The 55122-nt window shown below is 71.8% G+C and carries 54 protein-coding genes, 4 tRNA genes and 1 riboswitch (2 of these 59 only partly in view); of the genes, 36 read left to right on the top strand and 22 right to left on the bottom strand.

All coding sequences use genetic code 11. From position 1 onward, the window contains the following. Positions 1-209 carry the 3' end of a DNA helicase RecQ gene (gene recQ / locus ACSU6L_RS15605; protein WP_437064912.1) on the top strand. It extends 1789 nt beyond the left edge of the window, so the window shows 209 of its 1998 coding nt (coding positions 1790-1998); its start codon lies beyond the left edge, outside the window; its stop codon occupies positions 207-209. 104 nt (positions 210-313) lie between these two features. On the opposite strand, the gene ACSU6L_RS15600 is transcribed toward recQ, so the two are convergent. From ACSU6L_RS15600 to ACSU6L_RS15590, 3 genes are all read right to left on the bottom strand, one after another. Beyond that, positions 314-1252, bottom strand: coding sequence for a M56 family metallopeptidase (locus ACSU6L_RS15600; RefSeq protein WP_073940620.1), 939 nt, complete (start codon positions 1250-1252; stop codon positions 314-316). A gap of 169 nt (positions 1253-1421) precedes the next feature. Then, complete coding sequence (fahA, locus tag ACSU6L_RS15595) at positions 1422-2642, bottom strand: fumarylacetoacetase (RefSeq protein WP_437057313.1); 1221 nt, start codon at positions 2640-2642, stop codon at positions 1422-1424. Positions 2643-2778: 136 nt separating this feature from the next. Beyond that, on the bottom strand, positions 2779-3291 hold the full coding sequence (locus ACSU6L_RS15590) for a hypothetical protein (RefSeq protein WP_437057311.1): 513 nt from the start codon (positions 3289-3291) through the stop codon (positions 2779-2781). Between the two features lie 80 nt (positions 3292-3371). On the opposite strand from ACSU6L_RS15590, the gene ACSU6L_RS15585 reads away from it, so the two are divergent. Then, positions 3372-4250, top strand: a complete 879-nt coding sequence (locus tag ACSU6L_RS15585; protein WP_437057309.1) for an HAD family hydrolase — start codon at positions 3372-3374, stop codon at positions 4248-4250. Here the strand turns inward: ACSU6L_RS15585 and ACSU6L_RS15580 are convergent. Together ACSU6L_RS15580 and ACSU6L_RS15575 are read right to left on the bottom strand one after the other, a co-directional pair. Then, entirely contained in the window at positions 4214-4708 is a 495-nt protein-coding gene (locus ACSU6L_RS15580) for a transglycosylase SLT domain-containing protein (RefSeq protein ID WP_437057307.1), read from the bottom strand. The genes ACSU6L_RS15585 and ACSU6L_RS15580 overlap by 37 nt on opposite strands. 3 nt (positions 4709-4711) lie before the next feature. Further along, positions 4712-4883: riboswitch (cyclic di-AMP (ydaO/yuaA leader) on the bottom strand. 281 nt (positions 4884-5164) lie between these two features. Continuing rightward, complete coding sequence (locus tag ACSU6L_RS15575) at positions 5165-7159, bottom strand: CocE/NonD family hydrolase (RefSeq protein ID WP_437064910.1); 1995 nt, start codon at positions 7157-7159, stop codon at positions 5165-5167. 246 nt (positions 7160-7405) lie between these two features. On the opposite strand from ACSU6L_RS15575, the gene ACSU6L_RS15570 reads away from it, so the two are divergent. The 4 genes from ACSU6L_RS15570 (at position 7406) to ACSU6L_RS15555 (ending at position 11702) form a co-directional block, all read left to right on the top strand. Next, complete coding sequence (locus ACSU6L_RS15570; RefSeq protein ID WP_437057305.1) at positions 7406-8416, top strand: polyprenyl synthetase family protein; 1011 nt, start codon at positions 7406-7408, stop codon at positions 8414-8416. A 230-nt stretch (positions 8417-8646) separates the two neighbouring features. After that, entirely contained in the window at positions 8647-9831 is a 1185-nt protein-coding gene (locus ACSU6L_RS15565; protein WP_437057303.1) for a LolA family protein, read from the top strand. A gap of 28 nt (positions 9832-9859) precedes the next feature. Further along, entirely contained in the window at positions 9860-10828 is a 969-nt protein-coding gene (locus ACSU6L_RS15560; RefSeq protein WP_437057301.1) for an ATP-binding cassette domain-containing protein, read from the top strand. Beyond that, complete coding sequence (locus tag ACSU6L_RS15555; RefSeq protein ID WP_437057299.1) at positions 10815-11702, top strand: ABC transporter permease; 888 nt, start codon at positions 10815-10817, stop codon at positions 11700-11702. Before ACSU6L_RS15560 ends, ACSU6L_RS15555 begins: the two co-directional genes overlap by 14 nt. A 27-nt stretch (positions 11703-11729) precedes the next feature. Here ACSU6L_RS15555 and ACSU6L_RS15550 read toward each other — a convergent pair whose 3' ends face one another. Continuing rightward, entirely contained in the window at positions 11730-12326 is a 597-nt protein-coding gene (locus ACSU6L_RS15550; RefSeq protein ID WP_437057297.1) for a flavodoxin family protein, read from the bottom strand. A 196-nt stretch (positions 12327-12522) separates the two neighbouring features. Between ACSU6L_RS15550 and ACSU6L_RS15545 the strand changes: the two genes are divergently transcribed. Then, entirely contained in the window at positions 12523-14337 is a 1815-nt protein-coding gene (locus ACSU6L_RS15545; RefSeq protein WP_437057295.1) for a hypothetical protein, read from the top strand. A gap of 30 nt (positions 14338-14367) precedes the next feature. Here ACSU6L_RS15545 and ACSU6L_RS15540 read toward each other — a convergent pair whose 3' ends face one another. From ACSU6L_RS15540 to ACSU6L_RS15520, 5 genes are all read right to left on the bottom strand, one after another. After that, positions 14368-14853: a VOC family protein gene (locus ACSU6L_RS15540; RefSeq protein ID WP_437057293.1), complete on the bottom strand. Its 486-nt coding sequence runs from the start codon at positions 14851-14853 to the stop codon at positions 14368-14370. 78 nt (positions 14854-14931) lie between these two features. Next, the gene (locus tag ACSU6L_RS15535; protein WP_437057291.1) at positions 14932-17196 is read right to left on the bottom strand and encodes a hypothetical protein; all 2265 of its coding nucleotides are present in this window, start codon (positions 17194-17196) and stop codon (positions 14932-14934) included. Between the two features lie 135 nt (positions 17197-17331). Next, positions 17332-18024: a DUF3800 domain-containing protein gene (locus tag ACSU6L_RS15530; protein ID WP_437057289.1), complete on the bottom strand. Its 693-nt coding sequence runs from the start codon at positions 18022-18024 to the stop codon at positions 17332-17334. 377 nt (positions 18025-18401) lie between these two features. Beyond that, positions 18402-19394 (bottom strand): EamA family transporter RarD, encoded by a 993-nt coding sequence (gene rarD / locus ACSU6L_RS15525; RefSeq protein ID WP_437064909.1) that lies wholly within the window; start codon positions 19392-19394, stop codon positions 18402-18404. 183 nt (positions 19395-19577) lie between these two features. Next, a complete protein-coding gene (locus ACSU6L_RS15520) occupies positions 19578-20432 on the bottom strand; it encodes an SDR family oxidoreductase (protein WP_437057287.1) in 855 nt (284 codons plus the stop codon). Between the two features lie 94 nt (positions 20433-20526). Here ACSU6L_RS15520 and ACSU6L_RS15515 point away from each other — a divergent pair, with 94 nt between their 5' ends. After that, a complete protein-coding gene (locus tag ACSU6L_RS15515) occupies positions 20527-20907 on the top strand; it encodes a winged helix-turn-helix transcriptional regulator (protein ID WP_437057285.1) in 381 nt (126 codons plus the stop codon). Positions 20908-20963: 56 nt separating this feature from the next. On the opposite strand, the gene ACSU6L_RS15510 is transcribed toward ACSU6L_RS15515, so the two are convergent. From ACSU6L_RS15510 to ACSU6L_RS15490, 5 genes are all read right to left on the bottom strand, one after another. After that, positions 20964-22013, bottom strand: coding sequence for a 2-oxoacid:ferredoxin oxidoreductase subunit beta (locus ACSU6L_RS15510; protein WP_437057283.1), 1050 nt, complete (start codon positions 22011-22013; stop codon positions 20964-20966). Then, entirely contained in the window at positions 22006-23934 is a 1929-nt protein-coding gene (locus ACSU6L_RS15505) for a 2-oxoacid:acceptor oxidoreductase subunit alpha (RefSeq protein WP_437057281.1), read from the bottom strand. Before ACSU6L_RS15505 ends, ACSU6L_RS15510 begins: the two co-directional genes overlap by 8 nt. 376 nt (positions 23935-24310) lie before the next feature. Next, positions 24311-24970 (bottom strand): LuxR C-terminal-related transcriptional regulator, encoded by a 660-nt coding sequence (locus tag ACSU6L_RS15500; protein WP_437064907.1) that lies wholly within the window; start codon positions 24968-24970, stop codon positions 24311-24313. A gap of 141 nt (positions 24971-25111) precedes the next feature. Continuing rightward, on the bottom strand, positions 25112-26446 hold the full coding sequence (locus tag ACSU6L_RS15495) for a sensor histidine kinase (RefSeq protein WP_437057279.1): 1335 nt from the start codon (positions 26444-26446) through the stop codon (positions 25112-25114). A 117-nt stretch (positions 26447-26563) separates the two neighbouring features. Further along, the gene (locus tag ACSU6L_RS15490; RefSeq protein ID WP_437057277.1) at positions 26564-27823 is read right to left on the bottom strand and encodes a sensor histidine kinase; all 1260 of its coding nucleotides are present in this window, start codon (positions 27821-27823) and stop codon (positions 26564-26566) included. Between the two features lie 246 nt (positions 27824-28069). On the opposite strand from ACSU6L_RS15490, the gene ACSU6L_RS15485 reads away from it, so the two are divergent. From ACSU6L_RS15485 to ACSU6L_RS15430, 12 genes are all read left to right on the top strand, one after another. Then, on the top strand, positions 28070-28477 hold the full coding sequence (locus tag ACSU6L_RS15485) for an NADH-quinone oxidoreductase subunit A (RefSeq protein WP_073940600.1): 408 nt from the start codon (positions 28070-28072) through the stop codon (positions 28475-28477). After that, positions 28468-29109, top strand: coding sequence for an NADH-quinone oxidoreductase subunit B (locus ACSU6L_RS15480; protein WP_437057275.1), 642 nt, complete (start codon positions 28468-28470; stop codon positions 29107-29109). The genes ACSU6L_RS15485 and ACSU6L_RS15480 overlap by 10 nt, the downstream gene beginning before the upstream one ends. Beyond that, positions 29106-30404, top strand: a complete 1299-nt coding sequence (locus ACSU6L_RS15475; protein WP_437057273.1) for an NADH-quinone oxidoreductase subunit C — start codon at positions 29106-29108, stop codon at positions 30402-30404. Before ACSU6L_RS15480 ends, ACSU6L_RS15475 begins: the two co-directional genes overlap by 4 nt. Continuing rightward, a complete protein-coding gene (locus ACSU6L_RS15470) occupies positions 30401-31369 on the top strand; it encodes a complex I subunit 1/NuoH family protein (protein WP_365506539.1) in 969 nt (322 codons plus the stop codon). Before ACSU6L_RS15475 ends, ACSU6L_RS15470 begins: the two co-directional genes overlap by 4 nt. 2 nt (positions 31370-31371) lie before the next feature. Continuing rightward, positions 31372-32016: a NuoI/complex I 23 kDa subunit family protein gene (locus ACSU6L_RS15465; RefSeq protein WP_073940596.1), complete on the top strand. Its 645-nt coding sequence runs from the start codon at positions 31372-31374 to the stop codon at positions 32014-32016. Then, positions 32013-32738 (top strand): NADH-quinone oxidoreductase subunit J family protein, encoded by a 726-nt coding sequence (locus tag ACSU6L_RS15460; protein ID WP_437057270.1) that lies wholly within the window; start codon positions 32013-32015, stop codon positions 32736-32738. The genes ACSU6L_RS15465 and ACSU6L_RS15460 overlap by 4 nt, the downstream gene beginning before the upstream one ends. Next, positions 32738-33124 (top strand): NADH-quinone oxidoreductase subunit NuoK, encoded by a 387-nt coding sequence (gene nuoK / locus ACSU6L_RS15455; protein ID WP_073940594.1) that lies wholly within the window; start codon positions 32738-32740, stop codon positions 33122-33124. Before ACSU6L_RS15460 ends, nuoK begins: the two co-directional genes overlap by 1 nt. Next, entirely contained in the window at positions 33121-35115 is a 1995-nt protein-coding gene (locus ACSU6L_RS15450) for an NADH-quinone oxidoreductase subunit 5 family protein (protein WP_365506548.1), read from the top strand. Before nuoK ends, ACSU6L_RS15450 begins: the two co-directional genes overlap by 4 nt. 6 nt (positions 35116-35121) lie before the next feature. Continuing rightward, complete coding sequence (locus ACSU6L_RS15445; protein WP_437057267.1) at positions 35122-36696, top strand: complex I subunit 4 family protein; 1575 nt, start codon at positions 35122-35124, stop codon at positions 36694-36696. Then, on the top strand, positions 36693-38216 hold the full coding sequence (locus ACSU6L_RS15440; protein ID WP_437057265.1) for an NADH-quinone oxidoreductase subunit N: 1524 nt from the start codon (positions 36693-36695) through the stop codon (positions 38214-38216). The genes ACSU6L_RS15445 and ACSU6L_RS15440 overlap by 4 nt, the downstream gene beginning before the upstream one ends. Positions 38217-38417: 201 nt before the next feature. Further along, the gene (gene htpX / locus ACSU6L_RS15435) at positions 38418-39281 is read left to right on the top strand and encodes a zinc metalloprotease HtpX (protein ID WP_073940590.1); all 864 of its coding nucleotides are present in this window, start codon (positions 38418-38420) and stop codon (positions 39279-39281) included. 8 nt (positions 39282-39289) lie between these two features. Next, the gene (locus ACSU6L_RS15430) at positions 39290-39688 is read left to right on the top strand and encodes a YccF domain-containing protein (protein ID WP_437064905.1); all 399 of its coding nucleotides are present in this window, start codon (positions 39290-39292) and stop codon (positions 39686-39688) included. A 56-nt stretch (positions 39689-39744) separates the two neighbouring features. Here the strand turns inward: ACSU6L_RS15430 and ACSU6L_RS15425 are convergent, their stop codons facing one another. Together ACSU6L_RS15425 and ACSU6L_RS15420 are read right to left on the bottom strand one after the other, a co-directional pair. Next, on the bottom strand, positions 39745-40992 hold the full coding sequence (locus ACSU6L_RS15425; RefSeq protein WP_437057262.1) for an APC family permease: 1248 nt from the start codon (positions 40990-40992) through the stop codon (positions 39745-39747). A gap of 95 nt (positions 40993-41087) precedes the next feature. Then, a complete protein-coding gene (locus ACSU6L_RS15420; protein ID WP_218514922.1) occupies positions 41088-41576 on the bottom strand; it encodes a YajQ family cyclic di-GMP-binding protein in 489 nt (162 codons plus the stop codon). A 222-nt stretch (positions 41577-41798) separates the two neighbouring features. Between ACSU6L_RS15420 and ACSU6L_RS15415 the strand changes: the two genes are divergently transcribed. Together ACSU6L_RS15415 and ACSU6L_RS15410 are read left to right on the top strand one after the other, a co-directional pair. Continuing rightward, a tRNA-Tyr gene (locus ACSU6L_RS15415) sits at positions 41799-41880 on the top strand. Positions 41881-41954: 74 nt separating this feature from the next. Continuing rightward, positions 41955-42167, top strand: coding sequence for a hypothetical protein (locus ACSU6L_RS15410; RefSeq protein ID WP_073940587.1), 213 nt, complete (start codon positions 41955-41957; stop codon positions 42165-42167). Between the two features lie 19 nt (positions 42168-42186). Here the strand turns inward: ACSU6L_RS15410 and ACSU6L_RS15405 are convergent, their stop codons facing one another. Together ACSU6L_RS15405 and ACSU6L_RS15400 are read right to left on the bottom strand one after the other, a co-directional pair. Continuing rightward, complete coding sequence (locus ACSU6L_RS15405; protein WP_437057260.1) at positions 42187-42843, bottom strand: NAD(P)H-binding protein; 657 nt, start codon at positions 42841-42843, stop codon at positions 42187-42189. A 76-nt stretch (positions 42844-42919) separates the two neighbouring features. Continuing rightward, positions 42920-44179: a hydrolase gene (locus ACSU6L_RS15400; RefSeq protein ID WP_437057258.1), complete on the bottom strand. Its 1260-nt coding sequence runs from the start codon at positions 44177-44179 to the stop codon at positions 42920-42922. 255 nt (positions 44180-44434) lie between these two features. Here ACSU6L_RS15400 and ACSU6L_RS15395 point away from each other — a divergent pair. The 8 genes from ACSU6L_RS15395 (at position 44435) to ACSU6L_RS15360 (ending at position 49266) form a co-directional block, all read left to right on the top strand. After that, positions 44435-44507 (top strand) — tRNA-Thr (locus ACSU6L_RS15395). A 46-nt stretch (positions 44508-44553) separates the two neighbouring features. After that, positions 44554-44626, top strand: a tRNA-Met gene (locus ACSU6L_RS15390). A gap of 89 nt (positions 44627-44715) precedes the next feature. Continuing rightward, complete coding sequence (gene rpmG / locus ACSU6L_RS15385; protein ID WP_003948671.1) at positions 44716-44880, top strand: 50S ribosomal protein L33; 165 nt, start codon at positions 44716-44718, stop codon at positions 44878-44880. 105 nt (positions 44881-44985) lie between these two features. Next, positions 44986-45438, top strand: a complete 453-nt coding sequence (locus ACSU6L_RS15380; protein WP_073940584.1) for a MaoC family dehydratase N-terminal domain-containing protein — start codon at positions 44986-44988, stop codon at positions 45436-45438. Positions 45439-45443: 5 nt separating this feature from the next. Then, entirely contained in the window at positions 45444-45872 is a 429-nt protein-coding gene (locus tag ACSU6L_RS15375) for a MaoC family dehydratase (RefSeq protein WP_073940786.1), read from the top strand. A gap of 127 nt (positions 45873-45999) precedes the next feature. Next, on the top strand, positions 46000-46566 hold the full coding sequence (locus ACSU6L_RS15370; protein ID WP_437057255.1) for a TetR/AcrR family transcriptional regulator: 567 nt from the start codon (positions 46000-46002) through the stop codon (positions 46564-46566). 102 nt (positions 46567-46668) lie between these two features. Further along, the gene (locus tag ACSU6L_RS15365) at positions 46669-48108 is read left to right on the top strand and encodes a DHA2 family efflux MFS transporter permease subunit (protein ID WP_437057253.1); all 1440 of its coding nucleotides are present in this window, start codon (positions 46669-46671) and stop codon (positions 48106-48108) included. Positions 48109-48210: 102 nt separating this feature from the next. Continuing rightward, positions 48211-49266, top strand: a complete 1056-nt coding sequence (locus tag ACSU6L_RS15360) for a UDP-N-acetylmuramate dehydrogenase (RefSeq protein WP_437057251.1) — start codon at positions 48211-48213, stop codon at positions 49264-49266. Positions 49267-49293: 27 nt separating this feature from the next. Here ACSU6L_RS15360 and ACSU6L_RS15355 read toward each other — a convergent pair whose 3' ends face one another. Then, a complete protein-coding gene (locus ACSU6L_RS15355; protein WP_073940580.1) occupies positions 49294-50331 on the bottom strand; it encodes an adenosine deaminase in 1038 nt (345 codons plus the stop codon). 124 nt (positions 50332-50455) lie between these two features. Continuing rightward, the gene (locus ACSU6L_RS15350) at positions 50456-51682 is read right to left on the bottom strand and encodes a pyridoxal phosphate-dependent aminotransferase (protein WP_437057249.1); all 1227 of its coding nucleotides are present in this window, start codon (positions 51680-51682) and stop codon (positions 50456-50458) included. 282 nt (positions 51683-51964) lie between these two features. On the opposite strand from ACSU6L_RS15350, the gene ACSU6L_RS15345 reads away from it, so the two are divergent. From ACSU6L_RS15345 to ACSU6L_RS15320, 6 genes are all read left to right on the top strand, one after another. Next, a tRNA-Trp gene (locus ACSU6L_RS15345) sits at positions 51965-52037 on the top strand. Between the two features lie 105 nt (positions 52038-52142). Beyond that, positions 52143-52430 (top strand): preprotein translocase subunit SecE, encoded by a 288-nt coding sequence (gene secE / locus ACSU6L_RS15340; RefSeq protein WP_365506579.1) that lies wholly within the window; start codon positions 52143-52145, stop codon positions 52428-52430. A 77-nt stretch (positions 52431-52507) separates the two neighbouring features. Next, complete coding sequence (nusG, locus tag ACSU6L_RS15335; protein WP_437057246.1) at positions 52508-53332, top strand: transcription termination/antitermination protein NusG; 825 nt, start codon at positions 52508-52510, stop codon at positions 53330-53332. Between the two features lie 183 nt (positions 53333-53515). Further along, positions 53516-53950 carry a 50S ribosomal protein L11 gene (gene rplK / locus ACSU6L_RS15330; protein ID WP_250070948.1) on the top strand — a complete coding sequence of 145 codons (435 nt, stop codon included), beginning with the start codon at positions 53516-53518 and terminating at the stop codon, positions 53948-53950. Positions 53951-54031: 81 nt separating this feature from the next. Next, on the top strand, positions 54032-54757 hold the full coding sequence (rplA, locus tag ACSU6L_RS15325) for a 50S ribosomal protein L1 (protein ID WP_437057243.1): 726 nt from the start codon (positions 54032-54034) through the stop codon (positions 54755-54757). A 128-nt stretch (positions 54758-54885) separates the two neighbouring features. After that, positions 54886-55122 carry the 5' end (the start) of a hypothetical protein gene (locus ACSU6L_RS15320; RefSeq protein ID WP_437057241.1) on the top strand. It continues 615 nt past the right edge of the window, so the window shows 237 of its 852 coding nt (coding positions 1-237); the start codon lies at positions 54886-54888; the stop codon falls past the right edge of the window.

Raw genomic sequence — 55122 nt, 5'->3', positions numbered from 1 at the left:
GGGAGCTGGGCGGCATCAGCGGCGTCGGCGAGAAGAAGCTGGCGACGTACGGGGAGGGCGTCCTGGCGGTGCTCGCCGAGCTGCAGGCACCGGCAGGCCGGGCAGCGGCCTCCGGGGGGACCGGCGGGACCGGCGAGCCCGAAGCCGACCCCTTCGGGGGGGACGACTGGCCGGAGCCGCAGGACGAGCCGGAGCCCGACTGGGATTAGGGGGTGTCTCGTCGATCAGGCCGGATCAGGGAGCGGTGCCAGGCGCCGCGAGCCCGGCATGATCGGCGAGACGTCCCCTAGCGGAACGCGAGCCGCCGGCCCGCTCAGCCGAGTGCCGTCAGCCCCGGCGCGAAGGTGATCAGCAGGGGCAGCAGCGGCACCAGAGCCGCCACCGCCGTCGTCAGGGCCCGATGGCGGCGGCCCAGCCGGGGCGGCGGCTCCAGCAGCCGGTCGACGCGCTCGCCGAGCAGCCGGTGGCTGGAGGCGCAGGACAGCACGCCCCGGTGCTGATTCAGCTCGATCAGCGCGAGCGCGGTGGTGAGGTGACCGCAGCGGCGGGACGCGGTGTCGTCGGCGGCCAGTTCGACGAGGCGGTGCGTCTGGTCGCAGAAGTGGGTGAACAGCGGGATCCGGGGAAAGCCGGTGGCCAGCGCGGTCGACAGGTGCAGCAGCCAGTCGTGGCGGGCCCGGGCGTGGCCGCGCTCATGGGTGAGGACGGCGTCGAGCTGGTGGTCGGTGAGGCGGTGCAGCGCGCCGGTGGTGACGACCAGCTGCGCCGGATGGCCCGGCAGCCACCAGGCGTCCGGGTACTCGTCCTCCAGGACCAGCAGCGGGCCGCGTGCCGCAGGCAGCCCGGCCGGCAGATCCGGGGCGCGTTCACGCAGGTGGGCGCGGGCCTGGCCGCGCCGGCGGCGGGCCTCGACCAGCTCGCGGGCGAGCATCGCGGTGGTCCAGGCGGCGCCGCAGGCCAGCAGCAGGGTGAGCGCGGCCGCCCAGGGCGGTGCGGCGGACAGGTCGTAGGCGGCGGTGACGGCCGGCGGGGCGGGCGCGAAGACATGGTCGCGGACGGTCTGGAAGACCGCCGCCGCGCCCAGGGTCAGGGCGGTGAGACAGCACAGCAGGACGGTGGCGACCAGGCACTGCCACACCCACAGCCCCACCACCGGCTCCCGTTCGGGCCATGCGGCACGGGTCAGCGCGCGGGGGACGGGCACGGCGGCCGTCAGAGCGAGGACGCTCAGCAGGAGCAGGCAGACGGTCATGCCACAGGCTCCGGATCTGGAGTGAGAGGGCGGCTTCGGGTCGTGCTGTGCGGGCGAAGGGCGCGCCGCCGGCATCCCACGTCCGTGTCACGCGCAACCGCCCGACGCCAGTATGACGGCGTCGGGCGGTGTGCGTCAGCGGTTGAACAGCGGTACGAAGCGGGGAGGTTCACTCCGCGGGGCGGGACACGATCGTTCCCGTCACCTCGCCCAGCCCCACCCGCGCCCCGCCGGGGCCTGGGGCCCAGGCCGTCAGGGTCACCGTGTCGCCGTCCTCCAGGAACGTGCGCTTGCCGTCGGGGAGGTCGAGCGGGTCGCGGCCGTTCCAGGTCAGCTCCAGCAGGGAGCCGCGCTGGGCGGGCTCGGGGCCGCTGACCGTGCCGGAGCCGTAGAGGTCGCCGGTGCGCAGCGAGGCGCCGTTCACGGTCATGTGGGCGAGCTGCTGGGCGGCGGTCCAGTACATGGTGGAGAAGGGCGGCTCGGAGACGACGTGGCCGTTGACGGAGACGGAGATCCGCAGGTCGTAGCCGCCGGGCTCGTCGTCCGCGTCGTCGAGGTAGGGCAGCAGCTCGTGGGTGCGCTCCGGCGGCGCCACCCGGGCGTCCTCCAGCGCGTCCAGCGGGGTGATCCACGCCGACACCGAGGTGGCGAACGACTTGCCGAGGAACGGCCCGAGGGGGACGTACTCCCAGGCCTGGATGTCCCGCGCCGACCAGTCGTTGAGCAGACACAGCCCGAAGACGTGCTCCCGGAAGGCGCCCAGCGGGACCGGGCTGCCCATCGGTGACGGCGTGCCGACCACGAAGCCGACCTCCGCCTCGATGTCCAGGCGGACGGACGGCCCGAAGACCGGCGCGGGGTCGGCGGGCGTCTTGCGCTGGCCCGCCGGGCGGACCACGTCCGTGCCGGAGACCACGACCGTGCCGGAGCGGCCGTGGTAGCCGATCGGCAGGTGCTTCCAGTTGGGGGTGAGCGAGTCGGGGGCGTCCGGGCGGAACATCCGGCCGACGTTGCGGGCGTGGTTCTCGGAGGCGTAGAAGTCGACGTAGTCGGCGACCTCGAAGGGCAGATGCAGGGTCACCGACGACAGCGGGTGCATCAGCGGGGCGACGGTCTCGCGGTGGGAGGGCACCGTCACCCAGGCCGTGAGCGCGCGCCGTACGTCCGACCAGGCGGTGCGTCCGGCCGCCAGCAGCGGGTTCAGCGTCGGCTGCGCGAGCAGGGAGGCGTACGGGGAGCCGAGCACCCGGGCCGCCGCGCCGGCGTCGAGGACGTGGTCGCCGAGCCGCACGCCGACGGTCCGCTCCTCGGAACCGGCGGGTGAGAACACGCCGTACGGAAGGTTGTGCGGACCGAAGGGGTCGCCCTCGGGGACATCGAAGGGGGGCATGGGGTACTGCCTCACTTTCGTACGTGCGGTCCATGCGGTCGCGCCACACGTTACGGCGGTGATCCCGGTTTGGGCAGTGCTTAAAGAGTCCGGAATGTCCGCATGTCACCACCTGGGTCTCAACTCGGGCTTCCGGTCAGGTCTCCACCTGGGCCCGCTGCCAGGCCAGGAACTCCCCTGTCAGTCCGGGCGGGTTGGCGGCCTCGGTCGCCTCCACCTCCCAGCCCGGACAGGCCATGTCGAACACGACGACGGGCAGCGGCCGGCCGAGGATCCGCTCGATATGACCTTCGGCGTGCAGCGTTCGGGCGAGGCCGACGCACGTGTCGTAGAAGTGCGACCGGAGTTTCAGATCGGACTTCGCGTCGACCTCGTCATCGTCATCGTCGAAGCCGCCGTCCCCGGCCCCCTCCTCGTCCGGGACCTCGAACCACAGTCCGGCCGCCCGCGCCTGCTCCTGGTGGAGCGCCGAGCCCACCGGGTCCTCGGGGACGCTCCCCAGCGTCTCTAAGCCGTCGAGCAGCCAGCAGGCGTAGTTCCAGCGGGCCTCGCCGGGGTCCTCACGGTTCGCGCCAGATGTTCCGCGAATGTGTCCCGCCGGTCCGTCACAACCCTCGCCCCCGGTCCGCCAGTGCGTGAGTCCAAGCATCGCATCGACCACTGACAACCAGGACGGGCAAGGGAGTTGAGAGGTGAGCGGGGCGGGCCCGGTGTCCGTATTCTCTGATCATGGCCCCTCCCACCGCATATGCCGCGCGCACCACGTACTCGCTCATCGCCACCGACCTCGACGGCACCTTGCTGCGCGGCGACGACACGGTCTCCGACCGGTCGCGCGCCGCGCTCGCACGGGTGACCGCGGCCGGGGCCCGGCATCTGGTGGTGACCGGCCGCCCGGCGCCCCGGGTGCGTCCGCTGCTGGAGGACCTGGGCGGCACGGGGCTGGCGGTGTGCGGGCAGGGTGCGCAGCTCTACGACGTGGGCGCCGACCGGCTGTTGTGGTCGGTGACCCTCGACCGGGAACTGGCGGAGCACGCGCTCGGCAAGATCGAGGCCGAGGTGGGGCAGGTGTACGCGGCGGTCGACCAGGACGGGACCGACGGCCTGACGCTGATCGAGCCCGGCTACCGGATGCCGCACCCCACGCTGCCCGCGGTGCGGGTCGGGCGCCGTGAGGCCCTGTGGGGCGAGCCGATCAGCAAGGTGCTGCTGCGCCACCCGACGCTGTCCGACGACGAGTTGGCGGCGGTCGCCCGCTCGGTGATCGGCTCGCTCGCGACCGTCACCATGTCGGGGCCGGGGACGGTCGAGCTGCAGCCGTGCGGCATCACCAAGGCGACCGGGCTGGCGCTGGCGGCCGAGCATCTGGGGCTGTGCGCCAGGGACACCCTCGCCTTCGGCGACATGCCGAACGACATCCCCATGTTCGACTGGGCGGCGCACGGCGTCGCCATGGCCAACGCCCATCCCGAACTGAAGGCGGTGGCCGACGAGGTCACCACGTCGAACGAGGACGACGGCATCGCCGTCGTCCTCGAACGTCTCTTCAGTCCCGCCGTGCGGCCTCAGCCTCAGTACGCGCCGAAGACGTTGTCGATGGAGCCGTAGCGGTCGGCCGCGTAGTTGCAGGCCGCCACGATGTTCGCGACCGGGTCGTACGGGTCGTAGGCGGTGCCGGGCACGTGGTACGCGGCGAAGGTCGGGTCGATGACCTGGAGCAGGCCCTTGGACGGGGTGCCCTTGGCGGCGTTCGAGTCCCAGTTGTTGATGGCCAGCGGGTTGCCGGAGGACTCGCGCATGATGTTGCGGTAGATGCCGTCGTAGCTGCCCGGGATGCCGTGCTGGGCCATGATCGTCATGGCCTCGCGGATCCAGCCGTCGAGGTTGTTGGGGTACGCCGTCACGGCGGTCGTCGCGGCCGGGGTGGCCGCGGAGGCGGTCGTCGCGCCGATCAGCGGCATGGCGAGCACGGCGGCACCGGTGCCGGCGACGGCGAGGGTGCGGGCGAGACGGGCACGGCGGCCCTTGGCCGGCTGGCTCTTTGCGGGCAGACCGTTTGCAGGCATGGCGAATTTCCTCTCCGGCGCCTGCGAGGTGAGCTGTCGGGTTCGGGCTGGGAGGTGCCCGGCCGTGTGCCACGGCACACGATTTCACCCCAAGCCGTACCGGGGCGATGCCCGGCCCGGCGACTTACCTGGGTCCCCCGCTCCTGCCTTGCGAGTGAGTTGGCGGATCGATGTGCGGGCGGCGGCAGGATTCGGCGTTCCGCCCGACGGACCGGGAAGTTATGCGAGAGCACATGTCCGGAACAAGTGGCGGAATCACATATCGTGCCCGTTGGCCATGATCAGTCCGTTTGGGGTACTTGATCCTTTGCGACTGCCAAGAGTCAACTGCCAATGGGGGATGGGTTTTCGGGGGAAAACCGCGAAAGGGCCGCGTAAACGTCCTCGTGAGTCAAGTCACGTGCGTGCACAAGAATGGCAAATCGGGCAATAAGGCCAGTTGTGCTCAAGTCGCCGTCACCCGGCGGTTCGTGGGATCCGCTTCTCCCAAGTCCGGTGGAACACGACCTCGTCGCCCTCGGTGCAAATCACCTCATTGATGGACATAAAGGTATTCGCGTCGCAGTCGATCTCCGAGCGGGTGCGGACCGTCGTGTCCCAGGCCATGTCCGGCCGGTGCAGCCGGATCGACCAGTCCGCGCGGGCGCGGGGGGAGAGCGGATCGTCGTCGCGGACCGTGTACGTCTCCCGCGCCTCCTCGGTGCACTCCAGTCCGTCGGGATACATGCGCGTGCCGCCGTACCGGGGCCCGGCCTCCAGCCGCCACTCGCCCCCGGCCACGTCCCGCACCACCAGCCGCTCGGGGCGGGGCTCGTCCAGCGTGGCGGGAACGCTGACGCCGAGCGGCGCGGCCTGCTCCGGCTCCTCGAACCCGATCGCCCCCGCGGCCTCCCGCGCCCGGACCGGCAGCTCCAGCGTGCTGCCGGCCGGCTCCAGGGTGAAACCGGCCGCCGACTCCGGCTGCGGCCAGACCCACGGCCAGTACACGGAGGAGACGGCGAGCCGGATGCGGTGGCCGGGCGCGAAGGCGTGGCCGATGCCGGCCAGCTCGAACGTCACGTCCTCCGTCGCCCCCGGCTCCCACGGGACCGCGCGGTCCGGGCCCCGGCGCGCCGACAGGTTCAGCACACCCCGGGTGACCAGTGTCGACGCGCCGTCCGGCGCCACGTCGCACAACCGGGCGATCACCTGCCCGCGCGGCACCTCGCAGGTCAGGCGCAGCCGCACCCGGGGCCGCCCCAGCACCCAGGTCTCCTCGGGCACCGCGAACTCGAAGCAGGCCGACCGCGCGTCCTCCTCCCGCTGGTCGGGCGGCAGGTCGGTGTCGCCGCCGCGGGGGAGGAACCGGCCGGCGTCGAGGCCGGTGTGCAGGGGGGACCGTACGAGCGCGGGGGCGCCCTGGAGTGCGTAGGTGATCGGTGTCACGTTCGGTGAGGGCCAGGAGGGCTCGCCGACCCAGCGGCCGGGCAGCGCGGGGTACGTCGTGGCCGGGCGGTGCGAGTCGGTGACGTACGCGCGCAGCAGGGGATCCGTGAGGACGCCGGTGTCGGCGCCCTTCAGCCAGTGGTCCCACCAGCGCAGGGTCTCCTGGAGGAAGCCGATCGCCGGGCCGGGTGGCAGCCCGCGGTCGGGGTACTGGTGGGACCAGGGGCCGATCAGGCCCCGGACGCGATCGGCGGGGAGATGTTCGACCAGGCGGAGCACGGTGTCGCGGTACGGGTCGTGCCAGCCGCCCACCGCGAGGACGGCGGCCCGGATCGCCCCGTAGTCCTCGCGGACGCCGTCGGCGCGCCAGTACGCGTCCCGGGTCTGGTGGGCCAGCCAGGTGTGCAGAAAGGGTTCGACCTGCTCCAGGCGGCTCAGCCACAGTTCACGCCAGGCCTCGCCGGCGTACCGCGGGTCGGGCGGGCGGGCGGTGAAGGCGAGCATCGTCGCCGACCGGGCGTGCATCTCCGCCGCGAGGACGGAACCTCCCAGGTAGTGCACGTCGTTGTCATATCGGTCGTCCGTGGCGCAGACCGTGACGACCGCCTTGAGCGGCTCGGGCGCGAGGGCCGCGATCCGGAGGGAGTCGGAGCCACCCCAGGAGATGCCGAACATGCCGACCTTGCCGTCGCACCAGGGCTGGGCCGCCAGCCAGTGCACCACCTCGACGCCGTCGGCCGCCGCCCGCGCCGGGTGCGCGTCGGCGGGCAGCCCCTCGCTGTTCCCGTGCCCGCGGGCGTCGACCCGGACGGAGGCGTAGCCGTGGCCCGCGTACCAGGGGTGGCGCTGGGCGTCGCGCGGCGCGGTCCAGTCGGTCAGCCGGTCCGGCAGGTACTCGAGGAGGGCGGGCACGGGCTCGTCCGTCAGGGGGCGCCACACGCGCGCGTGGAGAGAGGTCCCGTCCGGCAGCGGGATCCGGGTGTCGTCGTGGGTCGTCTCGTGGGGGAAGGACGTGCGGATGCGGATGCTCATCGGGGGCCTCGGTGGGGCGGTCGGGGTACCTCCGGAGGGCCGCTGGGGTGCGGTTCCGTAAATATCCCTTCTTATGAGCTGATCAAAAACATACCGGTCGTGATCCGATACCGCCCGTGCTGTAACCGTGGGCGGCATCGGTGATCGAAACGTGACCGGATACGCTGACTTGAGTGAAGGCAGCGACGTATCGACAAACCGCGTAAGCGCCGGTAGACACCAGCAGACAGGAGACCCCTCGTGACCGTCGTCGGGCCGTTCGGGCTGAGCGTGCGGGACCAGGCTCTGGAAGCCGATGTCCAGGCCGGATTGGCGGCTGTCGAGGAAGGGTTGCTCGAGGCCACCAAGAGCGAGGTCCCCTTCATCACGCAGGCCGCGCAGCACCTGGTGCGGGCCGGCGGGAAGCGGTTCCGGCCGCTGCTCGTGATGCTCGCCGCCCAGTTCGGCGACCCCTACGCGCCCGGAGTCGTGCCCTCCGCCGTAGTGGTGGAGCTCACCCACCTGGCGACGCTGTACCACGACGACGTGATGGACGAGGCGGCCGTCCGGCGCGGGGTGGCCAGCGCCAACACCCGCTGGGGCAACTCCGTCGCGGTCCTCACCGGCGACTTCCTCTTCGCCCGCGCCTCGCACATCCTCGCCGACCTCGGACCGGAGGCGGTGCGGGTGCAGGCCGAGGCGTTCGAGCGGCTGGTCACCGGGCAGATCCTGGAGACCGCCGGACCGCAGGACGGCCGCGACCCCGTCGACCACTACCTCGACGTGCTCGGCGGCAAGACCGGCTCGCTGGTCGCGGTGTCCTGCCGCTTCGGCGCGATGATGTCCGGGGCCGACGAGGCGGTCGTGAGCGTCCTCACCCAGTACGGGGAGCGCCTCGGCGTCGCCTTCCAGCTCGCCGACGACGTGCTGGACATCGCCTCCGACTCCCACGAGTCCGGCAAGACCCCCGGCACCGACCTGCGCGAGGGCATCGCCACCCTGCCCGTGCTGCGGCTGCGGGAGCAGGCGGCGCGCGGCGGACGGGCCGAGGACATCGCCCTGTGCGAGCTGCTGGAGTCCGACCTCAGCGACGACGCGCGGCACGCCGAGGCGCTGGCCGCGCTGCGCGCCCACCCGGCGCTGGAGCAGGCCCGCCGCGACACCGTGCGGTACGCCGAGGAGGCGCGGGCCGCCCTCGCCCCGCTGCCGGACTGCTACGCGAAGCGGGCGCTAGTGGAGCTGTGCGACGCGGTGGTCCACCGGGCCGGCTGACCCCGGACCGTCCCCGAGAGCCGTGCACCGGCGCCCAGTTGAGGCCCCCTCACCCCTACGGGTCGGGGGAGGCATCGGCCCGGGGTGTCATACCGGAGCAGTACGTCGAGTTGAGCCCGCGGTCTGACGAAAACCGTTCTCGCCTTTGGTCAGATGGGAAGCGCGAAAAGCAACCAGTCCTCACCCAATCGGGTGAGAATGGGCGGGCCGACGACGGAGGTAGGGCACACATGGCACCGTACGAATCCGACGACAGCACGGCGACCCGGCGGCGGAAGGCCGCCCGCTACGCCGTTCCGGTCGCGGTGTTGGGCGTGGCGGCCGGGACCATCGGGCTCGTCCCCGCGCTCGCCGACTCCGGCAGCCCCGACCTGCCGAAGATCACCGCCGAGCAGCTCATCCAGAAGATCGCCGAGTCGGACGTACAGCAGCTGTCCGGCACCGTGAAGATCACCACCGACCTGGGGCTGCCCGACCTCGGCGGCCTCGACGGAGCCCTCGGCTCCGGCGCGACCGCGCCCGGCGGCGAAGGCGACGGCTCCGCCGCCGACCCGTCCGCCAAGCTGACCGAGCTGGCGACCGGCACACACACCCTGCGCGTCGCGGCCGACGGCCCCGACCGGCAGAAGCTGTCGGTGCTGGAGAACGCCGCCGAGTACAGCCTCATCCACAACGGCGACGACGTCTGGGGCTACGACAGCGCGTCCAACGAGGTCTTCCACGGCACCGCCGGCGAGAGCGGCAAGCACGCCGAGCAGCCCGCCGCCACCCCCAAGGACTTCGCCGAGCAGGCGCTGAAGGCGGTCGACGACACCACCTCCGTCACCGTCGACGGCACCGCTCAGGTCGCCGGACGGGACGCCTACAAGCTGGTCATCGAGCCCAAGCAGTCCGGCTCCACCGTCGGCGCGATCAGCATCGCCGTCGACGCGAAGACCGGCCTGCCGCTGAAGTTCACCCTCACCCCGGCGAGCGGCGGCGCCGCCGTCGTCGACGCGGGCTTCACCCGGATCAGCTACGCCGAGCCCGCCGCCTCCACCTTCGACTTCACCCCGCCCAAGGGCGCGAAGGTCACCGAGGAGAGCGAGGCCGAGCGGCCGGTCTCCCCGCAGGACGAGGAGGACTTCGCCAAGGGGCTCGACAAGGGCCTCGAAGGACTGAAGGTGATCGGCGAGGGCTGGAACTCCGTCGCCGTCCTCGAGACCGGCGGCGAGGGCATCCCCAGCGGCGACGAGGTCGGCGGCGACCTGGGCGGCTTCATCGGCTCCCTCGGCGACCAGGTCGAGGGCGACTTCGGCACGGGCACGGTCTTCAAGACGCGCCTGATCAACGCCCTGATCACGGACGACGGCAAGGTCTACGTCGGCGCCGTCACCCAGGACGCGCTGGTGAAGGCCGCCGACACGCGGAAGTAGACACACCCCAGGTGAAGCGAGGGAGCCCATGCAGCGACCGCCCGCCACGAAACCGGACGGCGACGACGAAGGCGTCATCACCACCCGTGCGCTCACCAAGCGCTACCGCGGCGGGCAGCTCGCCGTCGACGGCCTCGACCTGACCGTCCCGGCGGGCAGCGTCTTCGGCTTCCTCGGCCCGAACGGCTCCGGCAAGACCACCACCATCCGCATGCTGATGGGCCTGATCGAGCCGACCTCCGGCACGGCGCGGGTGCTCGGCCGGCCCATGCCGCGCGCCGCCCGCGCCGTACTGCCGCAGGTCGGCGCCCTCATCGAGGGCCCGGCCCTGTACGGCTTCCTCTCCGGCCGCGACAACCTCCTGCGCTACGACGCCGCCGACCCGACCGCCGATCCGCGCACCCGGCGGGCCCGGGTCGCGGCGGCGCTGGACCGCGTCGGACTCACGGCGGCGGCCGGGAAGAAGGCGAAGGCGTACTCCCTCGGCATGAAGCAGCGCCTCGGCCTCGCGGCGGCGCTGCTCCAGCCCCGCCGGCTGCTCGTCCTCGACGAGCCGACCAACGGCCTCGACCCGCAGGGCATGCGGGAGATCCGCACCCTGGTCCGGGAACTCGCCGACGACGGCACCACCGTCTTCCTCTCCTCCCACCTGCTCGACGAGATCGAGCAGGTCTGCACGCACGCCGCGGTGATGGCCGGGGGGCGGCTCATCACCCAGGGCACGGTCGCCGACCTCGCGGCCGGACTGCGGGGCCGGCTCGTCGTGGTCACCCCGGACACCGGGGACGCGGCCCGCGTGCTCAAGGAGTCCGGGGTCGGGGACGTCGTGGTGGGGGAGGAACGGGTGAGCGGGGAGGCACCCGAAGGGGAACTCGCCGACCTCAATGCCGCATTGGTCTCGGCGGGGGTGCGAGTGCGTGGCTTCGGGATCGAACGGGCGTCGCTGGAGGACGCGTTCATGGCACTGACGGGGGAGGGCTTCGATGTCGCGGGCTGAGGTCGCGGACGGCGTGCGCGACGGTCGTACGCCCAGCCCGCTGTGGACCCTCGGTCTCCTCCGCAGCGAGCTGACCACCACCTTCCGGCGCTGGCGCACCCTCGCCCTGCTGGGTGTGCTGGCGGCGGTGCCCGTGCTGGTCGGGATCGCGGTGAAGATCGAGACCAGTGACGGGTCGTCGGTCCACGGCGGGGGCGGCGAGGGCCCGGCGTTCATCACCCAGATCACCAACAACGGCCTGTTCCTGGTGTTCACCGCGCTCGCCGCGACCCTGCCGTTCTTCCTGCCGATGGCGGTGGGCGTGGTGGCGGGCGACGCCGTCGCCGGCGAGGCGAACGCGGGCACCCTGCGCTACCTGCTGGTCGCCCCGGCCGGCCGCACCCGGCTGCTGCTCACCAAGTACGCGACCACCATGGCGTTCTGCCTGGCGGCCACCGTCGTGGTCGCCCTGTCGGCACTGGCGGTCGGGGCACTGCTCTTCCCGGTCGGCGACCTCACCACCATCTCCGGCACCCGGATCGGCTTCGCCGAGGGACTGGGCCGGGCCCTGCTGATAGCACTGGTCGTCGCCGCGTCACTGATCGGCGTCGCCGCGCTCGGCCTGTTCGTCTCCACGCTGACCAACAGCGGCATCGCAGCCATGGCGACGACCGTCGGCCTGCTCATCACGGTGCAGATCCTCGACCAGATCCCCCAGCTGGACGCCCTGCACCCGTACTTCTTCTCCCACTACTGGCTGTCCTTCGCCGACCTGATGCGCGAGCCCGTCTACTGGGACGAGGTGACGAAGAACCTCTGCCTGCAGGCCCTGTACGCGGTCGTGTTCGGGTCGGCGGCATGGGCGCGCTTCATGACGAAGGACATCACCGCCTGACGCTGCCGCCCGGGCGGGGCTCGCGGCTCAGCCGCCGGACGGGAACCGGGCGAGCGGGGCCTCCTGCGCGAAGAAGGTCTTGGCGCGGGTCATCGCCTCCGTGTCGTTCAGTACGTCGCCGGGCCTGCTGCCGTTGCCGAGGAGCACCCCGCCGAAACGCATCCCCATGTACGCGGCCGTGTTGTTGAGCGTGCCCACCAGCGGCTCCGCGACCACGGCCTCGGTCGCGAGGGCGGTCACGCCCCACAGGGTGCGCCCGGCCATCCCCGCCCGGAAGTCGGTGCCGGGGGTGCGCAGCCAGGCCGACCAGTGGTCCAGGTAGCGCTTGGTCTGGGCGGACACCGAGTACCAGTACAGCGGCGAGGCGATCACGAGGTCCGTCGCGGCGAGGGTGGCCTCGCGCAGCGCCGCGGCGCCGTCGTGCTCGGCGCGGGCGCGGGCGCGGGCGCGGTCGCCTTCGCCGTCGTGCCGGAGGTCCTCGAAGTCGGGCAGCGGGTGCTCGGCGAGGCTGATCCAGCGCTGCTCGACGTCCTCGGGCAGCTGCTCGGCGGCCCGGCGGGCCAGCAGTTCGGTGTTGCCGTCGCGGCGGGCGCTGCCGAGCACGAAGAGAAAGCGGCGGGCCATGGTTTCCCCCTTGGAAGCGAACCGGTGCCGGGCAGCATCATATGCACATGCATCTAAATGTCGTCCAGGGTGTGATCGGGGGACGGGTCTTGGGACGATGCTGTGACGCCGTGGTGACCGCGGCGCCGTGCGGGAACGGCGAAACTCGACGGTAGGGTCCGCCCGACACGCGGACGCGTTTCGATCGAGGGAACCGATGTCTCGACTCAGCCGGGAGAAGCAGCCGGAACAGCAGCGCCCCAGCGCACCCCTTGCCACGCCGATCGACGTCCGGGTCCTCGCCGACGCCGAACCCGGCACCGACCGCGTCACGGTCGGCGGTACACCGCTCACCCCCGCACCCGGCGAGGAGCCGCAGCAGGCCGTCCTCAACCACCTCCACCGCATCGCCCTCGCCACCGGCCACCCCGTCCTCGCCACCATCCACGACGAACGCATCGGCTACGTCGTCCCCCTCCAGGTCTCCCCGGACGGCTCCAGCACCTTCACGGGCCGCCCGGCGGCTGCGGCTCCGGCGAGTGGCACGCCGTCCGGCGCCGCTCCGGTGAGTGCCGCGCAGTCTGGGGGCGCCCTGGCCAACGCCGCTCCGGCGAGTGCCGCGCAGGCTGGTGCCGCTCCGGCCGCTGCCGCTCTGGCCGCTGCCGCGCCGGTGAGTGCCGCGCCGTCTGGCGCCTTCCCGGCCAACGCCGCTTCGGCGAGTGCCTTCCCCGCCAACGCTGCGCCGACCAGCGCCGTGCCCACTGGTGCCACCCCAGTTGGTGGGGCACCGGCGACCGGCACGCCGTCCGGTGCCGCTCCGGCGAGCGCCCCGCCCTCCGGTGCCGCCCCGGCTGACGTCACCCCGCCCGGTGCGAGCCCGCCCGCAGCGACCCCGTCCGGCACCACCCCGGACGGTGCCACCAAGGTGCTGCGTCTCCCCGCGCAGCCCGAACAGCAGCCGCAGGCCGCCTCCGGCCCCTCGTCGAGCGTCACCCCGGGCTCCGCGCCCACCTTCCGGCTGCGCGCGGTGCCCGAGCAGGCCGTAACCCCGTCGCACGCCCCCGGCACGGTCGCGCCCCCCACGGGCGCGTTCGGCCCGCCCCCGGTCATGGACTCGAAGCCGCTCCCGGTCCCGCACTCGGGCCCGGATGCCCCTCCCCGCGCGGACGACCGCCTCACATCGCCTGCCGCCTCGACCGGGGCTTCCACCTCGGATGGGCGTCCCCGTCCCGAAGGCATCCCGCTTGCCGCCTCGGTCGGCGCTTCCGCCGCGCCCCTGACCCAGGCTGCCCGTCCCCGCCCCGACGACATCCCGGCCGGTGCCCCCGCCGCACCCCTGACCCCCGACACCCCGCCCCGCTCCACGCCGCCCGCCCCCTCCGTCGGCGCCGCCCCCCTCTCGGCCCAAGCCCCGGCTCCGAGCCCTGCCTCATCCCCCCGTCCCCGTCTCCTCCCCGATCCCGGCCCGTCCTCCTCGAACCCCGATCCCAAGCCCACCCCACCCCGGGGTTTCGACGCCGTCGCCGAAGCGGTGCTCGGTGATGACAACGCGCCGGAGCAGGGCGTCGCCCCGACACCCCTCACCGCGCCGCTGGCCCGGATCAGTGAGGCTGTGAAGGAGGGGCGGATCGACGCCGCGTCCGGGCTCGCCGAGGAGGCGTTGCGGGACGGGGCGGCGATGCTCGGCCAGGATCACCCGGAGGTCCTGCGGCTGGGTGAACTGGCCGCGTACGTCGCCTACTTGGCCGGTGACCCGGTCCGTGCCTTCCGGCGCTCCGTCGAGCTGGTGCACGCCCGGCGCCGCACGGGTGACGCCGAGGGGGCCTACGGCAACGTCCAGAGCGCGGCGACCGCCTGGCGTGCCGTACGCGATCCGCTGCTGGGCCTCGATCTGGGGCGGGAGCTGATCGAGCTGTGGGCCGAACTCGTCGCCGAGCCCGGCCCGGCCGCCGAGGACACCGAAGAGCTGGAGTCGGCGCACGCCCGCATGACCCGCCTGGCCGACAGGGCGGCTCGCCGTAGCGGCGACTGAGGGTCAGCCGTGCCCAGCGCCTGACACCCCCTAGTGCACGCAGAACTCGTTGCCCTCCGGGTCCGTCATCACCACCCACTGCCCGGACGGCTCCTTCACTTCTCTCAGCACGCTCGCGCCCAGCCCCCGCAGGCGTTCCACTTCGTCCGCGCGGCGGTCCTCGCCCGGGTGGAGGTCCAGGTGGAGCCGGTTCTTGCCGGTCTTCGCCTCGGGAACGCGCTGGAAGAGCAGGCGCCGGCCGAGTCCGGTGCCCGTGTTCTCGTCGTACGGGTCGTCGGGGTGCCGTACGGCGATGAGGTCCCGGAAGGCGGGGCGGTCGTGGAAGTCCACGGTCGCCTCGGCGGGGAGCGCGCCGAGGTCCAGCAGCCGCCGGATCAGCGCGCTGTTGTCCTCGACCCGGTAACCGAGGGCGGCGGCCCAGAAGTCGGCCTGGGCGTGCGGGTTCCGGGCGTCGATGACGAGCTTCCAGTGCACGGGGGTCACGGGGGCGGGCGCGGACGCCTCGTTCTCTGTCATGCCATCAGTTATAGGGCGAGGCACTGACAACGGCCCGTCGCCGCAGGTCACAGCGGTGCGACGGCCGGGCCGGCCGGCTCAGACGTCGGCGTCCTCCGCCTCGTCGTCCTCCTCCTGCTCCTCCGCGTCCTCCGACTTCCTCGGGTCGTGCTGCTCGACGGCCGCGACGATCTTCACGGCGTCGTCCCGCAGCGTCGCCCACTCCTCCGCGTCACCCAGCAGCGGCGGGAACGTCCGCTGGGCGCCCAGACGTTCCAGGTTCGTCAGCGACTCGATGGCCCCGGTGAGCTGTTTGGCCAGCAGCTTCCGCTGGTCCTCGATGAGTTGTGCGGTGGACGGCCTGCGAACCGGGCTCGACACGGGCTGCGCCGAACCGGTCTGCTGGGCGGGCAGCACGGCCGACGGCGCCGGCGACGAGGCGACCGTGACCGCGCCCACGGCGCCCGACTGCCGCAGCGTCAGCTGGATCTTCTCCTCCGCCCGGGGCGTGTCCGAGGCGTACACCACGTCCCACGTGGTCAGCGCCCGCTCGGACCGCCCGTCGCGGGCGACGCGGTCGGGTGCGTCGAGGTCGACGGCGACGTGCTGGTACGGCGGGGTGGTGGCGCCGGCGCCGAGGCGGGGGCGGGCGCTGGTGTTGCCCGGCATGGTCCCGGACCGGAAGCGCTGGGCGGCGTGGGCGAGGAGCCACAGGCCGGCCGCGTTGTCCCGCCCGGCGAGTCCGCCGATGACGACGGAGACGTCGGCCCGGAACGGCACCTTGCCCACCTGCCGCACCGCCGCCACCGCCGATCCGACGTTCCGGGTGAGCAGCTTGTCGGCGATCAGGGCGATGCCGCCGGCGACGGCGAGGGTGCAGCGGGCGTGGACGTCACCCTTGAGGGCGGGTTCCACCAGGCTGGTGAAGTCCTCGGTGGGCACCGGGTTCCAGCCGTCGGCCAGGACGTCCGCGCAGAGCACGCCGCCGTTGCTCCAGGCGTTGCGGGCCTGGGCGAGCGCGGAGCCTTTCTCCGAGCGCCAGGGCAGGTCGATGACGGGGCCGAGGAGTCCGGCGTAGCCCTTGGTCGACATGCGGCGGTCGTTCTTGATGTCCTTGGCGCGGGTCTTCAGTTCCTCGTGCAGCGGGGGCCGGGTGAGGGCGTGCACCAGGTAGACCGCCCGCCACAGGGCGGTGCGGGGGATCCGCGGGTCGTCGAAGACGTCGGGGACGGCGGTCTCGGGGAGCCGTCCGGTGGCCAGCGCGTGCACGTCCTGGAGGAGTCTCTCCATGCCCCATTCGGCGGACCGGGTCTGGGCGACGAGTTTGAGCGCGCGGGTGGCGACCTCCACGTTCTGGGCGGCGTCGTCCCACGGTTTGAACTCGACGTGCACGGAGGCGAGGATCGAGCGCAGCGCGTCGTCGAAGACGTCCTCCACGCGCAGCGCGCTCAGCTCGTGGCCCTCGATGCCGACGGCGATGTGCGCGGGCACCAGGTAGGTCTGGGCGATGCGGACGGTGCGGTCGGTCACCGCGCCGCCGGCGCCGGCGGCGTCGATCGCGGTGGTGAACTCCTCGTGCAGGTGTCTGCGGTACTCCTCGCGGCCGAGCGCGAGGCGCTGGGTGAGCGGCTTGCGGGGCTCGTTCGCGGGCTGCCGGCGCTCGGTGAGCAGGGCGTCCGCGGCCTGCGCGGCGATCTCCTCGTTGCTGAGACCGGCGCCGCCCAGCACCTTCCAGGCGCTGGCCAGCCGGGTGATGCCGTCGCGGGCGACCAGCGCCGTCACCGGTTCGCCGCCGTCCTCGAACTCGAAGACGACGGGGTGGACGATCAGCGCCCGGGTCACCCGGCGGGCCAGGATCGACTCGGCGTAGGAGTTGCGGTGCAGGGTGACGGAGAGGGTCTGCTTGATGTGCTCCCACAGGTGGTCGCGGTCCTCGTAGCGGTAGCGCAGCAGGGCGAGCGGGCGGTCGCCGTCGGCCTCGCCGATCACCTTCGGGTCGTCGACGTCCAGCTTCTCCTGGCTGGTGCGCGGCTGGATGCCGGGGAACAGCTCGCTCAGCCACACCCGGGAGTGCACGGACCGCAGGGTGGCGCCGTCGACGTGCTCCTCCAGCAGCAGACCGGAACCGTCGCTGGTGGGCGGGCGCAGCTGGTGGGCGACGAGGGCCGGTGCGGTGCTGGCGCGGGCCACCGCGTGCCAGGCGTCCTCGGTGAGTCCGGCGAGCGGGTTGGCGGTGCCCGCGCGGACCAGTTTTGCGCGGTCGTCGACGGCGGAGGCGCCGGGCAGGGTGCGCGGGAAGTCGGAGACGACGACCGTCTCCTTGCCCCACTCCACTGTGATCGGGCGGCTGACGGGCTTCGACATGGACCCTCCGTGGTGGGTGGTTGGTGTGGAAGACTGGACGTGCGGTTCTGGCCCCGGGACTCGGGGTCCAGGTCCGGCCCGGCTGGACCCCGGCCGTGTGCTGGGGTCCAGCCCCTTTTTCCGCGCGGTGCGCCGTCAGAGCGCGCGCGGGCCGTCCGCGCCGGGCAGTACGGCGCCGAACCAGTCCCACATGAAGCGCCGGTTCTCCTGTTTGGCCACGTTCTGATGGGCGGCGTAGGCCACGATGTCGGCCGCCTGGAGCAGGTGGTTCTCGCGGGCGGGCAGGAACAGCGGGTCGCCGATGATGCGGCGGCCGTCGTCGGGCAGGCTCCGGTGGGCGCGGCGCAGGGAGTCCTCGGTGCCGTCGCCGTCCACGATGAGCACGCCGTGGTGGCCGGTGGCCGCCAGTTCCGCCTGGATCTGCCGCAGCAGGGCGGCGTACAGCCCGGGCCGGTCGTGCGCGTAGTCGTCGGTCTCCCGGTAGACGGCCCGGACCCGGACGCCGGTGAGGCGGGCGACGGTGTGCAGGCCGCGCAGGATCACCTCGCGGCTGTGCCGGCGGTGCTGTTCGCGGTCGCTGCTGCGGGCGCGGTGGACGTACCGGCCGCGGACGCCGGCCAGTTCATGGGAGTGGAGGGGCGCGGTGGCCGGTATCAGCAGTCGGGCGTCGGCGGCGAGTTCGGCGCGGAAGCCGAGCCAGGTCGCCTGGGCGTCGGCGGTGTGCGCGAGGTCGATGCCGAGGGCGGCGAAGGACACGAGCCGTCTGCCGTCGCCGGAATCGTCGACGTAGTAGAGCCGCAGCGGTGCCGCTGCCGGCGTGATGGTCATGGGGCGACCAACTCCGCGCGGAGACACACTCGGGCCGCGTCCGGCGCCATCGCCGGGCCCTTCCTGTCGGCGGCAGCGCGCCGGAGCAGGGCGCGGGGTACTCCTTCACCGCGCACCACGCCCCGTCCAGCCAACCGCAGCGGTCACCGCTCGACGGACGATCAGGCTTCGTGGGAAGCGCCACCCCCGCCAGCGGAAGCCGGTGCCGGGCCGCGCGCCCGGCGATGGCCTCCGGGACTGTTCCCGGCCCCATACGACGATGTGTCTGCACAGTGCGTTCATCGCAACGATAGCGCCCCGTGAGGCCTCCGTTGCGTCAATTGGCGGCAGTGCGACGGTAGTTCGGTATGTGCGGAGTGAGGGGCGGGCGCGGCGGTCTACTGCTTGGCGTCGACCCGGAGCGGGGGGACGGGGTCGGCGGTGCCGGCATTCGGGGCGTCGCCGGTCTTGACGGTGTCACCGGTCGTGAGGGTGTCGCCGGTCGCGAGTCCGGCCCCGGGGGCGGTTTCGGCCGCCGCGGTCGCGGCCCTGAGCGCGCGGGCCGACCGGCGCGCGGTGCGCAGCGCGTCCCAGGTGAGCAGCGACAGCGCCAGCCACACCAGCGTGAAGCCGGCCCAGCGCTCGGGCGGCATCGCCTCGGCGAAGTAGACGACGCCGATCAGGAACTGGAAGACCGGGGCCAGGTACTGGAGCAGGCCGATCGTGGACAGGGGGACGCGGATCGCGGCGGCGCCGAAGCAGATCAGCGGGAGCGCGGTGACGACACCGGTCGTGACGAGCAGCGCCGTGTGCCCCGGCCCCTCGGTCGTGAACGTCGAGTTGCCCTGCGCGGTCAGCCACAGCAGGTAGCCGAGGGCGGGCAGGAACTGCATGGCCGTCTCGGCGGCCAGCGACTCCAGGCCGCCGAGGTTGACCTTCTTCTTGACCAGGCCGTAGGTGGCGAAGGAGAAGGCGAGGCAGAGGGAGATCCACGGCGGACGGCCGTAGCCGACGGTCAGCACGCCGACGGCCGCGAGGCCGACGCCGACGGCCGCCCACTGCACGGGCCGCAGCCGTTCCTTGAGCAGCAGGACACCCATCGCGATGGTGACCAGCGGGTTGATGAAGTAGCCGAGGGAGGCCTCGACGACCCGGTCGTTGTTCACGGCCCAGATGTAGACGCCCCAGTTGACGGCGATGACCGCGGCTGCGACCGCGATGAGCGCGAGCCGGCGCGGCTGCTTCACCAGCTCGCCGATCCACTTCCACCGTCGCAGGACGAGCAGCACCGCGGCGACGACGGCGAGGGACCACACCATCCGGTGGGCGAGGACCTCGAACGGCCCGGCGGGCTTGAGGAGCGGGAAGAAGAGGGGGAACAGCCCCCACATCCCATATGCCGCGAAGCCGTTCAGCAGGCCTATGCGTTGCTCGGCCCTGGTCTTCTCGGCCACGGCGCCTCCCTCTTCCTCTTCGTGCTCAGGCCTCGACTGCACGAAGGTAACGCCGAAAGGGCCCCGCTGTCATGCCCGTATCGTCATACGGTCATGACAGCGGGACGCCGGGAGTGCCGGTCAGCCCTTGAGCGCGGCCTCGACCGCCTCGGCGAGCGGGGTGGTCGGGCGGCCGGACAGGCGGGAGAGGTCGCCGGTGGTGATCTCCAGCTCGCCCTTCTCGATGGAGGCGTCCACGCCGGCCATCAGCGCGGGCAGCGGCTCGGGCAGCCCGGCGCCGGTGAGGATCTCGGCGTACTGCTCGGTGGAGACGGCGTTGTACGCGATCTCCCGGCCGGTCTGCCGGCTCAGCTCGGCGGCGTACTCCGCGAAGCCGAACGACTGGTCGCCACCGAGTTCGTACGTGGTGTTCTCGTGCCCCTCGCCGGTCAGCACGGCGACCGCGGCGGCCGCGTAGTCGGCGCGGGACGCGGCCGAGATCCGGCCGTCACCCGCCGCCTGGACGACGGCACCGTGCGCCAGGACGGGGGCCAGGTTCTCGGTGTAGTTCTCGAAGTACCAGCCGTTGCGCAGCAGGCTGTAGGGCACGCCGGAGGCCAGCAGGACCTCCTCGGTGGCGCGGTGGTCGTCGGCGAGCCCGGCGGTCAGGCTGCCGGGGGCGCTGGTGTAGGCGAGCAGGGCGACACCGGCCGCCTTGGCGGCGTCGATGACGACGCGGTGCTGGCCGACGCGGCCCTTGTCGAACTCGTTGCCGGAGATCAGCAGCACCTTGTCGCCGGCGGAGAAGAGTCCGTCGAACGTCTCGGGGGCGTTGTAGTCCGCGACGGCCAGCCGCACGCCGCGTGCCGCGAGGTCGGCGGCCTTCGCCTCGTCCCGTACGACCGCGGTGATCCGCTCGGCGGGGACCTTCTCCAGCAACTGCCCGACGACGTGGCGGCCGAGCTTTCCGGTGGCTCCGGTGACGACGATGCTCATGATGTTTCGATCTCCTCGTGGGGGTGCGTGTGGCACTAACCCTAGGAGGTGCGCTAACCTCACGAAAGTACCCACTTTGAAGTAAGGTACTGGCATGAAGGTAAGTGGTGGGATCGACTGGAAGCTCGACGCGGACACGATGTGCCCCCAGCGGCTGGTGCTGGAGCACCTCACCAGTCGCTGGGGCGTCCTCGTTCTGATGCGCCTGCTGGAGCGTCCGTACCGGTTCAGCGAATTGCGCCGGGCCATCGGCCGGGTCAGCGAGAAGATGCTCACCCAGACCCTGCAGACCCTGGAACGCGACGGTTTCGTGCACCGGGACGCCAAGCCGGTGATCCCGCCCCGCGTCGACTACTCGCTCACCGAACTCGGCCGCGAGGCCGCCGAGCAGGTGCGGGCGCTGGCGATGTGGACCGAGCGGCGGATGGCCGAGGTGGAGGATGCCCGACGGGCATACGACGAGGCCCGGGCGTAGTCACCCGGGCCCCTGCGGTCGACGGTCGTCGGTGGGCGGTCGTCGATATGCGGTCGTCAGCCGACGACCGTCCACGTGTCGCCGCCCGCCAGCAGCGCGGCCAGGTCGCCCTTGCCGTGCTGGTCGATGGCCGCGTCGAGCTGGTCGGACATCTGGGTGTCGTAGACCGGCCGCTCCACCGAGCGGAAGACGCCGATCGGGGTGTTGTGCAGGGTGTCCGGGTCGGCGAGCCGGGACAGCGCGAACGCGGTGGTCGGGGAGGCCGCGTGGGCGTCGTGGACCAGGATGTCGGCCTCGTTCTCCGGGGTCACGGCGACGACCCTGAGATCCCCGGTGGTCGCGTCCCTGACGACACCCTTGGACAGATCGCCGCCGAATCGGATCGGCTGCCCGTGCTCCAGCCGGATCACCGCCTCCTCGGCCGACTGCTTGTCCTTAAGGGCGTCGAAGGCGCCGTCGTTGAAGATGTTGCAGTTCTGGTAGATCTCGATCAGGGCCGTGCCCGGGTGGGCGGAGGCCTGGCGCAGCACCTCGGTGAGGTGCTTGCGGTCCGAGTCGACCGTACGGGCGACGAACGAGGCCTCCGCGCCGAGTGCCAGCGACACCGGGTTGAAGGGCGCGTCCAGGGATCCCATCGGGGTCGACTTGGTGATCTTGCCGACCTCGGAGGTGGGGGAGTACTGCCCCTTCGTCAGGCCGTAGATCCGGTTGTTGAACAGCAGGATCTTGAGGTTGACGTTGCGGCGCAGCGCGTGGATCAGATGGTTGCCGCCGATGGACAGGGCGTCGCCGTCGCCGGTGACCACCCAGACGGACAGGTCGCGCCGGGAGGAGGCCAGGCCGGTGGCGATGGCCGGGGCGCGGCCGTGGATGGAGTGCATCCCGTAGGTGTTCATGTAGTACGGGAAGCGGGAGGAGCAGCCGATGCCGGAGACGAAGACGATGTTCTCGCGCGCCAGGCCGAGCTCCGGCATGAAGCCCTGCACGGCGGCGAGGATCGCGTAGTCACCGCACCCGGGGCACCAGCGCACTTCCTGATCGGACTTGAAGTCCTTCATGGACTGCTTGGCCTCGGCCTTGGGGACCAGCTTCAGTGCCTCAGTCATCGATGGCCTCCTTCAGGGCCTTGGCCAGCTGTTCGGCCTTGAACGGCATGCCGTTGACCTGGTTGTAGGAGCGGGCGTCGACCAGGTACTTCGCCCGGATCAGGGTGGCGAGCTGGCCGAGGTTCATCTCCGGCACGACGACCTTGTCGTACGCCTCGAGGACGCTGCCGAGGTTGCTCGGGAACGGGTTGAGGTGGCGCAGATGGGCCTGCGCGATCTGCGTCCCGGCCGCGCGCAGCCGGCGGACGGCCGCGGTGATCGGCCCGTAGGTGGAACCCCAGCCCAGGACCAGGGTCCGCGCGCCGTGCGGGTCGTCGACCTCCAGGTCGGGTACCTCGATGCCGTCCACCTTGGCCTGCCGGGTACGGACCATGAAGTCGTGGTTGGCGGGGTCGTACGAGATGTTGCCCGTGCCGTCCTGCTTCTCGATGCCGCCGATCCGGTGCTCCAGCCCCGGGGTGCCGGGGACCGCCCACGGGCGGGCGAGGGTCTGCGGGTCGCGCTTGTACGGCCAGAAGACCTCGGTGCCGTCCCCGAGGGTGTGGTTCGGCCCCTGGGCGAACTGCACCTGGAGGTCCGGCAGCTCGTCCAGCTCGGGGATCCGCCACGGCTCGGAGCCGTTGGCCAGGTAGCCGTCGGAGAGCAGGAAGACCGGCGTCCGGTACGTCAGCGCGATCCGGGCCGCCTCCAGCGCGGCGTCGAAGCAGTCGGCCGGGGTGCGCGGCGCGATCACGGGGACCGGCGCCTCGCCGTTGCGGCCGAACATCGCCTGGAGCAGATCCGCCTGCTCGGTCTTGGTCGGCAGACCGGTCGACGGTCCGCCGCGCTGGATGTCCACCACCAGCAGCGGCAGCTCCAGCGACACGGCGAGCCCGATCGTCTCGGACTTCAGGGCCACCCCGGGGCCACTCGTCGTCGTCACCGCCAGCGAACCGCCGAAGGCCGCCCCCAGCGCGGCGCCGATGCCGGCGATCTCGTCCTCCGCCTGGAAGGTGCGCACGCCGAAGTTCTTGTGCTTGCTCAGCTCGTGCAGGATGTCGCTGGCCGGGGTGATCGGGTACGACCCCAGGAACAGCGGCAGGTCCGCCTGCCGGGAGGCGGCGACCAGGCCGTACGACAGGGCCAGGTTCCCGGAGATGTTGCGGTAGGTGCCCACCGGGAAGGCCTTCGCCGCGGGCGCCACCTCGTAGGAGACCGCGAAGTCCTCGGTCGTCTCGCCGAAGTTCCAGCCCGCGCGGAACGCCGCGATGTTGGCCTTCGCGATGTCCGGCTTCTTGGCGAACTTGCTCCGCAGGAACTTCTCGGTGCCCTCGGTCGGCCGGTGGTACATCCACGACAGCAGGCCGAGCGCGAACATGTTCTTGCTGCGCTCTGCCTCCTTTCGGGTGAGGTCGAACTCCTTCAGGGCCTCCACGGTCAGCGTGGTGAGCGGCACCGGGTGCAGGTTGTACCCGTCCAGGGAGCCGTCCTCCAGCGGGCTGGTGGCGTAGCCGACCTTCTGCATCGCCCGCTTGGTGAACTCGTCGGTGTTGACGATGATCTCCGCACCGCGCGGCAGGTCGCCCACGTTGGCCTTCAGGGCCGCCGGGTTCATCGCGACCAGCACGTTCGGCGCGTCGCCCGGCGTCAGGATGTCGTGGTCGGCGAAGTGCAGCTGGAAAGAGGAGACACCGGGGAGCGTGCCGGCGGGGGCCCTGATCTCGGCCGGGAAGTTCGGCAACGTCGACAGGTCGTTGCCGAACGACGCGGTCTCCGAGGTGAAGCGGTCGCCGGTGAGCTGCATGCCGTCACCCGAGTCCCCCGCGAATCTGATGATCACTCGGTCGAGCCGGCGGACGTCTTTGGTCCCCGCCGGATGGCGCTGCTCTCCCACGACGGCTCCGTCGGCGTGCTCCGCTGGGCTACTGACCTGGCTCGTCACTGAACTGGACCTCCTTCGAGGCGGCTGTCGGGGAGCGGCCTTCCCCAGGCGTTCCCAGGATCAACCCTACGACCGGGAACGGCGCACGCCCTCGGAGATTCGCATGAAGAACATCCCCGCGTGCTGCCCCCCGGCACCGCCCCGCCCTGCCTGACACCTGACCGTCACCGCCCCCCACCAGGCGCTTTGCCGATCCGCTCTCCGATGTAGACGCTTCCCACACGGCATCGGGTTCACGTGTCGCGATGACCACCCAATGACTGACAGAGTGTCAGACGGGTGAAGGTTGAGGAATCCGGGAGCCCTGGAATTCAGCAGGTTCAAGAGTTCAGAAGTTCAGAAGTTCACACGTCGAGTGGTTCAGGAGTTCAGCGGTTCAGGAGTTCAGATACGTCAGCACCGCGAGCACCCGGCGGTGGTCGCCGTCGCTCGGTGACAGGCCGAGCTTCAGGAAGATGTTGCTGACGTGCTTCTCGACGGCCCCGTCGCTGACCACCAGCTGCCGCGCGATCGCGGAGTTGGTGCGCCCCTCCGCCATCAGCCCCAGGACCTCGCGCTCCCTCGGGGTGAGCCCCGCCAGCACGTCCTGCTTGCGGCTGCGGCCCAGCAGCTGGGCGACGACCTCCGGGTCCAGGGCGGTGCCGCCCCGCGCCACCCGCACCACCGCGTCCACGAACTCCCGCACCTCGGCGACCCGGTCCTTCAGCAGGTACCCGACCCCGCGGCTCGACCCGGCCAGCAGCTCGGTGGCGTACCGCTCCTCCACGTACTGCGACAGCACGAGCACGCCCAGTCCCGGATGCGCCTTCCGCAGCTGCACCGCCGCACGCACACCCTCGTCGGTGTGCGTAGGCGGCATCCGGACATCGGTGACGACCACGTCGGGCAGCGCCCCCTCGGCGTCCAGCTCGGTGATCGTCTTGATCAGCGCCTGAGCATCGGCCACCCCGGCGACCACGTCGTGCCCACGGTCCGTGAGCAACCGGGTCATCCCCTCCCTGAGCAGCACCGAATCCTCGGCGATGACCACCCGCACCCTGTCTTCCACGCCCTTGGTCCCCCAGCCGACCCGCAGTGATCCCTTACGGGTCCAGCATTCCAGCAATCCGGGCGGAATGCGGGTGGGGCGAGGAGTTTCCGGCCCGGCGGGCGGTGAGGATACGGATGTGAAGATCGCTCAGTCCCGCCAGGGCAGTTCCGCCGTGACCCTCGTGGGTCCGCCGGCCGGCGAGTCCACGACCAGGATTCCGTCCACCGCGTCGAGGCGTTCCGCGAGGCCCGCCAGACCGGAGCCCGCGGACGCGTCGGCGCCGCCCACGCCGTCGTCCACGACCTGGAGCATCAGCCGGTTCTCCGACCGCCACACGTCCACGCTCGCCGACCGCGCCCGGCTGTGCTTGCTGACGTTCTGCAGCAGTTCGGAGACGGTGAAGTAGGCGATGCCCTCGATCGCCGGGGCCGGCCGCGCCGCCAGGTCGACCTCCACCCGTACCGGCACCGTGGACCGTGAGGCGACCGCGGAGAGCGCCGCGTCGAGCCCGCGGTCGGTGAGGACCGCCGGGTGGATGCCGCGCGCCAGGTCGCGCAGCTCCCGCAGTGCCGTCTTCACCTCGCCGTGCGCCTCGTCCACCATGCGGGCCGCCGCCTGCGGATCATGCGCCAGCTTCTCCTTCGCCAGCCCCAGATCCATGGCCAGCGCCACCAGCCGGGCCTGCGCCCCGTCGTGCAGATCGCGCTCGATGCGCCGCAGATCGGCCGCGGCCGTGTCGACGACGGCTCCCCGGTCGGACTCCAGCTCCTCCACCCGCGACGCGAGGCGCGACGGCCCGAGCAGCCCGTGCACGAGCAGCCGGTCCACGGTCGTCAGGGCCCGCACGATCCACGGCGTGGCCAGCGTGAACAGCAGGCCCACCAGCGCGGTCACGGTGATCTCGAACGGGTTGTCCAGATAGACCCGGTGGGTCTCGTCGCCGTACAGCTGGAGCCCGTCCTGCCCGCCGTACATCGGGAAGACCCAGAACCACAGCGGATACGTCAGCATCGCCCAGCCGTACGCCCAGAAGGCCACCGCGACGGAGAAGGAGAACACCGCCCACGGGAAGTGCAGCACCGCGTACAGCAGGTGCCGCCACGACGTGCCGCTCTTGAGGACCGCCCCCATCCACGCCATCAGGCCGCTCTTGCGCACCCGCACCGGCTCCGGATCGGCCACCCGCATCCCGAGCAGCGCCCGCGCCCGGGTCCGCTCCAGCGCTCCCAGACCCCGGCACCCGGCGAGGCCCGCCGCCAGCACCGGAACACCGAGGAAGGTCACCAGCAGCCCGGCGCCGAGGGAGAGCATCGTGACGGCGTACGTGAAGAGCAGCACGCCGATCGGCAGGCCGAGCAGCACGTACGCGAACTCCCGCCAGCTGCGTGCCGCGAACGGCGCCCGCAGCGCGGCGGGCAGCCTCGGCTCGCGGTGACCGTACTCCCGTCCGTACCCGTACCTCTGCCCGTACTCCGTGGCCATCGGCGTCGTCCTGTCCTTCTCGTCTCGGATCGCCCTGCTGGTGTCGTGTCTCCACCCTGCTGGGCGGCGGGCGGCGGAGCCATGGAGGCCGTCGGCGTCTTGGAAGGGGGGTTTTCCCTACCTGTCCAACCTGTCCACGGGCCTGTCGGGCCTGCCATGGGCCTGTCCACCGGGCCGGTCCCGCCACGGCAGCTCGGCGGTGACCAGCGTCGGCCCGCCCTCCGGCGAGTCGACGACGAACAGTCCGTCCACGGCGCCCAGCCGCTCGGCGAGCCCCCGCATACCGGTCCCGGCGTCCAGGCGCGCGCCGCCGCGGCCGTTGTCCTGGACCTGGATCAGCAGCCGCGCCTTCGACCGCCACACCTCGACGGACGCGGAACTCGCCCCGCTGTGCTTGCTGACGTTCTGCAGCAGCTCGGAGACGGTGAAGTAGGCGATGCCCTCGATCGCCTCGGCGGGCCGCTCCGACAGGTCGACGTTCACCTTGACCGGGACGGTGCAGCGGGACGCGACCGCGGAGAGCGCCGCGTCGAGCCCGCGGTCGGTGAGGACGGCCGGGTGGATGCCGCGTGCCAGGTCGCGCAGCTCCTGGAGCGCCAGCTTCACCTCGCCGTGCGCCTCCTCGACCATCGCCGCCGCCGCGTCCGGGTCCTCCAGCAGCTTCTCCTTCGCCAGGCCCAGCCCCATCGCCAGCGCCACCAGCCGGGCCTGCGCCCCGTCGTGCAGATCGCGCTCGATGCGCCGCAGATCGGCCGCGGCCGTGTCGACGACGACCCCGCGGTCGGACTCCAGTTCGGCGATGCGCCGCTCCAGTTCGTCCGACGGCGACAGCAGCCCGCGCACCATCGCGCGGTCCGCGTTGGCGAGCCCCCGCGCTATGAACGGCAGCACCGGCCACAGCACGAACAGCGAGGTCAGCGCGATGGTGAAGGTGAGGACACCCCACGGCAGCCGGATGAAGTCGTACAGGACGGTCCGCCAGCCGACCGGGTCCTTCAGCATCATCCACAACTGGGAGAAGGCGCCCCCGCTCCCCTTGGCGCCCCGGTTGCGCAGCGGCAGCGGGCTGGGCTCGTCGATCCGCACGCCGAGCAGCGCCCGGGCCCGTGCCCGCTCCAGCTTGCCGAGCTGCCGCGCGCCCATCAGTCCGCCGGCGAGCAGCGGGAACCCGATCACGGTGACGGTCAGGACGGAGGTGGTGAGCAGCACCGTGGCGACGTAGACGAAGCCCAGCAGGGACATCGGCAGATTCGCCAGGAGATGCGCGATCTCCTTCCAGGTGTGAACGTCGAAGGCGAGACGGGCCGGTGGCGGACGGTGGTCGTCGTCGCCTTGCGAGGCCGTCACCGGGCTCGAGGGCGGGAAGCGTTCGGTCATACGGGTCAGCCTGCCGGGCGGCACGCGCTCGCGCCATGAGGTGCGCCGCCGAGGCCGGGCTGGGGAAAACCCCACCTCCGCATCTCAAGGCGTGACGACCTGCTTACCGCCTCTTTAACAGGCCCTAGACTCGCCTGCGTACAGATCGTTCGGGATCGAACAGCGTTCGAACAAGGCGCAGGATTTGTTCTAGGTTGTTCGAAGAACGTCGAGGTCACGTCGGAGTCAGGGAGCGAGGGGACGGACGTGCGGGAACCGACCGTCGAACCTGCCGTGGTCGTCGCGGCGGACTACTTCCAGTCCTATTCCGTCGTCGGACTGCTCGCCGCCATCGGCGTGCTCTTCGTCGCGGTGGCCTTCGGCGCGGGCCGGCTGCTGCGCCCCGTCGTGCCCACACCGGAGAAGCTGCTGACGTACGAGTGCGGCGTCGACCCCGTCGGCGAGGGCTGGGCCCACACCCAGGTCCGCTACTACGTCTACGCCTTCCTCTACGTGATCTTCGCGGTCGACTCGATCTTCCTGTTCCCCTGGGCGACGGTCTTCGCCGACCCCGGCTACGGGGCCGCCACGCTCGTGGAGATGTTCATCTTCCTCGGCTTCCTCGCCGTGGGCCTGCTGTACGCATACAAGAAGGGCGTCCTGGCATGGACGTGACGCCAGAAGTCAACTCGCCGGATCCTGTGCTGCTGCCCGAGCCGAAGCGCCTCGGCGCCCTCGCGCGCCTCGCCCCGGAGCCGATGAAGGTCGTCCTGAACTGGGGCCGCCGCTACTCGCTGTGGGTCTTCAACTTCGGGCTCGCCTGCTGCGCGATCGAGTTCATCGCCGCGTCGATGGCCCGCCACGACTTCATCCGCCTCGGGGTGATCCCCTTCGCCCCGGGCCCGCGCCAGGCCGACCTGATGGTGGTCTCCGGCACGGTGACGGACAAGATGGCGCCCGCCGTCAAGCGGCTGTACGAGCAGATGCCCGAGCCGAAGTACGTCATCTCCTTCGGCGCCTGCAGCAACTGCGGCGGCCCGTACTGGGACTCCTACTCCGTGACCAAGGGCGTCGACCAGATCATCCCGGTCGACGTCTACGTCCCCGGCTGCCCGCCCCGGCCCGAGGCACTGCTCCAGGGCATCCTCAAGCTCCAGGAGAAGATCGCCCGCGAGTCGCTGGGGGAGCGCTACGGCACCGAGCCGGCCCGGCCCTCCACCGCGGCGCTGCAGAGCGGGCTGGTCCGGCCGCCGGCCGCCGAGGGCACGGCCGCCGAGGGTTCGGCCTCTCCCGGGGAGGCCCGATGAGTGCCGTCGGCTGGCTGCCCGCCCCCGCCGAGGAGCTGTTCGGCACGGAGGCCACGGCCGAGGAGTCATACGAGGTCCTGACCGTCGACGTACCGCCGGCCTCCTGGACCGAGGCGCTGCGCACCGCCCGCGACCGCCTCCACTGCACCTACTTCGACTGGCTGAGCGCCGTCGACGAACCGGACACCGGCTTCCGCGTCACGGCGCACGTCGTCGCGCTGTCCCCGGTACGCCGCCTGCTGCTGCGGACGACGGTGCCGCACTCGGCCCCGACCCTCGCCTCCGCCGTCGGCGTCTACGCGGGCGCCGCCTGGCACGAGCGCGAGACCCACGAGATGTTCGGCGTCTCCTTCGACGGCCACCCCGGCCTGGACCACCTCCTGCTCCCCGAGAACTTCGAGGGGCACCCCCTGCGCAAGGACTTCGTCCTCGCCGCCCGCGTCGCCAAGGCGTGGCCGGGCGCGAAGGAGCCGGGGGAGTCCGAGCACGGCGGACCGAAGCGCCGCCAGATGCTGCCCCCGGGCGTCCCCGACCCCAACGAGTGGGGCCCCCTCAAGGGCCAGCTCCCCCCGGCCCCGGCCCGCCCCGCCCGCGGAGCCGGCCGCCCCGCGGCGGCGGGGGACCGGCCGGTACGGCGCACCCGCACGGCCGGCGAGGGATCGGCCGGCCAGACGACGCGCGCGGCTGCCGGTGCGGGCACGGACGCGGCCGCCGGTGCCGAGGCGCCTGCGACCCGCGCCGCCGGACCGCGTCGGGCGCGCAGCGCGAGCGCGGGGTCGGCATCGCAGCGCGCGGCGGCCGGGGAGACGGCGGGGACGGCCGAGGCGGCGAAGGCCGCGGAGGCCGCGGAGGCCGTAGGCACCGCGGAGGCCGCGACGGCCGCGCGGCAGGAGGGTGAGCCGACGACGCCGGCACCGACCGAGGCCCCGACGGCGCCGGCAGGCCCGCGTCGCGCCCGGAGTGCGACAGAGGGCTCGGCGAGCCAGCGCGCCACGGCGCCCGGCACCCGGCGTGCACGCAGTGCGAGCGAGGGCTCGGCCTCCCAGCGCGCGGAGGCCCCGGCACCGGAGACACCGGCGCCAGAGACCCCGGCGGCCCGCCCCGGCACCGCGCCCCGCAGCCCGGACGCGCCGTGGCACCACGCCCGCCCGGCGTTCGACGAGGAGGCCCCGGCCGAGGGCGGCACCGAGAACGCCGACAGCGCTGACGCCACTGACGACCCCGGCGAAAAGCCCGCACCCGAAAACCCCGAACCCCCCCGAACCCCCGAAGACCCCTCAGGAGGCCCGCGGTGAACGACGCCCTCGACGTCGCCCTGCGACTGCTGATCGTCTTCGGTGTCTTCCTCACCTTCCCGCTGCTGGTCGGCCAGACCGAGCACAAGGTGATGGCCCACATGCAGGGCCGCCTCGGCCCCATGTACGCCGGCGGTTTCCACGGCTGGGCCCAGCTCGTCGCCGACGGCGTGAAGTTCGCGCAGAAGGAGGACGTGGTCCCGTCCGGCGCGGACCGCCGTATCTTCCAGCTCGCCCCCGCCGTCGCCCTCCTGCCGTACCTCCTCGTCCTGCTCGCCATCCCCATCGGCCCGAGCGAGGGCGCCGTCGGCGAGGTGATCGACGCGGGCGTCTTCTTCGTGCTCGCGGTGATGGGCGTCGGCGTCCTCGGCTCCCTCATGGCCGGCTGGGCGTCCGCCAACAAGTTCTCCCTGCTCGGCGGCCTGCGCACCGCCGCCCAGCTGCTCGCCTACGAACTCCCGATGCTGCTCGCCGCCGCCTCGGTGGCCATGGCGGCCGGCACGGTCTCCCTGCCCGGCATCCTCGACGCCTTCGAGTGGTGGTGGCTGCCCTGGCAGATCGTCGGCGCGATCGTGTTCTTCGTGGCGGGTCTCGCGGAGCTCCAGCGCCCGCCGTTCGACATGCCCGTCGCCGACTCGGAGATCATCTTCGGCGCGTACACCGAGTACACCGGTCTGCGCTTCGCCCTCTTCCTGCTCGCCGAGTACGCCGGGATCGTCGTCCTGTGCGGCCTGACCACCGTCCTCTTCCTGGGCGGCTGGCACGGCCCGTGGGGCGCCGACGGCCTCGGCTGGGTCTGGACCCTCCTGAAGACGGCGGTGCTGGCCTTCATCGTGATCTGGCTCCGCGTCACCTATCCCCGTCTGCGTGAGGACCAGCTCCAGAAGCTCTCCTGGACCCTCCTCGTCCCTCTCTCCCTCGCCCAGATCGCCCTCACCGGCGTCGTGAAGGTGGTGATCCAGTAACCATGGCCCCCATTCCTGGTTCCGGCCTCGCCAAGGGCCTGGCCGTCACCCTCCGCACGATGACGAGGAAGAGCGTCACCGCGCAGTATCCGGACGTCCAGCCCGATCTCCCGCCCCGCACCCGCGGGGTGATCGGCCTGTTCGAGGAGAACTGCACGGTCTGCATGCTGTGCGCCCGCGAGTGCCCCGACTGGTGCATCTACATCGACTCCCACAAGGAGACGGTCCCGGCGGCGACCCCCGGCGGCCGCGAACGCAGCCGCAACGTGCTCGACCGCTTCGCCATCGACTTCTCCCTGTGCATGTACTGCGGTATCTGCATCGAGGTCTGTCCTTTCGACGCCCTGTTCTGGTCCCCGGAGTTCGAGTACGCCGAGACCGACATCCGCGACCTCACCCACGAGCGGGACAAGCTCCGCGAGTGGATGTGGACCGTCCCGGCCCCGCCCGCCCTCGACCCCGCCGCGGAGGAGCCGAAGGAACTGGCCGCCGCCCGCAAGACCGCCGAGAAGCTGGCGGCCCAGCAGCAGCCCCCGGCCACCGAGGCCCACGCCGACGAGCAGACCCGCGCGGCCGAGCAGCCCACCCGCCCGCAGGGCGCGTCCCGGCAGCAGACGGACCAGCCGAGGCAGGAGGGCGCCGAATGACGCTCGCAGCAGCCACCGCCCGCCTCGCCGCGGACACCTCCTCGACGGTGACCACGGCCGCCGAGAGCCACGGTTTCCTCTCCCCGAACGGCGTCGAGATCGCCTTCCTCCTCGTCGGCCTGGTCACCTTCGGCGCCGCCCTCGTCACCGTCACCACCCGGCAACTGGTGCACGCCGCCCTGTGGCTGGTGGTGACCCTCGGCGGCCTCGCCGTCGAGTACCTGCTGCTCACCGCCGAGTTCATCGCCTGGGTGCAGGTCCTCATCTACGTCGGCTCCGTCGTCGTCCTCCTCCTGTTCGGTCTGATGCTCACCAAGGCGCCGATCGGCCGCTCCCCGGACGCCGACTCCGGCAACCGCTGGGCCGCGCTCACCGTGGCCGTCGCCGCGGCCGCCGCCCTGGTCTGGGTCGTCGTCGACGCCTTCCGCACCACCTGGATCGACCTGGACGGCCCGGCCGCCGGATCCACCCGGGTCACCGGCGAGAGCCTGTTCCAGAACTGGGTGCTCCCCTTCGAGGCACTGTCCGTCCTCCTCCTGGCCGCCCTGGTCGGCGCGATCGTCCTGTCCCGCAAGGCGAAGGCCCAGACCACCGGCCTCTCCGCGGCCACCGGCGCCTCCACGACCACGGGCCCCTCCGTGACGACCGGGGCCCCCGCGACCACGAGCCCGGCCGCCGCCGGCGCCCGTTCCGACGCGCAGGCCGAGGACGGTGGCCGCTGATGCACCTCGCCTACCCCGCCGTACTCTCCGCCCTCCTGTTCTGCACCGGCCTGTACGGCGTCCTCGCCCGCCGCAACGCGATCCTGGTCCTGATGTCGGTCGAGCTGATGCTCAACGCCGTCAACCTCAACCTGGTCGCCTTCGACGTGTGGCTCAGCAGGGCCGCCGAGGAGACCCTGCACTCCGGCCAGGCCCTGACGCTGTTCACCATCGCCATCGCCGCCGCCGAGATCGGCATCGGCCTGGCGATCGTCCTCGCCGTGTACCGCAACCGCGGCACCTCCGACATCGACAAGCTCCGCGACACCGCCGAGAGCCACGAGACCGACGGCCCCGACGACGCCCTCACGGCCGGGAAGACCGAGAAGGCTGAGGCCACCGCGTGACCACGACCACCCTCGCCGTCCTCGTCCCCCTCCTGCCGTTCCTGGGTGCCGGCGCCGGCCTGGCGCTGGGCCGCACCGCCCCCGGCTTCGTCCGCCCGCTCGCGGTGCTGCCGACGCTCGCCGCGCTCGCCCTCGCCGTGGTCGTCGCCGTCCACCAGGGCGGCGACGAGGCCGTCGACGCGGCAACGGAACTGACCCCCACCGGCTCGGTCCCGATCGAGCTGGCCCTGTACATCGACGGCTTCGCCGCGCTCGTCGCCGTCCTGGTCGCCTTCGTCGCCACCTGTGTGCAGATCTACTCGACGGGCTATCTGCGCGACGATCCGCGCTACCCCTCGTACGCGGCGCTCGTCTCCCTGTTCACCTCCGCGATGCTCCTCGTCGTCTACTCGGGCGACCTGATGGTGCTGCTGGTCGGCTGGGAGGTCATGGGCATCTGCTCCTACTTCCTGGTCGGCCACTACTGGGAGACCCCGGAGGCCCGCGCCGCCTCCCTCAAGGCCTTTCTGGTCACCAAGCTCGGCGACGTCCCCTTCCTCATCGGTCTGTTCGCGCTGGCCACCGACGCCGGGTCGTTCCGCATCACCCGGGTCCTCGGCGCCGTCGCGAACGGCGGCATCGACCACCCGACGCTGATCGCCCTGCTCCTCCTGGCCGGTGTGGCCGGCAAGTCGGCGCAGTTCCCGCTGCACACCTGGCTTCCCGACGCGATGGCCGGCCCGACGCCCGTCTCCGCGCTGATCCACGCGGCGACGATGGTCGCCGCCGGTGTCTACTTCGTCGCCCGGCTCCTCCCGGTCTTCGAGGCCTCCCAGGCCGCGATGGTCGTCCTCGCCGTCATGGCCGCCGTCACCATGGCGGGCTCGGCGCTCGCCGCGCTCGCCCAGGACGACATCAAGCGCGTCCTCGCCTACTCGACGATCGGCCAGCTCGGCTACATGACCGGCGCCCTCGCCGTCGCCGACCGCGGCGCCGCCGTCTTCCACCTCCTGTCGCACGGCGCCTTCAAGGCGCTGCTGTTCCTCGCCGCCGGCGTGATCATCCACGCCACCGGCACCAACTCGCTGGCCGCCATGTCCCGCATGTCGCACCTGCGCGACCGCGTCCCCGACGCCTACTGGACGATGACCGTGGCGCTCCTGGCGCTCGCCGCGATCCCGCCGTTCAGCGGCTTCTTCTCCAAGGAGTCCGTCCTCGGCGCCGCCGAGCACGTCGCCACCGGTCACACCGAGGACGCCCCCGCCGCCGCGGGCTGGATCATCCTGGTCGTCGGCCTGCTCACCGCCCTGCTGACCGCCGCTTACGCGATGCGCCTGTGGCTGCTCGCCTTCCGCGGCCACGGCGCCGAGGCCCCCGACCACGGCCGCCAGCCCCTGGCCATGACCGTGGTGCTGTGGGTGCTCGCCGCGCCGTCCCTCGCCCTCGGCGGTTTCGCGTACCAGTCCTTCCCCGGCTGGTTCGACGGCGGCGACCTCGGCCCGACCCTGACCACGTCCGTGCTCGGCACGGGCCTGGCCCTGGTCGGCGGCCTCGTCACCTACGCCGCCTGGCGGCACACCACCGCGCTCGCCGCCAAGGTGCCGATGGGCGCGGTCGCCGCCCACCCGGAGGGCGACGCCGGGCTGGTCGAGGCCGAGGCGATCGCGAGCCACGCGCCCGCCTACGGCGACGTCGCCCAGGCCCCCGACCCGGCCGACCCGGGACGGCTGCTGCTCGGCCCGCTGCACCGCCACGCGGCGGTCGGCTTCCACGTCGACGCCGTGTACTCGGCACTGTTCGTCCGCCCGGTGCGGGCCGGCGCGAGCCTCGTACGGTTCCTCGACCGCGAGGTCGTCGACACCTATGTGCGCGGCGCGGGCGCCCTTCCCCGCTGGCTCGGCGCCGCCGTACGGCGCGCCCAGACCGGCAATGTGCAGACCTATGTGAGCGCGCTGCTCGCCGGCACCGTCGTCCTGGTGGTCGCCGTCGTCCTCGTCGCCACGGGAGCGTGAGCAGGCGTGATCGATATCAGCGAGTCCGTGATGCAGTTCCTTCTGGCGTTCGTCGTGGTCGGCCCGCTCCTCGGCGCCGCCGCCGCTCTCCTGCCCGCCCCGCCCGGACTGAAGGGGAAGTCACCCGAGCAGGCCGTGCTGCGGCACGGCGTGACGGTGACCGGAGCCATCCTCATCGCCGCGATCGTCCTCGCGCTCGGCTTCGACCACGACCAGCCGTCCAGGATGCAGGCCACGACGGACATCAGCTGGATCCCCGCACTCGACGTTCGGATCCACCTCGGCATCGACGGCATCTCCCTCCCCCTTGTGGTGCTGACCGCGCTGCTGACCTTCCTCTGCGCGCTCTACTCGTACTTCAAGCCGCCCTCGGGCCCGTCCCCGAAGGCCTTCGTCGCCCTGCTGCTCGTCCTGGAGACCGGCACCCTCGCCACCTTCGCCGTCCTCGACCTGCTGCTGTTCTTCCTCGCCTTCGAGACGGTCCTGATCCCGATGTACTTCCTCATCGCCCGCTGGGGCGGCGAGGGCCGGGCCGGGGCCGCCTGGAAGTTCATCCTCTACACGCTGCTCGGCTCCGTGGTCATGCTGCTCGGCCTGCTCCTGATCGGCCTTCGGGCGGGCACGTTCGACATGGTGGCACTCGCCACTGACAACGGCCGGTCGCTGAGCGCGTCCGTGCAGGTCATCGCCGTTCTAGCGATCGGGATCGGGCTCGCGGTGAAGACGCCGATGTGGCCGCTGCACAGCTGGCTGCCCGACGCCCACACCGCCGCCCCGACCGTCGGCTCGGTGCTGCTGGCCGGCGTGCTGCTGAAGATGGGCACGTACGGGTTCGTCAGGATCCTGCTGCCGATCACCCCCGGCGGCTTCGCCGACTTCGCGCCGTACCTCGCCGCGTTCGCCGTCGTCGGGATCATCTACGGATCGCTCGCCTGCCTCGCCCTCGCCAAGCAGGGCGCGAAGGGCGACCTGAAGCGGCTGATCGCCTATTCCTCCGTCGGCCACATGGGCTTCGTGCTGCTCGGCATCGCCACCATGACCCCGACCGGCGTGAACGGCGCCCTGTTCGCCAACATCGCCCACGGCCTCATCACCGGCCTGCTGTTCTTCCTGGTCGGCGCGTTGAAGGACCGCACCGGCAGCACCGACCTCGACACCCTCGCCGAGGAGACCGGCGCCGCCCTGTACGGCAGGGCACCGCGCCTCGGCGGCCTGCTCGCCTTCGCCGCGGTCGCCTCGCTCGGGCTGCCGGGTCTCGCCGGGTTCTGGGGCGAGATGCTGGCGCTGTTCGGCGCGTTCGAGCCCGCCGACGGCCTCAGCCGCCCGGCCTTCCTCACCTTCATGGCGATCGGCGCGTTCGGCACCCTGCTCACCGCCGCCTACCTGCTGGTCGTGGTCCGCCGGGTCTGCATGGGCGCCCTGCCGCAGGACACCCCGAAGCTGGCCGACGTACAGACGTACGAGTTCGCGGCCTGGGCGCCGCTCGTCGCCCTCACCGTCGTCGCCGGACTCTGGCCGAAGATCCTCCTCGGCCTGACCGACCCGGCCGTGCAGCAGCTCCTCGCAGGAGGCACCCGATGAGCTCCCAGGCCCAGCCGCTCGCCGAGTCGCTGATCCAGTCCGTCGACTGGCTCGCCGTCGCGCCGCCCACCATCGCGGCCGTGGTCGCGCTCGCCGTCCTGGTCGCCGACCTGTTCGTGGCCGAGCACCGCAAGGCGCTCCTCGGCTGGATCTCCGTGGCCGGCCTCACCGTCGCCACCCTGATGCTGCTGCCCCTCCTGGACGGCGACCGCTCCACCTTCTGCCTGACCGGCGACCCCGGCGTGTGCAGCTACACCGCGGACCGCTTCACCCTCGTCCTGCAGCTCCTCGTGCTCGGCGGCGCCCTGGTCGCGGCCCTGCTGTCGGTCACCGGCCTGAAGGACGCGCGCGGGGGACTCCCCGAAGGGGAGTTCTGGTTCCTGCTGCTCTCCTCCGCGGCCGGCGCGGCCCTCCTGCCGGCCTCCCGCGACCTCGCCACCCTGATCGTCGCCCTGGAGGTCGCCTCCCTGCCCGCCTTCGCCCTCGTCGGCCTGCGGTACGGCGACCGCAGGTCCTCCGAGGCGGCCCTGAAGTTCTTCCTGTCCTCGGTCACCGCCACCGCGGTCAGCCTGATGGGCATCAGCTTCGTCTACGCCGCCACCGGCAGCCTCTACCTCACCCAGATCGCCGAGCGCGTGGACGGCGTCGACGGTCAGCTGCACACCCTCACGCAGACCGGTGTCGTCCTGACCCTGATCGGCTTCGCCTTCAAGACGGCCGCCGTGCCCTTCCACTTCTGGGTGCCCGACACCTATGTGGGCGCCCCGCTGCCGGTCGCCGCCTACCTGTCGGTGGTCGGCAAGGCGGTCGGCTTCACCGGCCTGATCCTCGTCACCGTCATCGCCCTCCCGTCGTACGCCGACGTCTGGGGCCCGGCGCTGGCCGTGCTCGCCGCGCTGACCATGACCGTCGGCAACGTCGGCGCCCTCCGGCAGCAGTCCACGCGCGCGTACAGCGCGGTCCGCCTGCTCGCCTGGTCCTCCGTCGGCCAGGCCGGCTACCTCCTGGTGCCGATCGCCGCGGCCGCCTACTCCGACGACGCCGAGCGGTCGATCGGATCCACGGTCGCCTACGCGCTCATGTACGGCGTGGTGAACCTCGGCGCCTTCGCGGTGGCCGCGCTGGTCGGCCGTACTAAGAACCTGAACCGGGTCGCCGACTACCGGGGCCTGTACGCCACGAACCCCGTGACCGCCCTCCTGATGGCCTTCTTCCTGCTGTGCCTGGCCGGGCTGCCGCCGGGCATCATCGGGCTGTTCGCCAAGGTCACCGTCTTCTCGGCGGCCGTCGAAGCGGGCCTCGGCTGGCTGGCCGCGATCATGGCCGTGAACGTCGTGATCGCGCTGTTCTACTACCTCCAGTGGACGGCCCTGCTCTTCCGGGCCCCCGAGGGCGAACCCGCGCGGCACCGCCTCCCGGCGCCCGTCACCGCCGCGATCGCCGTCACCGCCGTCCTCGGCGTCGCGCTCTCCGGCGCTCCCCAGCTTGTGCTGCGCTTCACGGACACCGGCCTCTTCTGACGCCGCCCGCCACAAGGGCCGTCCGGGGCACCGTCACCCGGACGGCCCAGCCGCGCCGCCGTGCGCACAAGGGAACTAGTGGTCCCCGCCTGGCGTTGACCAGTACGGGAGGGTCCACTGGACGTGACACCACGACTCCAGTGAGCCGACAGATCACAGCAAGCAAAGGGTTCCCCTGCTGCACCACTTGGAGGGCGTACCGTGCACCGCCGGCACAACGGGCTCAGGACCGCAGTACTCCTCGGGGGACTGTCCGCACTCATCATCGTCATCGGCAGCTTCTTCGGTCGTACGGGCCTCGTCGTCGCCGTGCTCATCGCCCTGGGCACCAACGCCTACGCCTACTGGAACAGCGACAAACTGGCCCTCCGCGCGATGCGCGCCCGCCCGGTGAGCGAGTTCGAGGCACCCGCCCTGTACCGCATGGTCCGCGAGCTCTCCACGCAGGCCCGCCAGCCCATGCCCCGCCTGTACATCTCCCCGACGGAGGCCCCCAACGCCTTCGCGACCGGCCGCAACCCGCGCAACGCCGCCGTGTGTTGCACCGAGGGCATCCTGCGCCTGCTCGACGAACGCGAACTGCGCGGCGTCATCGGTCACGAGTTGAGCCACGTCTACAACCGCGACATCCTGATCTCGTCGGTCGCCGGTGCCCTCGCATCGGTGATCATGTTCCTGGTCAACTTCGCCTGGCTGATCCCGATCGGCCGCTCGGACGACGACGACGGCCCCGGCATCCTCGGCATGCTGCTGATCCTGATCCTGGGACCGCTCGCGGCCTCGCTCATCCAACTGGCCATCAGCCGCTCGCGCGAGTACGAGGCCGACGCCTCCGGCGCCCAGCTCACCGGTGACCCCTTGGCCCTGGCCAGCGCCCTGAGAAAGCTGGAGACGGGCACCAAGCAGCTCCCGCTGCCGCCCGAGCCGCGTATCGAGACCGCCAGTCACATGATGATCGCGAACCCGTTCCGCCCCGGCCAGGGGCTGTCCAAGATGTTCTCCACCCACCCGCCGATGGCGGAGCGCATCCGCCGGCTCGAACAGATGGCAGGTCCGCACCGGTGAAGACGATCCTGAACCTCATCCTGAACGTCATCTGGCTCGTCCTGAGCGGCTTCTGGCTGTTCCTCGGCTATCTGCTCGCGGGCGTGCTGCTCTGCATCACCGTCATCGGTATCCCGTTCGGCATCGCCGCCTTCCGCATCGGCGTCTACGCGCTGTGGCCCTTCGGGTACACCACGGTCGAACGCCGCGACGCCGGTGCCCCGTCCTGCGTCGGCAACGTCCTCTGGCTGATCCTCGCCGGCTGGTGGCTCGCCCTCGCCCACATCGCCACCGGCATCGCCCTGTGCGTCACGATCATCGGCATCCCGTTCGGCATCGCGAACTTCAAGCTGATCCCCGTGTCCCTGCTGCCGCTGGGGCGCGAGATCGTGTCCACGGACCGCCCGTTCGCGCCGACACCCTGGTAGCGCGCAGCCCTGGTAGCGCGACGCGCCGGCAGCGTGACGCCCCGGCAGGGCCGCGGTCAGCTCCGCGCGGTGCCCCGGCGCCGTACGGCGTACGCCACCACACCCACGGCCAGCACCCCCGAGCCCACGGCCACCGACACGCCGGGCAGGGAGAACGCCAGCAGCGCGCAGCCGAGGAGGCCCACGCCCGGCACCAGGCGGGCGCGCGGCGACGGATCGAGGGTCCAGGCCGAGGCGTTGGCCACGGCGTAGTAGGCGAGCACCCCGAAGGAGGAGAAGCCGATCGCGCCCCGGACGTCCACCGTGGCGGCCAGCACCGCGACCACCGCGCCCACGGCCAGCTCCGCGCGGTGCGGCACCCGGAAGCGCGGATGGACGGCGGCCAGCGCGCCCGGCAGATGCCCGTCCCGCGCCATCGCGAGCGTGGTCCGGGAGACACCCAGGATCAGGGCCAGCAGCGACCCCAGAGCCGCCACGGCGGCCCCGGCCCGCACCACCGGCACCAGCCCCGGCATCCCGGCCGCGCGCACCGCGTCGGCCAGCGGAGCGGTCGCCTCACCGAGCCCGCCGGACCCCAGCACGGACAGCACGGCGACCGCCACGCACGCGTACACCACGAGGGCGATCCCGAGCGCGAGAGGAATCGCGCGGGGGATGGTACGGGCCGGATCCCGGACCTCCTCGCCGAGCGTGGCGATCCGCGCGTACCCGGCGAACGCGAAGAAGAGCAGACCGGCCGCCTGAAGCACGCCGCCGAGGCCCTCGGAGGCGCCGACGTCCAGCCGTCCGGCGTCGGATTCCGCCGACCCCAGACAGACGACCACCACGGCGGCGAGCACGCCCAGCACCACGGCCACGATCGCCCGCGTCAGCCAGGCGGACTTCTGGACGCCGCCGTAGTTCACGGCGGTCAGCGCCACCACGGCCGCCACCGCCACCGCGTGCGCCTGCCCGGGCCAGACGTACGCCCCCACGGTGAGCGCCATCGCCGCGCAGGAGGCCGTCTTGCCGACCACGAAGGACCAGCCCGCCAGGTACCCCCAGAACGGCCCCAGCCGCTCCCTGCCGTACACGTACGTACCGCCGGAGGCCGGGTAGCGGGCCGCCAGCCGCGCGGAGGACATGGCGTTGCAGTAGGCGACCACGGCCGCCACCGCCAGCCCGGGCAGCAGCCCGGAGCCGGCCGCGCGGGCCGCCGGTGCGAGCGCGGCGAAGATCCCGGCTCCCACCATCGAGCCGAGCCCGATGACGACGGCGTCGCCCACGCCGAGGCTGCGTCGCAGTTCGGAGGCGGAGGAGGTCATGGCCGCACCCTACTGAAGGGGTGGGCCGGCGGCCCACACAGGAGAAGGGCGGGCACCTGATGCCCGCCCTCCCGTCATCTGCCGGTCTCCGCGAATTACCGGTAGTTCACGAACTGCAGTGCGAAGTCGAAGTCCTTGCCCTTCAGCAGGGCGATGACGGCCTGCAGGTCGTCCCGGCTCTTCGAGGTGACCCGCAGCTCGTCACCCTGGACCTGGGCCTTCACGCCCTTCGGGCCCTCATCGCGAATGATCTTCGCCACCTTCTTGGCGTTCTCCTGGGAGATGCCCTCCTGGATCGACGCGAAGATCTTGTACTCCTTGCCGGAAAGCTGCGGCTCGCCCGCGTCCAGGGCCTTCAGCGAGATGCCGCGCTTGATCAGCTTGGACTGGAAGACGTCGAGGACAGCCTTCACCCGGTCCTCGGAGTTCGCCTCCATCAGGATCTTGTCACCGGACCACGAGATCGAGGCGCCCACGCCCTTGAAGTCGTAGCGCTGGGAGATCTCCTTGGCGGCCTGGTTGAGGGCGTTGTCGACCTCCTGCCGCTCGACCTTCGAGACGATGTCGAAACTGGAGTCGGCCATGTCCTGTGGCTCCTTGTATCGGGGTGCGAAACGGGTGCGTAGCGGCGTACGCGGTCGTCGGCCGGTCCCCACGCGGGGCACGGACCGCATCCGGACAAGCCTAGCCACCCCCGTCCCTCAGGTCCCGATCAATCAGGTGGCGAAGCACCCCTCCGCATCGGGTATTGTTTACGTCGTTGCCAGGGAGCACCGCCGAAAAGCGGTTCGAAGGGCAGCAACCCCGGCGGTGTGCCCGAGCGGCCAAAGGGAGCAGACTGTAAATCTGCCGGCTCAGCCTTCCCAGGTTCGAATCCTGGCGCCGCCACACTGGGGAAAACCCCCTCCGATCTGCGGAAACGCAGACGGAGGGGGTTTTTCGTGTACGGGCACACTTAATGCATGTCGCCCCGTCGCAGAACCTGCCCAGAATGCCGTCGTGAGATCGCCGTCGTCGCCGGGCGGTTCGCTCGGCACGATCCGCCCGGGGCGCGGGGGAGCGGGCAGCTCGTCTCGTGTCCGGGGTCGCGGCGGTACGCGCAACTGGGGGCGGTACAGCCGTCGTTGGACGGCCATGTGGTGCCCGAGTTCCCGGGACAACTGCCGCTGTTCTGAGGCGGTTTTCCGCGTCGGCTCAGTTGCCGGCGATCGACTTCACCGCCACCGACACCGGCGTCGAACCGCCGACCAGTTCCAGGGTCAGCCCGGCCGTCGCGGGCGTTTCCAGCAACTCGGCGAGTACGGCGGCCACATCGTCGCGCGGGACGGCGCCGCGGCCCGTGTGCGCCTCCAGACGGACCAGCCCGGTACCGGCGTCGTCCGTGAGCGAACCGGGGCGCAGGATCGTCCAGTCGAGGCGGTCCAGGCCCTGCACGTACGCGTCGGCCGCGCCCTTGGCGCGCAGGTAGACGTCGAACACGTCGTCGCCCTCGTGCCCGGGGTCCGCGCCCATCGAGGAGACCACCAGGAAACGCCGTACGCCCGCGCGGACCGCCGCGTCCGCGAACAGCACCGCCGCGCCCTTGTCCACGGTGTCCTTGCGGGCCGCTCCGCTGCCGGGCCCGGCGCCCGCCGCGAACACCGCCGCGTCCGCGCCCTGCAGATGGGCCGCGACCCCCTCGACGGTGGCCGACTCCAGGTCCAGCAGCACCGGTTCGGCGCCCGCCTCCCGCAGGTCGTCGCCCTGTCCCTCGCGGCGGATGATGCCCGCCGCCTCGTGGCCGCGCTGGGCGAGCAGGCGCTCCAGGCGCAGCGCGATCTGTCCATGACCACCAGCGATGACAATGCGCATGCCTTCGACCGTACGCCCGAACGGCCGCCCGTGCCGCCCGCACGGCCCGGGTGTTCCCCCGCCCTCACGCCCGGGCTCAGGAGGGCTTGCCCCGCCCCTGCCGGGGCAGCCCCAGCTCGTCCACCGCCGCCGAGTCGCAGTACTCCCGTACCGCGCTCGTCCGCGCCACCACACGCCCCTGGTGCACCACGATCCTGCTGTACGCCAGGGACAGGGCGCCCGCCAGCCGGTCTCCCCGCACCGCCAGCAGCTCCGCCGGGAAACCGGCCTCCACGCGGACCTCGGGCAGCCCCAGGGCCGCGCGGGCGGAGGCGCTGACGGTGTCGTAGGCGTCCTCGGGGCGCAGGCCCTGGCGGGAGGCGAGGAGGTAGGCCGCCTCCAACGGGTCCCCGCGGCCCACCGGGTTGGACACGTCCCGCAGCGCGCCGCTCCCGGCCGCGACCCGTACGCCGGCGGCGCGCAGCAGTCGTACGGGCGCCGTGCCGGGGTGGTCCACGCTCCCGCAGCCGCCCTGGGGCAGGCACACCACCGTCACTCCCGCCGCGGCGAGCTGGTCCGCCGTCCGGGACGCCAGGTCGGTGGGGAGGCGCGCGACACCGGCGCACGGTCCGACCGTCACGCCGGGGCGCAGGCCGCCCGCCATCGCGGCGAGCCGCGCCAGACGCGCCGGGTCGGCGGCGTCGGTGTGCAGGTCGACCGGGCAGCCGTGCTCGGAGGCGACCGCCAGGACGGCCTCCACATAGCCCGTGGGATCGGGGTCCGCGTCCGGGCAGCCGCCCACCACGGAGGCGCCCATCTTCACCGCGTCCCGCAGCATGGCGAGCCCGTCCGCCCCGGCCGCCCCGGTCAGCACCCGCGGCATCGCCACCGCCGTCAGCTCGACGAGCCCCCGTAGCGAACGCCGTGCCCGCAGCACCGCGCGGAGCGCCTCCAGCCCCTGGACGTCGCCCACGCGCACATGGGCCCGCAGCGCGGTCGCCCCGTGCCCGAGCTGCAGCAGCGCGGCCTGCGTGGCCCGGCGCTGGACGTCCTGGAGGTCGTAGGAGACGGGGCCGCCGGCGTCGGCGGTCAGGGCGGTGTCCGCGTGGGCGTGCGGTTCGGCGGGAGCCGGCAGCAGCAGATAGCCGCCCAGGTCCACCCGTGCCCCGCTCGCGCGCGTGCCGCCCAGACTGCCGGCCGTGCCGACCGCCTCGATGCGACCGCCGCTCAGCAGTACGTCCACGGTGCGGCCGTCGGTGAGCCGTGCCCCGGACAGCAGCAGGGCGTCCCCGTCGGTCTGTCCGGGGGAGCCCGGCGGGGACGACGAGCGGGGCGGCTGTGGCGGGCTGTCGGGCATCGCGCTCCAGTGGCTCGAGGGCTGTGCCCGGGGCGGCACAAGATCACAGAGTGTGTCGAGCGTAGGACGGCGGCCCTGCCCGGGCGGGGAGGAGCGGAATAGTCGTACCGGTGCGGTCCCGGCGCGGGGGAGCCGCGGTGAGGCTCCGGTGAGGCTCCGGGGAGGCTCCGGGGAGGTGCGCCGGACGGGCCGGGCAAGGGGTCGGGAAACGGATTTGGGCGAACGGCGGGCGACCGTGTAATGTCTTCATCGCTCGCCCCAATAGCTCAGTCGGCAGAGCGTCTCCATGGTAAGGAGAAGGTCAACGGTTCGATTCCGTTTTGGGGCTCTGGTGTGAGAGGTTCCCGTCGCAAGGCGGGGCCCGATCGCATCGCAGCGGTGTAGCTCAGTCGGTAGAGCAAGCGGCTCATAATCGCTGTGTCACCGGTTCAAGTCCGGTCACCGCTACAGACAGTAGCCGATTGCGGGGTCGGTCCTTCGATCGGCTACTCTTCTTGCGTTAACTAATTTCCATCCGTTCGTCAAGGAGCACTCACGTGGCTGCCACCGACGTCCGCCCGAAGATCACGCTGGCCTGCGTGGAGTGCAAGGAGCGGAACTACATCACCAAGAAGAACCGGCGTAACAACCCGGACCGTCTTGAGATGAAGAAGCACTGCCCGCGTTGCAACGCGCACACCGCGCACCGCGAGACGCGATAAAAAGGCTCGTTCACGAGGCCGTCCCCGTAGTTTCAGGGGGCGGCCTCGTGGCGTTCTCGCCCACCATCCGTCGCGACGACAGCAGACACCAGGAGGTGCCGAGCCATGGCGCTCGACCAGTCCTTCGTGGGGCGGTCCTATCCGCCCACCGAGCCCTACGAAGTGGGCCGGGAGAAGATCCGGGAGTTCGCGGAGGCGGTGGGAGATTCCAACCCCGCCTACGTCGACCCGGACGCCGCCAAGGCCCTCGGACACTCCGACGTGATCGCGCCGCCGACTTTTGTGTTCGCCATCACGTACAAGGCCGCGGGGGAGGTCATCGCCGACCCGCAGCTCGGACTGGACTACAGCCGTGTGGTGCACGGCGACCAGAAGTTCGCCTACAGCCGCCCGGTGCGCGCCGGTGACCGGCTGACGGTGACCTCGACCATCGAGTCGATCAGGTCGATGGCCGGCAACGACATCCTGGACATCCGCGGCGAGGTCCACGACGAAACCGGTGAGCACGTCGTGACCGCCTGGACCAAGCTCGTGGCCCGCGGGGCCGAGGAGGCGTGAGCAAGATGACCGCCCACATCGCGTACGCCGACGTCGAGGTCGGCACCGAGCTGCCCGCGCAGACCTTCCCCGTGACCCGCGCCACCCTCGTCCAGTACGCGGGCGCCTCCGGTGACTTCAACCCGATCCACTGGAACGAGAAGTTCGCCAAGGAGGTCGGACTGCCGGACGTCATCGCGCATGGCATGTTCACCATGGCCGAGGCGATCCGTGTGGTCACCGACTGGGCCGGCGACCCGGGCGCGGTCGTCGAGTACGGCGTCCGCTTCACCAAGCCCGTCGTCGTCCCGAACGACGACCAGGGCGCGACCGTCGAGGTCAGCGGCAAGGTCGCCGCCAAGCTCGACGACAACAAGGTGCGCGTCGACCTCACGGCGACCAGCGGCGGGCAGAAGGTGCTCGGCATGTCCCGCGCGGTGGTACGACTGGCCTGAGGCCTGACATACCGCGTAAGGGGCGCTCGCCAATGGTGGGCGCCCCTTACTCATGCCCTCCCTTGCTCACGCCCGCCCTTCACGCTCTCCCTTGACCAAGTTAGTGATTGAGTACTAACTTACTTTCATGGCCAGGATGAGTGCAGAGGAGCGACGCGAGAGTGTCGTCCGCGCGGCGATCACGGAGTTCGCGCGGAACGGCTACCACGGCACCTCCACCGAGGCGATCGCCAAGCGGGTCGGAGTGTCGCAGCCGTACCTCTTCCGGCTCTTCCCGGGCAAGAAGGCGATCTTCCTCGTGGCGGCCGAGCGCTGTCTCGAGGACATGCGCCGGCTGTTCCAGGAGGCCGCGGGGGACCTGCGGGGCGAGGACGCCCTGCACGCCATGGCCGAGGCGTACACCCGGCTGATCGCGGTAGAGCCCGAGCGGCTGCAGATGCAGTTGCAGACGTACGTGACGGTGGCGGCCGCCGAGGCCGCCGGGGACCACGAGTTCGGCGAGATGGTCCGCCGGGGCTGGATGGAGCTCTGGGACACGGTGCATCTGCCCCTCGGGGCGGACGTCGAGGAGACCACCACCTTCCTGGCGTACGGAATGCTCGTGAACACGCTCGCGGCGATGGGCTTCCCGTCCGAACACCGGGTGTGGGACGGGCTCTACGTCTCCGCCAAGGTGAAGAGGGTCACCGAGTAGGGGGGCCTCGCCTGCGGGGGAGAGGGAATGTCCGCGGGCTTCGCTTCTTCGCGCCCACGAAAGTTAGTCATCAATAACTAACCAACACGCTCTGGGGGAACGATGTCACAGCAGCAGACCGCACCACGCGGGGGAGTCCTCTGGGCTCTCCTGATCACGGGTGTCGCCGGATTCATGGCGTCCCTCGACAACCTCGTCGTGACCACCGCCCTGCCGTCCATCCGCGAGGACATGGGCGGCGCGCTGCACGACCTGGAGTGGACCGTGAGCGCCTACACGCTCACCTTCGCCGTGCTGCTGATGACCGGCGCGGCGCTCGGTGACCGCTTCGGCCGCCGCCGTCTCTTCGTCGCCGGGCTCGCCCTGTTCACCGCCGCCTCCGCCGCCGCGGCCCTCGCGCCCGGCCTGGACTCACTGATCGCCGCCCGCGCGGTGCAGGGCGTCGGAGCGGCCGTCATGATGCCGCTGACGCTCACCCTGCTCACGGCCGCCGTGCCGGCCGAGAAGCGCGGTATGGCGTACGGCGTCTGGGGGGCCGTCAACGGGCTCGCCGTCGCCTCCGGGCCGCTCATCGGCGGCACCCTCACCGAGCACATCTCCTGGCAGTGGATCTTCTGGCTGAACGTCCCGCTCGGCATCGCCCTGCTCCCGCTGGCCCGCCTGCGCCTGTCCGAGTCCTACGGCGCCGGCGCCCGGCTCGACCTTCCCGGCACCCTGCTGGCCAGCGGCGGCCTCTTCGGGATCGTGTACGGCCTGGTGCGCGGCCCGGTCGACGGCTGGAGCGGCGTGCCCGTGGTGGGCGGTCTGATCACGGGCGCCGTCCTGCTCGCCGTCTTCGTCGTGCACGGCACCCGCAGCCGCAACCCCATGCTGCCGATGCGGCTGTTCCGCTCCCGCGCCTTCTCCGGCATCAACGCGGCCGGCCTGCTGATGTTCCTCGGCATGTTCGGCTCGATCTTCCTGCTCAGCCAGTACATGCAGGGTGTGCTCGGCTACTCGCCCACCGAGGCCGGGCTGCGGATGCTGCCGTGGACCGCCGTGCCGATGCTGGTCGCGCCGGTCGCGGGCCTGCTCGCCGACCGGATCGGCGGCCGTCCGGTCGTCGCCACCGGGCTCTTCCTCCAGGCGTCCGGCCTCGGCTACCTCGCCCTCGTGGCGACCGCCGACGCCTCCTACGTCTCCCAGCTGCCCGGACTGATCCTCAGCGGCATCGGCATGGCCCTTTACTTCGCGCCCGCCTCCACCCTGGTCATGGCCAGCGTGAGCGCCGAGGAGCAGGGCGTCGCCTCCGGCGCCAACAACGCGCTGCGCGAGGTGGGCGGCGCGCTCGGCATCGCGATCATGTCCTCGGTCTTCTCGGCCCGGGGCGGCTACGAGTCCGCGCAGACCTTCGTCGACGGACTGCGCCCCGCGCTGGTGGTCGGCGCCGCACTGGTGGCCCTGGCGACCCTGGCGGCCCTCGCCATCCCGCGCACCCGCACCGCCCCGGCGGCGCCCACGGCACCCGAGCCGGGCCCGGTCCTGGAGACCGCCGCCCGCTGACGCCCCGGCACGCGCGCGTACGGCCCCGTCCCACGGCCCCGTCCACGGCGGGGCCGTACGCGTGTGCCGGGGCTGTCAGTGCCGTCTCGTAGTCTTGAGCCCGTGCAGGAACTCCACGACGCCCCCCTCGCCCCGCTGACCACCTTCCGGCTGGGCGGGCCCGCCACCCGCCTGGTCACCGCGGAGACCGACGCCGAGGTGATCGCCGCCGTCCGCGAGGCCGACGACACCGGCACCCCGCTGCTGCTGATCGGCGGCGGATCCAACCTGGTCATCGGCGACAAGGGCTTCGACGGCACCGCCCTGCGCATCGCCACCCGCGGGCTCACGCTGGACGGCACGAAGCTGGAGCTCGCCGCGGGCGAGGTGTGGACGGACGCGGTCGCCCGCACCGTCGAGGCCGGGCTCGCCGGCATCGAATGCCTCGCCGGCATCCCCGGCTCGGCGGGCGCGACGCCGATCCAGAACGTGGGGGCGTACGGCCAGGAGGTCTCCTCCACGATCACCGAGGTGATCGCGTACGACCGCCGGGCGGGCGAGACGGTGACGCTGGCGAACGAGGAGTGCGCCTTCAGCTACCGCCACAGCCGCTTCAAGGCCGACCCCGAGCGGTACGTGGTGCTGCGCGTCCGCTTCCGGCTGGAGGACGCGGGCGGGCTCTCCGCGCCGGTCAAGTACGCCGAGACGGCCCGCGCGCTCGGCGTCGAGCCCGGCGACCGCGTGCCGCTCGCCGACGCGCGCGAGACCGTGCTCAAGCTGCGCGCCGGCAAGGGCATGGTCCTCGACCCCGAGGACCACGACACCTGGTCCGCCGGGTCCTTCTTCACCAACCCGATCCTCACCGACGCGCAGTTCGCCGCGTTCCACGCGCGCGTGCGGGAGCGGCTGGGCGCCGAGGCCCAGCCGCCCGCGTACCCGGCGGGGGAGGGGCACACCAAGACGTCCGCCGCCTGGCTCATCGACAAGGCTGGCTTCACCAAGGGCTACGGCACCGGCCCCGCCCGCATCTCCACCAAGCACACCCTGGCCCTCACCAACCGGGGAGAGGCGACCACGGAGGACCTGCTGGCGCTGGCCCGCGAGGTCGTCGCCGGAGTCCGCGAGGCCTTCGGGATCACGCTGGTCAACGAGCCGGTCACGGTGGGCGTCAGCGTCTGACGGCGGGAGCCGGCGGGGCGGACCACGTCACGCCGGTGTGTTCAGCCACCGGTCCACGCCCGCCAGCAGCTCCGCCTTCACGCCCTCCGGCGCCACCGACGCCCGCACCGACTGCCGGGCCAGTTCCGCCAGCTCGGCGTCCGTGAAGTCGTGGTGGTGCCGCGCGATGTCGTACTGGGCGGCGAGGCGGGAGCCGAAGAGCAGCGGGTCGTCCGCGCCCAGCGCCATCGGCACGCCCGCCTCGAACAGCGTCCGCAGCGGTACGTCCTCAGGCTTCTCGTAGACGCCGAGCGCCACGTTCGACGCGGGGCACACCTCGCAGGTCACCTGCCGGTCCGCCAGCCGCTTCAGCAGCCGCGGGTCCTCCGCCGCCCGCACGCCGTGACCGATCCGGTTCGCGTGCAGGTCGTCCAGGCAGTCCCGCACCGACGACGGGCCGGTCAGCTCGCCGCCGTGCGGCGCCGACAGCAGGCCGCCGTCCCGCGCGATCGCGAACGCACGGTCGAAGTCGCGCGCCATGCCGCGCCGCTCGTCGTTGGACAGCCCGAACCCGACCACACCGCGGTCGGCGTACCGCACCGCCAGCCGCGCCAGCGTCCGCGCGTCCAGCGGGTGCTTCATCCGGTTGGCGGCGACCAGCACCCGCATCCCCAGCCCGGTGTCCCGCACGGCCGTCTCAACCGCGTCCAGGATGATCTCCAGCGCCGGGATCAGCCCGCCCAGCCGGGGCGCGTACGACGTCGGGTCCACCTGGATCTCCAGCCACCCGGAGCCGTCCCGCAGGTCCTCCTGCGCGGCCTCCCTGACCAGCCGCTGGATGTCCTCCGGCGCCCGCAGGCAGGAACGCGCGGCGTCGTACAGCCGCTGGAAGCGGAACCAGCCCCGCTCGTCCGTCGCGCGCAGTCTCGGCGGCTCCCCGCTCACCAGCGCGTCGGTCAGCACGTCCGGGAGCCGGACCCCGTACTTGTCGGCCAGCTCCAGCAGGGTGCCCGGCCGCATCGAGCCGGTGAAGTGCAGGTGCAGATGGGCTTTCGGCAGCTCAGAGAGATCACGTACGCGCTCCATTCCCAGATCCTGCCGTACGCCCCCGCCGCCCCGGTAGCCGATTCCCCGATCGTGGTCTTGCTCGCACAAACGACGGGGACCACACCTCGGCGTCCAGGTGTGGTCCCCGCGGCAAGGAGACGGGTCAGTCCCGCGCCTCCGCCAGCAGCTTCTGGATCCGCGAGACACCCTCGACCAGGTCCTCGTCGCCCAGCGCGTACGACAGCCGCAGGTAGCCCGGCGTACCGAACGCCTCGCCCGGCACCACCGCGACCTCGGCCTCGTCCAGGATGAGCGCGGCCAGCTCGACCGAGTCCTGCGGACGCTTGCCGCGGATCTCCTTGCCGAGCAGCCCCTTCACCGACGGGTACGCGTAGAACGCGCCCTCCGGCTCCGGGCAGAGCACGCCGTCGATCTCGTTCAGCATCCGCACGATGGTCTTGCGGCGGCGGTCGAACGCCTCCCGCATCTTCGCGACCGCGTCCAGGTCACCGGAGACCGCCGCGAGCGCCGCCGCCTGCGCCACGTTGGACACGTTCGAGGTGGCGTGCGACTGGAGGTTGGTCGCGGCCTTGACGACGTCCTTCGGGCCGATGACCCACCCGACGCGCCAGCCGGTCATCGCGTACGTCTTGGCGACACCGTTGACGACGATGCACTTGTCGCGCAGCTCCGGCAGGATCGCGGGCAGCGAGGTGAACTTGGCGTCGCCGTAGACCAGGTGCTCGTAGATCTCGTCGGTCAGCACCCACAGGCCGTGCTCGACGGCCCAGCGGCCGATCGCCTCGGCCTCGGCCTCGCCGTAGACCGCGCCGGTCGGGTTCGACGGGGAGACGAAGAGCACGACCTTCGTCTTCTCGGTGCGCGCCGCCTCCAGCTGCTCCACGCTCACCCGGTAGCCGGTGGTCTCGTCGGCGACGACCTCCACCGGCACACCGCCGGCCAGCCGGATCGACTCCGGGTACGTCGTCCAGTACGGCGCCGGCACGATGACCTCGTCGCCCGGGTCGAGGATCGCGGCGAACGCCTCGTAGATCGCCTGCTTGCCGCCGTTGGTGACCAGGATCTGCGACGGGTCGACCTCGTAGTTCGAGTCGCGCAGGGTCTTCGCGGCGATCGCGGCCTTCAGCTCGGGCAGGCCGCCGGCCGGGGTGTAGCGGTGGAACTTCGGGTTCTTGCAGGCCTCGATCGCGGCCTCGACGATGTAGTCCGGGGTGGGGAAGTCGGGCTCACCGGCGCCGAAGCCGATCACCGGACGCCCGGCGGCCTTCAGGGCCTTGGCCTTGGCGTCCACGGCGAGGGTGGCGGACTCGGAGATCGCGCCGATTCGGGCGGAGACCCGGCGCTCGGTGGGTGGGATTGCAGCGCTCATGAAGCCCATCGTTCCAGACCGGAAACCTGCCCGGCACACTGGTTTCACGGACTGAACATCACCGGGCAAACCACTGAACACCCGTCCGGATCCACGCGGTGGCCTGGGTGATCTTCCGGCGATTTCCCGACGATCCCGTTCCACCGGCGGCTTCACGGGCGCTTTCTGTTCGACGCCCGGCGCCGAACCACGTACACTCTCACCTCGTTGGCCCTCGCAGGCCGCACTCGTGCGGTGCACACCGAGCACCCGGTCGGATGCGGTACGTTGGGGGACACGCAAAGGGTCGTAGCTCAATTGGTAGAGCACCGGTCTCCAAAACCGGCGGTTGGGGGTTCAAGTCCCTCCGGCCCTGCTACACACACCGCCAGGATGTGTGCGCAGGTTACGTACAGCAATGCACCGCCGTGCGGCTCAGACCGGGCGCGGCACGGCCACGACCCGGGATCAGGTGAGGACTATGACGGACGCCGTGGGCTCCCTCGACACGCCTGATGCCCAGGACGAAGCGCCCGAGTCCAAGAAGAAGACCCGCAAAGGCGGCAAGCGCGCGAAGAAGGGCCCGCTGAAGCGGCTAGCGCTCTTCTACCGGCAGATCGTCGCGGAACTCCGCAAGGTCGTCTGGCCGACGCGCAGCCAGCTGACGACGTACACGACCGTCGTGATCGTCTTCGTCGTCATCATGATCGGCCTGGTCACCGTGATTGACTATGGACTCGACCACGCAGCCAAGTACGTCTTCGGCTGAGCCAAGAGCGAAGGGCGCCGTCACTGGCGCCCCTTTCGCGTGTTCCACCCGTATGTATCCAGGAAGAAGCAGCCACCGTGTCTGACCCGAACCTGAACGACGCCATCGAGCCGGATGCGTCCGTGGATGACGAGCTCGACATCGTCGAGGGCGCGGACGAGGACCTGGACGAGGTCGAGGCTGCCGACGCCGAGGCGGGCGAGCCGGCCGAGGAGGCCGAGGAGGCCGCCGTCGAGGTGACCGACGAGGCCGAAGAGGCCGAAGAGGCCGAGGCGGAGCCCGAGCTCGACCCGGTCGAGAAGCTGCGCCAGGAGCTGCGCGTGCTGCCCGGCGAGTGGTACGTGATCCACACCTACGCCGGTTACGAGAACCGCGTGAAGACCAACCTGGAGCAGCGCGCCGTCTCGCTGAACGTCGAGGACTACATCTTCCAGGCCGAGGTGCCGCAGGAAGAGGTCGTCCAGATCAAGAACGGCGACCGCAAGACCATCCGTCAGAACAAGCTCCCCGGCTACGTCCTGGTGCGCATGGACCTGACGAACGAGTCCTGGGGCGTCGTCCGCAACACGCCCGGCGTCACCGGCTTCGTGGGCAACGCCTACGACCCGTACCCGCTGACCCTGGACGAGATCGTCAAGATGCTCGCGCCGGAGGCCGAGGAGAAGGCCGCCCGCGAGGCCGCCGAGGCCGAGGGCAAGCCGGCGCCGCAGCGCAAGGTCGAGGTCCAGGTGCTGGACTTCGAGGTCGGCGACTCGGTCACCGTCACCGACGGCCCGTTCGCCACGCTCCAGGCGACCATCAACGAGATCAACCCCGACTCGAAGAAGGTCAAGGGCCTGGTGGAGATCTTCGGCCGAGAGACGCCGGTCGAGCTCTCCTTCGACCAGATCCAGAAGAACTAGCCCCCGAGGCCGGTCCTTCCAGGACACACAGCGTCCGAGCAGGTCAGGTGGTTGCCCCGGTGACCGTCTGACCTGCTCGGTTTTTGGCCGCGCATCCATACCCGTTATCGTTGTGCGGTATGCCTGCGTCCGGGTTGTCCCCGATGCGCAGGCAGGACCCGAATCGAAAGGACCCGGAGAGCCATGCCTCCCAAGAAGAAGAAGGTCACGGGGCTCATCAAGCTCCAGATCCAGGCCGGTGCCGCCAACCCGGCTCCGCCGGTCGGCCCCGCGCTGGGTCAGCACGGCGTGAACATCATGGAGTTCTGCAAGGCCTACAACGCCGCGACCGAGTCGCAGCGCGGTTGGGTCATCCCGGTGGAGATCACGGTCTACGAGGACCGTTCCTTCACCTTCGTCACCAAGACGCCGCCGGCCGCCAAGATGATCCTCAAGGCCGCGGGCGTGGAGAAGGGCTCCGGCGAGCCGCACAAGACCAAGGTCGCCAAGATCACCCAGGCGCAGGTCCGCGAGATCGCCGAGACCAAGATGCCCGACCTCAACGCCAACGACCTGGACGCCGCGTCGAAGATCATCGCCGGCACCGCCCGTTCCATGGGCATCACGGTCGAGGGCTGACCTCCACCCCCGTAAGCCAGCAGTAGTGGCAGGGCCTGCTCGGCCCGGACCACGACTCCTAAGAAGCAACAGGAGCTTTAAGTGAGCAAGCGCAGCAAGTCTCTCCGCGCTGCGGACGCCAAGATCGACCGGGAGAAGCTCTACGCCCCGCTCGAGGCCGTCCGTCTCGCCAAGGAGACCTCCACGACCAAGTTCGACGGCACCGTCGAGGTCGCCTTCCGCCTGGGTGTCGACCCGCGCAAGGCCGACCAGATGGTCCGTGGCACCGTGAACCTGCCGCACGGCACCGGCAAGACCGCCCGGGTCCTGGTCTTCGCGACCGGTGACCGTGCTGCGGCCGCAGAGGCCGCGGGCGCCGACATCGTCGGCTCCGACGAACTGATCGACGAGGTTGCGAAGGGCCGTCTGGACTTCGACGCCGTCGTCGCCACCCCGGACCTCATGGGCAAGGTCGGCCGCCTCGGCCGCGTGCTCGGTCCGCGTGGTCTGATGCCGAACCCGAAGACCGGCACCGTGACCCCCGACGTCGCCAAGGCTGTCACCGACATCAAGGGCGGCAAGATCGAGTTCCGCGTCGACAAGCACTCGAACCTGCACTTCATCATCGGCAAGACGTCGTTCGACGACACCAAGCTGGTGGAGAACTACGGCGCGGCCCTGGAGGAGATCCTCCGTCTGAAGCCGTCCGCCGCCAAGGGTCGCTACATCAAGAAGGCCGCCATCACCACCACGATGGGCCCCGGCATCCCGGTCGACCCGAACCGCACCCGCAACCTCCTCGTCGAGGAGGACCCGGCCGCGGTCTGAGCCTGAGGCTCACCCAACCGGTTCACGGGCCCCGCGTTCCTTCGGGAATGCGGGGCCCGTTCCCGTTTCCGGCCCGTTGTCGGTGCCCTGGGTTAGCGTTCTGGTACGGGACGGGCACGGGGGGACCGATGACGAGGACGGGTGGGCGGTGGCCGGCGGGGCGGGCGGTGCTCCTGTCGGCCATGCTGGTCGCACTGGCGGGGACGGCCGCCTGTACGACGTCCGACGACTCCAGGAGCCTCGCGCGGCCCTCCCGGGCGGCCGAGGTGCCGGGTGGGCTGCGGCAGGCGGAGCGGGCCACGGAGGCGGCCCGGTCCGCGCGGGTGGAGTCGACCACGCGGATCGGTTCGACGATCTCCCTGACG

It is taken from the genome of Streptomyces sp. enrichment culture, from assembly GCF_964272855.1.
Lineage (GTDB): Bacteria > Actinomycetota > Actinomycetes > Streptomycetales > Streptomycetaceae > Streptomyces.
Note: the sequence above shows the minus strand (reverse complement) of the source record. Positions and strands in the feature narration are given on the sequence as shown.

What these genes read in the sequence shown, in the direction of transcription:
- ACSU6L_RS15600 (WP_073940620.1), bottom strand. Translation starts at nt 1,252, where the DNA reads ATGACCGTCTGCCTGCTCCTGCTGAGCGTCCTCGCTCTGACGGCCGCC.
- fahA (WP_437057313.1), bottom strand. Translation starts at nt 2,642, where the DNA reads ATGCCCCCCTTCGATGTCCCCGAGGGCGACCCCTTCGGTCCGCACAAC.
- ACSU6L_RS15590 (WP_437057311.1), bottom strand. Translation starts at nt 3,291, where the DNA reads ATGCTTGGACTCACGCACTGGCGGACCGGGGGCGAGGGTTGTGACGGA.
- ACSU6L_RS15585 (WP_437057309.1), top strand. Translation starts at nt 3,372, where the DNA reads ATGGCCCCTCCCACCGCATATGCCGCGCGCACCACGTACTCGCTCATC.
- ACSU6L_RS15580 (WP_437057307.1), bottom strand. Translation starts at nt 4,708, where the DNA reads ATGCCTGCAAACGGTCTGCCCGCAAAGAGCCAGCCGGCCAAGGGCCGC.
- ACSU6L_RS15565 (WP_437057303.1), top strand. Translation starts at nt 8,647, where the DNA reads ATGGCACCGTACGAATCCGACGACAGCACGGCGACCCGGCGGCGGAAG.
- ACSU6L_RS15560 (WP_437057301.1), top strand. Translation starts at nt 9,860, where the DNA reads ATGCAGCGACCGCCCGCCACGAAACCGGACGGCGACGACGAAGGCGTC.
- ACSU6L_RS15555 (WP_437057299.1), top strand. Translation starts at nt 10,815, where the DNA reads ATGTCGCGGGCTGAGGTCGCGGACGGCGTGCGCGACGGTCGTACGCCC.
- ACSU6L_RS15550 (WP_437057297.1), bottom strand. Translation starts at nt 12,326, where the DNA reads ATGGCCCGCCGCTTTCTCTTCGTGCTCGGCAGCGCCCGCCGCGACGGC.
- ACSU6L_RS15545 (WP_437057295.1), top strand. Translation starts at nt 12,523, where the DNA reads ATGTCTCGACTCAGCCGGGAGAAGCAGCCGGAACAGCAGCGCCCCAGC.
- ACSU6L_RS15540 (WP_437057293.1), bottom strand. Translation starts at nt 14,853, where the DNA reads ATGACAGAGAACGAGGCGTCCGCGCCCGCCCCCGTGACCCCCGTGCAC.
- ACSU6L_RS15535 (WP_437057291.1), bottom strand. Translation starts at nt 17,196, where the DNA reads ATGTCGAAGCCCGTCAGCCGCCCGATCACAGTGGAGTGGGGCAAGGAG.
- ACSU6L_RS15530 (WP_437057289.1), bottom strand. Translation starts at nt 18,024, where the DNA reads ATGACCATCACGCCGGCAGCGGCACCGCTGCGGCTCTACTACGTCGAC.
- rarD (WP_437064909.1), bottom strand. Translation starts at nt 19,394, where the DNA reads ATGTGGGGGCTGTTCCCCCTCTTCTTCCCGCTCCTCAAGCCCGCCGGG.
- ACSU6L_RS15520 (WP_437057287.1), bottom strand. Translation starts at nt 20,432, where the DNA reads ATGAGCATCGTCGTCACCGGAGCCACCGGAAAGCTCGGCCGCCACGTC.
- ACSU6L_RS15515 (WP_437057285.1), top strand. Translation starts at nt 20,527, where the DNA reads ATGAAGGTAAGTGGTGGGATCGACTGGAAGCTCGACGCGGACACGATG.
- ACSU6L_RS15510 (WP_437057283.1), bottom strand. Translation starts at nt 22,013, where the DNA reads ATGACTGAGGCACTGAAGCTGGTCCCCAAGGCCGAGGCCAAGCAGTCC.
- ACSU6L_RS15495 (WP_437057279.1), bottom strand. Translation starts at nt 26,446, where the DNA reads ATGGCCACGGAGTACGGGCAGAGGTACGGGTACGGACGGGAGTACGGT.
- ACSU6L_RS15490 (WP_437057277.1), bottom strand. Translation starts at nt 27,823, where the DNA reads ATGACCGAACGCTTCCCGCCCTCGAGCCCGGTGACGGCCTCGCAAGGC.
- ACSU6L_RS15480 (WP_437057275.1), top strand. Translation starts at nt 28,468, where the DNA reads ATGGACGTGACGCCAGAAGTCAACTCGCCGGATCCTGTGCTGCTGCCC.
- ACSU6L_RS15475 (WP_437057273.1), top strand. Translation starts at nt 29,106, where the DNA reads ATGAGTGCCGTCGGCTGGCTGCCCGCCCCCGCCGAGGAGCTGTTCGGC.
- ACSU6L_RS15465 (WP_073940596.1), top strand. Translation starts at nt 31,372, where the DNA reads ATGGCCCCCATTCCTGGTTCCGGCCTCGCCAAGGGCCTGGCCGTCACC.
- ACSU6L_RS15460 (WP_437057270.1), top strand. Translation starts at nt 32,013, where the DNA reads ATGACGCTCGCAGCAGCCACCGCCCGCCTCGCCGCGGACACCTCCTCG.
- nuoK (WP_073940594.1), top strand. Translation starts at nt 32,738, where the DNA reads ATGCACCTCGCCTACCCCGCCGTACTCTCCGCCCTCCTGTTCTGCACC.
- ACSU6L_RS15440 (WP_437057265.1), top strand. Translation starts at nt 36,693, where the DNA reads ATGAGCTCCCAGGCCCAGCCGCTCGCCGAGTCGCTGATCCAGTCCGTC.
- ACSU6L_RS15425 (WP_437057262.1), bottom strand. Translation starts at nt 40,992, where the DNA reads ATGACCTCCTCCGCCTCCGAACTGCGACGCAGCCTCGGCGTGGGCGAC.
- ACSU6L_RS15420 (WP_218514922.1), bottom strand. Translation starts at nt 41,576, where the DNA reads ATGGCCGACTCCAGTTTCGACATCGTCTCGAAGGTCGAGCGGCAGGAG.
- ACSU6L_RS15410 (WP_073940587.1), top strand. Translation starts at nt 41,955, where the DNA reads ATGTCGCCCCGTCGCAGAACCTGCCCAGAATGCCGTCGTGAGATCGCC.
- ACSU6L_RS15405 (WP_437057260.1), bottom strand. Translation starts at nt 42,843, where the DNA reads ATGCGCATTGTCATCGCTGGTGGTCATGGACAGATCGCGCTGCGCCTG.
- ACSU6L_RS15400 (WP_437057258.1), bottom strand. Translation starts at nt 44,179, where the DNA reads ATGCCCGACAGCCCGCCACAGCCGCCCCGCTCGTCGTCCCCGCCGGGC.
- ACSU6L_RS15380 (WP_073940584.1), top strand. Translation starts at nt 44,986, where the DNA reads ATGGCGCTCGACCAGTCCTTCGTGGGGCGGTCCTATCCGCCCACCGAG.
- ACSU6L_RS15375 (WP_073940786.1), top strand. Translation starts at nt 45,444, where the DNA reads ATGACCGCCCACATCGCGTACGCCGACGTCGAGGTCGGCACCGAGCTG.
- ACSU6L_RS15370 (WP_437057255.1), top strand. Translation starts at nt 46,000, where the DNA reads ATGGCCAGGATGAGTGCAGAGGAGCGACGCGAGAGTGTCGTCCGCGCG.
- ACSU6L_RS15365 (WP_437057253.1), top strand. Translation starts at nt 46,669, where the DNA reads ATGTCACAGCAGCAGACCGCACCACGCGGGGGAGTCCTCTGGGCTCTC.
- ACSU6L_RS15355 (WP_073940580.1), bottom strand. Translation starts at nt 50,331, where the DNA reads ATGGAGCGCGTACGTGATCTCTCTGAGCTGCCGAAAGCCCATCTGCAC.
- ACSU6L_RS15350 (WP_437057249.1), bottom strand. Translation starts at nt 51,682, where the DNA reads ATGAGCGCTGCAATCCCACCCACCGAGCGCCGGGTCTCCGCCCGAATC.
- secE (WP_365506579.1), top strand. Translation starts at nt 52,143, where the DNA reads ATGACGGACGCCGTGGGCTCCCTCGACACGCCTGATGCCCAGGACGAA.
- rplK (WP_250070948.1), top strand. Translation starts at nt 53,516, where the DNA reads ATGCCTCCCAAGAAGAAGAAGGTCACGGGGCTCATCAAGCTCCAGATC.